This window comes from Mesorhizobium zhangyense (assembly GCF_011045115.1).
In the GTDB taxonomy this organism is placed as follows: domain Bacteria; phylum Pseudomonadota; class Alphaproteobacteria; order Rhizobiales; family Rhizobiaceae; genus Mesorhizobium_M; species Mesorhizobium_M zhangyense.
This window is the reverse complement of sequence record NZ_JAAKZG010000013.1, coordinates 1-56,672: the sequence shown is the minus strand read 5'-3', so window position 1 is coordinate 56,672 and position 56,672 is coordinate 1. Positions and strand designations below refer to the sequence as shown.

The window sequence follows — 56,672 nt, the reverse complement described above, 5'->3', positions numbered from 1 at the left end:
TTTCGAGATCGTGGGCGAAGGCCTTGCGTACGCCGGGGCGGATGACCTTGACGGCGACCTTGGAAACAACACCCTCGCGCTCGACCTCGGCCGCATGGACCTGCGCGATGGAGGCGGCTGCCACCGGCTCGCCGAGTTCACGGAAAAGCTCACCCACCGGGCGTCCCAGCGAACCTTCGATGGCGTGGACCGCCTGCTCACGCGGAAATGTGTGCATCCGGTCCTGAAGCAGGGCCAGATCAAGCGCGATATCGTTGCCGACCACGTCCGGGCGCGTTGCCAGGAACTGGCCGAGTTTGACATAGGAAGGGCCGAGCCGCGCGACAGCACCGGCCAGCCGCTCGGAGCGCTGGCGCTTCTTGGCGCGGCGGCGCGTCAGCAGCTTGGCCATGCGCCAGCCGAATTTCGGCGGCCCCGAAAGCTCCTCGCCCGGAAGCGCGGCGACGACGCCTTCGCGTGTCAGAATCCAGCCGGCCCTGGCGAGCCGGAATGCGGCACTGAGCGAACTCATGCGGAGGCGCCCGTCAAAGCTTCCAGCCCGAATGAAGGGCGGCAATGCCGCCGGAATAGTTGCGGAAGGACACGCGGCCGAACCCGGCGCGCGTGATCATTGCTGCGAAATTCGCCTGATTGGGGAATTTGCGGATCGATTCGACGAGATAGGCATAGGGCTCGCCGTCACCGGTGACGACCTGGCCGATGCGCGGAATGGCGTTGAACGACCATGCCTCGTAGACCTTGTCGAGTACCGGCATGTCGACTTCCGAGAATTCAAGGCAGAGGAAGCGCCCGCCGGGCTTCAGCACCCTGAACGCCTCGGACAGCGCCACATCGATGCGCGGCACGTTGCGGATGCCGAAGGCGATCGTATAGGCGTCGAAGGTTTCGTCAGCGAAGGGCAGTTCCTCGGCATTGGCCTCGACGAAATCGGTGTTGGCGGCAAGCCCGCGCTTTTCCGCGCGCTCCTTGCCGACCCCAAGCATCGAGCCGTTGATGTCGAGCACGGTGGCGTGGGCCTGTCCCTGCGAGGCATCGATAATGCGGAACGCGACGTCGCCGGTGCCACCGGCAACATCCAGCACCTTCCAGCCCGGCCGCTTCGGCGGGTTGAGCCACGACACCAGGCCGTCTTTCCACAGGCGATGCAGGCCGCCGGACATCAGGTCGTTCATCAGGTCATAGCGGCTGGCGACGCGGTGGAACACATCGTTGACGAGGCTTTGCTTGTCGCCATGCCCGACCTCCTTGAAACCATAGGAGGTTTCCATGCCGCCGGCCGCCGTTGTGCGATGTTCTGACATTATTTTTGATCCGCCATAAAACCGGCGGGACCATAGCCGATCAGGATGGGGGACGCTATTGTTTAAGGCGCGGTGAACAGCCGCGCTTCGGAGCAGGCACGATTCGAAACGCGCATCACACGAGGAAAACCGGAATGCCATTGAAAGCGGAACTTCACTGCCACATCGAAGGTGCGGCAGCGCCGGAACTCGTGCTGAAGCAGGCGGCGAGATACGGCAAGGATGTTTCCGCCATAATCAAGGACGGCTCCTTCGTCTGGCACGATTTCACCAGCTTTCTGGCCGCCTACGACGTCGCCTCCGACCTGTTCCGCACCGAGGAAGACTATGCGCGGCTGGCCGACCATTATCTGACCAGCCTGGCTCGCGACGGCGCGATCTATTCGGAAATCTTCACCTCGCCCGATCATGCCGCCAAGGCCGGGCTCTCCCCGCAGGCCTACACCAACGCGCTCGGCGAGGGCATGATACGCGCCCGCGACAAGACCGGCATCGAAGGCCGCATGATCGTGACCGGCGTGCGTCATGTCGGCGTCGAATCGATCGAGGCGGCGGCGCGCTTTGCGGCCAAATGCGGCCACCCGCTGGTGACCGGCTTCGGCGTCGCCGGCGACGAGAGACAGGGCGACTTCGAGGATTATGTGCGCGCCTTCGAGATCGCGCGCGAGGCCGGGCTCGGCATCACCATCCATGCCGGCGAATTCGGCGGCTGGGAAAGTGTGCAGGCCGCGCTCGACCACATCCGCCCTTCCCGCATCGGCCATGGCGTGCGCGCAATCGAGAACCCGGACCTGGTCAAGCGCATTGCCGACGAGGGCGTGGTGCTGGAATGCTGCCCCGGCTCGAATATCGCGCTGAAGGTTTTCGACAGTTTCGAGACCCATCCGTTCCTGGCGCTGCAGGCAGCCGGCTGCAAGGTCACGCTCAATTCCGACGACCCGCCCTATTTCTGGACGACGCTGAAACGCGAATACGACATTGCCGCCACGCATTTCGGTATGGACGACAAGGCGCTGACGGCAGTCACCAAGACGGCGATCGAGGCAGCTTTTGTCGATCGCAAGACCAAGGCAGCGCTTTTGGCCAAGCTGAACGGCGCAAAGCGCTGATCGGCTGCGACAAAGCTGTGGCTGGCGCGCCGGCGACGGTTTCACGCGCACGGTTCAGCCGATAGTATCGCCTGAGAAAAAGACATCAGGAGCGAATTCTCATGGGCGTGACCGTCGTCGACCATCCGCTTGTCCAGCACAAGCTCACCATCATGCGCGACAAGGAAACGTCGACGGCGAGCTTCCGGCGGCTGCTGCGCGAAATCTCGCTGCTGCTCGGCTATGAGGTGACGCGCGACCTCGAGCTGACCACCAAGACGATCGAAACGCCGATCGAGACGATGGAAGCGCCGACGCTTGAGGGCAAGAAGCTGGTGTTCGCCTCGGTGCTGCGCGCCGGCAACGGCCTGCTCGAAGGCCTGCTCGACCTCGTGCCAGCAGCCCGCGTCGCCCATATCGGACTCTACCGCGATCACGAGACGCTGGAAGCGGTCGAATATTTCTTCAAGGCGCCGAGCGATCTTGGCGACCGGCTGGTCATCGTCGTCGACCCAATGCTGGCGACCGCCAATTCGGCGACGGCTGCAATCGACAAGCTGAAGGAGCGCGGCGCGACCAATATCCGCTTCCTGTGCCTGCTGGCCGCTCCGGAGGGCATCGAGCGCTTCACGAAGGCGCATCCGGACGTGCCGGTGTTCGCCGCGGCGATCGACCGCCAGCTCAACGAGAAGGGCTATATCATTCCCGGCCTGGGCGACGCCGGCGACCGGCTCTACGGCACGAAGTGATCTGGACCATTGCCGGGCCGGAAATTCGATGCAAGCCTGTCCTGGGGAATCGGGTTACCAGCGAGGCTGTCATGAAACTGCTTGTACCACTGGCTCTGCTAACCGCGGCATCCGTCGCCAGCCCGGCATTTGCCGATGATGTTTACGACAAATGCATGAAGGCAAGCGACGGCACCAACGCGTCCTGGGGTCAATGCGGCGGCGCATGGATGGACCGCGCGGACAAGGCTCTGAACACCGCCTGGAAGGAACTGCACGGCGCGGTCGATGGCGATACCGCTACGGCGCTGCTGGATGAGCAACGGGCCTGGAACGATTTCAAGGAGAAATCCTGCCAATTCTATGCCAATGGCGAGTATGGCCGGGAAGGCCAGGTTCTGAGCTATCCTACCTGCCGGGCTGAAGTCATCGAGGCAAGAACCGCCGACCTCAAAGCCTACCTGACCGACGTCAAAGGCGATAACTGACGCCGAGGTGGCGGTCAGCAAGCATTTGCTAACCTTCGTTGTCGAAGCTGCCGCTTCGTTAAAACCAAAGTCACCATGACTGACGCATCATCCGCCAAAAACAGGGCGAATGCATGCTGCGTCAGGTGATAATATTTTCGGTTTGCGCCGTGGCGGCGGCCTCGCTTCCCGGCCTCTACCAATCCCATCGCGAAACGATCCTCGGTGTTCTAAAACCCGAGCGGGCAACGGTCTCCCAGCCGGTCGTAGCAGTCACGCCGTCAAAGCCGCAAGCGCCGGCATTCGCCGATGACCTGTCGGGCCGCAAGGTGCGGCTTACTGCCGACCAGCGCGGCCATTTCAGCGCCGATTTCCGGCTCAACGGCCGCATGGTCACCGGAATGATCGACACCGGCGCCACCGCCGTTGCCATCAACCGCTCGACAGCGCGGCGCATCGGTATTTCGCTTCAGCAATCGGATTTTTCGCAGCAGGTCGATACGGCCAACGGTCGAACGGCTGCCGCTGTCGTCATCATCGACAGGCTGGAGATCGGCCGGATTTCCGTCGACAAGGTTCCGGCCCTTGTGCTCGAGGACAAGGCGCTCAACGGCACGCTGATCGGGATGAGCTTTCTCAGCCGGCTCGGCAAATATCAGGTCGAGAACGGTTCGCTGCTTTTGGTACAGTGAGCTGGCGGTTAGGCAGCGCCGGGGTGTTCGTCGCTCCGGAAATGGCTGGGCGGCGAGCCGACGACGCGTTTGAAGGCGCGGCTGAAAGCGGCTTCAGATTCATAGCCAAGCCGCGAGGCGACCACGGAAATCTTCAACCGGTCGCGGACCAGCCATTGCCTTGCCTGATGCATCCTGACCTGCGTGACATATTTCAGCGGCGTCTCCCCGACGATGGTGGCGAAGCGCTCGGCAAAGCCCGAGCGCGAAGCGCCCATCATTTTCGCCAGCGCTTCCACTGTCCATTCACGGTTCGGCTCCAGATGGATAGCTGCCAGCACGCGGCCGATATCCCTGTCCCGCACCGCCGCGATCCAGCCGCTGGTTGCGCCGCAGCCGCGCTCGACCCATGAGCGGATGATGGTGGCGGCCAGCACATCGGCCAGCCGCGCCAAGATGCCGCCCGAGCCGACGCGCTCCATCGTCACCTCGCGCGCCATCGCCTCCAGCAAATGCGGGATCGCCGGATCGTACGCCTCCAGCCCATGGGTGAGCATCACATCCGGCATCATACCGAGCAGCGGATGCAGCCTGTCCAGATTGAAATACATGCTGCCGCTGAACAGCAGCGTTCCCGGCTGGCAGCCTTCCCGGACATCACCTTCGTCCGACAAGCAGTAGACGTTCTTGCAAAGCTCGGCGACCGTATAGCCGGTAATCGGCGAGGTCTTTACGCCGGGTTCGCTCGCCAGCACATGCACGTCGCCGCGCGGCAGCAGCACGGCGTCACCGGCATTGAGTTCCACCCACTCGCCGCAAGGACGCAGAAGCCAGCAACCCTTCCGGCCGATGAAATGAAACCGCGCGGCCTCCTGCGCCGGGAATTCGACGCCCCAGGGCTCCTTCATTTCGGAGCGGCCATATTCGACGCCGTCGAGGCGAAGGCCACGCAAAATGTCGGTGAGCGGATCGCCGGTAATCGGAAGTTTGGACGAACGGTCAAGCATGATGGCGTTTCTAGCATGGAAACTCCAGAGAGTCACCACCATGTTGCACTGCATCCAAACTGGAGATTCCATTATGACCGAACCGGCGACAGGCGTCATGGACGCCATTCCGCTCGACCTCGCAAAATCCGACGAACGATCCGATGCGGCATGGGGGGCGGTCTTTTCGCTTGCGCTCGGCACTTTCGGGCTGGTGACGGCGGAGTTCCTGCCCGCCAGCCTGCTGACGCCTATCGCCCATGATCTCGGCATCACCGAGGGTGCAGCCGGACAGGCCGTCACCGCCACCGCCATCATCGGCGCGATCTCGGCACCCACCATGGCCATCATCACGAAACGCATCGATCGCCGGATCGTCATGTGGGGGCTGACGCTGCTGCTGATCCTGTCGAACGTACTGGCGGCCCTGGCCTGGTCGTTACCGGTCCTGCTCGTGGCGCGCGTTGTGCTCGGCATAGCGCTTGGTGGCTTCTGGTCGATGTCGGCGGCGCTGACGATGCGGCTCGTCCCGAGCCACCTCCTGCCGCGCGCCATGTCGATCATCCTGACCGGCGTTTCCGCCGCCACCGTTTCCGCGGCTCCCATCGGCGCCTATGTCGGCGATATCTGGGGATGGCGCACCGCCTTCATGATCGCCGCCGTCGTCGCCGCGCTGACGCTGCTGGTGCAGCTGGTGACCATTCCGAAGCTGCCTCCGGTCGGTGTTGCCAGTTTCCGCAGCCTGCTGGATGTCGCGCGCAGGCCGATGATCAGGATTGCCTTGCTGGTCGTCGTGCTGGTCGCCTCCGGCCATTTCGCCGGCTTCACCTATGTCCGCGCCTTCCTCGAAAAGGTGCCGGCGCTCGACATCGAGACGATCTCGCTGGTTCTGCTGGCCTTCGGCATCGGCGGCTTCTTCGGCAATATTGCAGGCGGCTTTCTCGCCGAGCGCAGCCTCAAGGCGGCAGTGGCTCTTGCGCCGCTGCTGATTGCCATAGCTTCCGTCTCGCTGCTGGTGCTCGGAACTTCGACCGTCGCATCGGCAATTGCAGTCACGCTCTGGGGCTTTGCCTTCGGCGCGGTTCCGGTGGGATTGCAGACCTGGCTGGTGCGGGCAGCACCCGATCAGGCTGAAAGCGCCGGCGGGCTGATGGTCGCGACCTTCCAGGTGGCGATCGCGGCGGGCGCGATCTTTGGTGGACTGCTGGTGGATAATGCGGGCGTGGCCAGCGCCTTCGCCTATAGCGGGGCAGCTACACTACTTGCCGCAGTAACGGTGTTTTTGCTCGGTCCGAAGCGGGAAGTGAAGGCTGACTGACGATGATGGAAACAGCCCCTCACCCTCACCCTTACCCTCTCCCCGTGAAAAACGGGGAGAGGGGGTCGTCAACGTTGCGGACAGCCTCCTTCTCCCCGTCCTTCACGAGGAGAAGGTCGCGGCAGCGGGATGAGGAGCGATTCTACCTCAGCTGGAAAGGCTTTAGCCGCGCGGCGCGATCCGGCGCACGATGACCTTGGCGGCGGCAGGTTTCGTCTCGCCAAAACTGTAGCCGGACAACAGTACCAGCGCAGCCCTCTCGGCATCGGTCTTGTTGCGGGCGTGAACAAGCGCCAGCGGTTCGCCCGCCTTCACTTCCGCCCCCACCGGCAACAGCCGCGTGATGCCGACGGCATGATCGACGCTGTCTTCCGGCCTGGTGCGGCCACCGCCAAGCGCCACGACCGCAAGGCCGATATCGCGCGTCTCGATGCCGGCTACAAAACCGCTCTCCGGTGCCTTTACCGCGAATTCCACCTTGGCCTTCGGCAGATAGCTTTCGCTCTTCTCGACAAAATCCTTCGGCCCACCGAGTGCGGCCACCATGCGCGCAAAGACTTCCGTCGCCTTGCCGCTCTCCAATGCCTTATGTGCCTTGCGCGCGGCATCCTGGTGCGACGCGGCAAGCCCGGCCTGCTGCAGCATTTCGGCGGCGAGCGCCAGCGTCACCTGCTCCAGCCGGCGGTCGCGGAAACGGCCAGTGAGGAAATCGATCGCGTTCTGAACCTCGACAGCGTTTCCGGCGGCGGATGCCAGTGGCTCGTTCATACCGGTGATGAGCGCCGAGGTTTTCAGCCCCGCGCCATTGGCCACTTCGACGAGGCTGGTCGCCAGCGCGGTCGCGTCGCGGGTTTTTGCCATGAAAGCGCCGTTGCCGAGCTTGACGTCGAGCACCAGCGATTGCAGCCCGGCGGCGAGTTTCTTGGACAGGATCGAGGCGGTGATGAGGGCGACCGACTCGACCGTCGCGGTCACATCGCGGATGGCATAGAAGCGCTTGTCGGCGGGTGCGAGATCGGCGGTCTGGCCGATGATGGCGCAGCCGGCGGACAGCACCGTCTTGCGGAACAGCTTCTTGTCCGGCTGGGTGGTGTAGCCGGGGATCGAATCCATCTTGTCGAGCGTGCCGCCGGTGTGGCCAAGGCCGCGGCCCGAAATCATCGGCACATAGGCCCCGCAGGCAGCGACGATCGGCGCCAGCATCAGCGAAACATTGTCGCCGACACCGCCGGTCGAGTGCTTGTCCGTGACCGGGCCGGGCAGGTCCGACCAGTCGAGCACGTCGCCGGAATCGCGCATGGCGAGCGTAAGCGCCACTGCCTCGTCGCGGCTCATGCCGTTGAAGAACACCGCCATGGCAAGGGCTGCTACCTGGCCCTCGGACACCGCGCCGGTGGTCAGCCCGCGCACGAAGCCGGCGATTTCGTCGGCGGAGAGCGGTTTGCCGTCGCGCTTACGGCGGATGATTTCCTGGGGGAGTGTGGTCATGATGCCATCCGCGCAAGACAGCGCCCTACGGCACCCCCCTCGGGCCTGCCGGCCATCTCCCCCTCAAGGGGGGAGATCAGCAGCTTTGCTGTTACCGCCGATTCAGCAACGCTTGCGATTGGCAAAACCGAAGATGAAAGCCAATCTCCCCCCTTGAGGGGGAGATGTCCGGCAGGACAGAGGGGGGTGCCTATGCAGACGTTACCCATCCACCAACCCCTCACGAAACATCGTCTTCAGCACCGTAGCGAGCCGCCCGCCGCCGATGGGCGCCATATCCTTGGTTTCCTCGTGCGAGAGCTCCGCCCCGGTCATGCCAGCAGCCAGATTGGTGATGACCGAACAGGCGGCGACCTTGAGGCCGCAGAACCGCGCCAGGATGACCTCAGGCACGGTCGACATGCCCACCGCATTCGCGCCCATCAGCCGCGCCATGCGGATTTCGGCCGGCGTTTCGAAGCTCGGGCCGGAAAACCACATATAGACGCCCTTGTGAAGCGCAGTGTCGGAGACCTCCGCCGCCTTCTCGAAAGCCGCGCGCAGGCCGGCATCATAGGCTTCGGTCAGGCCGACGAAACGGCGGTCGCTCGGCTCGCCGAACAATGGGTTGGAGCCGGAAAAATTGATGTGATCCTCGATCAGCATGATCGACCCCGGCAGCATGTCGGGATCGACGGAGCCGGCGGCATTGGTGAGGATCAGCTTCTCGATGCCGATGCCGGCCAGCACCTCGATGACCGGGCGCATGGCGCCGGCATTGCCATGCTCGTAGTAATGCGCACGGCCGGCCAGCATCAGCACCGGCTCGCCGGCGAAATTGCCGGCCACCACCTCGCCGGCATGGCCGGTGACGCCGCTGGCCGGAAAGCCCGGCAGCTCGGCATAGGAAATGCGCACAGCATTCTCGACCTCGTTGACCAGCCCGCCAAGGCCGGAACCGAGCACCATCGCGACCTTGGGCGCCAGTCCGCCGAGCCGCTCCACCAGAAGATCGATCGTCTGCATCATTTCAGGATTCCGCCCTCAAAACCGTAGGGCAGCATCTGGCCCATCGTTACCGTCTCGACCACGCCGGCCTGGTCGCACAGGAAAAGCTTCGTGTCGGCGCTGGCGAATTCGGCCAGCCGCTGGCGGCAGCCGCCGCAAGGCGTGATGCGGTCCATGCGCTCGGCGACCACGGCAATTTCGGTGATCTTGCCGCCGCCGCCCATGATGTAGTGGCCGAGCGCGGTCGTCTCCGCGCACCAGCCTTCGGGGTAGGATGCGACCTCGATGTTGCAGCCGGAAAAGACGCGGCCGTCTTCAGTGCGAAGGGCCGCACCGACCGGGAATTTCGAATAGGGCGCATGGCATTTTGCCATGGCCTCGCGCGCGGCGAGGAAAAGATCGTGCGACATCAGAGGCTATCTTTCCTTCACGTAAGGCACGCCGCCGGCGCGTGGCGGGATCGCCTTGCCGATGAAGCCGGCGAGCAGGATGACGGTGAGGATGTAGGGCAGCGCCTGCATGAGCTGCACCGGCACCTTGCCGATCATTGGCCAGGCCATGCCCTGGAAGCGGATGGAGGCGGCCTCAAGGAAGCCGAAAAGCAGGCAGGCAAACATTGCCGGCACAGGCTTCCATTTGGCGAAGATGAGGGCGGCGAGCGCGATGAAACCCTTGCCGGCGGTCATGTCCTTCACGAAGCCGGCATTCTGCGCCACCGACAGATAGGCGCCGGCAATGCCGGTCAGGATGCCGGTGCAGATGACGGCGCGGTAGCGCAGCCAAGCGACCGAAATGCCGGCGGTGTCGACCGCTGCCGGATTTTCACCGACCGCACGCAGCCGCAGCCCGAAGCGCGTGCGAAACAGCACCCACCAGGTGAACGGCACCATAAGAAAGGCGACGTAGACCAGCAGCGAATGGCCGGAGAGAATATCGGAATAGATCGTGCCGAGGATCGGCACGTCCTTGACCGCTTCGGCGCCCGGCAGCGTGATCGCCTCGAAGCGGCCACCGCCGCTCAGCGAGGGCGTGCGCCCGCCCTGCTTGAACCAAGCCTGCCCGAGAATGATGGTCGAGCCGGCCGCAATGAAGTTGATCGCCACGCCCGACACGATCTGGTTGCCGCGATGGGTGATCGAGGCAAAACCGTGGACCAGCGCGAAGCAGACGGCAGTGAGGATCGCCGCGCCCAGCCCGACCCAGGCCGAGCCGGTGACGGCAGCGGCAGACGCGCCGGCGAAGGCCCCGGCCAGCATCTTGCCCTCGAGGCCGATGTCGAAAATGCCCGCTCGTTCCGAATAGAGACCGGCCAGACAGGCGAGTAGGAGCGGCACCGAAACGCGGATGGTCGCATCGATGAGCTGAACGAGCACATCCATCTCAGACACCCTCCCCTTTCGCCGCCGTCACGCCGACCGAGCGCGGGCTGATGCTGGCAAACAACGTCTGGATCGCCGGGCGGAACATGTGCTCCAGCGCGCCGGCAAACAGGATGACGAGACCCTGGATGATGACGATCATGTCGCGCGATATGGCGGGCATCTCGAAGGCCAATTCCGCGCCGCCTTGATAGAGCACGCCGAACAGGATCGCCGCCGGCACGATGCCGGCCGGGTGCGAGCGGCCCATCAGCGCAACCGCGATGCCGACGAAACCCGCGCCGGTGACGAAATCGAGCTGCACGCGGTGCTGGTCGCCCATGATCGGGTTGAGCGCCATCATGCCGGCCAGCGCACCCGAGATCATCATGGTGATGATGATGATGCGCGTCTCCGAAATGCCCGCATAGCGCGCAGCCTTCGGGCTGAAGCCCATGGTGCGGATCTCATAGCCGAGCTTGGTGCGCCAGATCAGGACCCAGACGAGGAAGGCCATGACCAGCGCCAGCAGGAAGGAGATGTTCAGCGGCGCGGAGCGGACCGAAAGGCCGAACATCTCCAGCAGCCAGCCCATCTTGGGCAGTTGCGCGCTTGGCAGGAAATCGCGCGTCTGCGGCGCCATCGAGCCGGCAGGCTTCAGCACGTCGACCAGCAGATAGACCATGACGCTGGCGGCGATGAAGTTGAACATGATGGTGGTGATGACGATGTGCGAGCCGCGCTTGGCCTGCAGATAGGCCGGGATCAGCGCCCACAGCGCGCCAAGGGCGGCCGAACCCAGAATCGCCAGCGGAAAGATCAGCCACCACGGCATGAACCCGTCGAGGGCAAGACAGACCAGCGCCACGCCAAGCCCGCCAATATAGGCCTGCCCCTCGCCGCCGATGTTGAACAGGCCGCAATGGAAGGCGACCGCGACGGCAAGGCCGGTGAAGATGAAGTTGGTGGCATAGAACAGCGTGTAGGCGATGTTCTGCCCGCTGCCGAATGCGCCATCGACCAGAACGGCTGCCGCATGCAGCGGATTTTCCCCGACCAGCAGGACGACGAGCCCGGCGACAATGAAGGCCACGATCAGGTTGATGATCGGGATCAAGCCGTAGTCGGCCCAGCCGGGAAGCTTTGTGTAGGGCGTGCTCACTCAGCAGCCTCCTTGCGTTCGACACCGGCCATCAGCAGGCCGAGTTCGCCTTCGGTCGCATCCGATCCGCGCTCGCCGACGACGCGGCCGTCGAACATCACCAATATGCGGTCGGACAGCGAGCGGATCTCGTCGAGTTCGACCGACACCAGCAGCACCGCCTTGCCCTGATCGCGCATGGCGATGAGGCGCTTGTGGATGAATTCGATGGCGCCGACATCGACGCCGCGCGTCGGCTGGCCGACGATCAGCACGCCGGGGTCCTGCTCCATCTCGCGGGCCAGCACGATCTTCTGCTGGTTGCCGCCGGAGAAATTCGCGGTCTTCAGGCGGCAGTCGCCGGGCCGAATGTCGTATTTCTCGATCTTGTCCCTGGCATCGTTGCGAATGGCATCGATGTTGAGCAGCGGCCCGTTCAGATATTTCGGATCGTCGTGATAGCCGAGGATCGAATTCTCGTTCTCTTCGAAGGCCAGCACCAGCCCGACATGATGGCGGTCCTCCGGCACATGCGCCAAACCCCGGTCGCGCAATTCGCCGGGGTCAGCGATACCGATGACATCGATCGGCTTGCCGTCGAGCATGACGCTGCCGGAAACGGCGCGGCGTATGCCCGAAATCGCCTCGATCAGCTCGGACTGGCCGTTGCCGGCGACGCCGGCGATGCCGACGATCTCGCCGCCGCGAATGTCGAATGAGACGTCGTTGACCATGGTGACGCCGCGTGAATCCCTGACCGTCAGGTTCTTGACAGAAAGCTTTATCGCGCCGGGCTTTGCCTCGCCCTTTTCGACGCGCAGAAGCACGCGGCGGCCGACCATCAGCTCGGCAAGCTCACCGACGGTCGTCTTCGCCGTCTCGCGGGTCGCCACCATCGTGCCCTGGCGCATGACGGAGACGGTGTCGGTGATGGCCATGATCTCGCGCAGCTTGTGCGTGATCAGCACGATCGTCTTGCCCTGCTCCTTCAACTGCTTGAGGATACGGAACAGATGGTCGGCCTCGGGTGGTGTCAGCACGCCGGTCGGTTCGTCGAGGATCAGGATTTCAGCGCCGCGATAAAGCGCCTTGAGGATTTCGACGCGCTGCTGCAGGCCGACGGGCAGTTCCTCGATCACCGCGTCGGGATCGACCTCCAGCCCGTATTCCCGCTCCAGCCGCTGCAGCTCCGAGCGCGCCTTGACGATGCTTTTCTTGAGCAGCGCCTCGCTCTCGGCACCGAGAATGACGTTTTCGAGAACCGTGAAGTTCTCCACCAGCATGAAATGCTGGTGGACCATGCCGATGCCTACCGCGATTGCGTCGTTGGGTGTCTTGATGGTGATCGGCTTGCCGCCGACGCGGATTTCGCCGCTGTCGGCCTGGTAGAAACCATAGAGGATCGACATCAGCGTCGACTTGCCGGCACCGTTCTCGCCTATGATGCCGTGGATCGTGCCCGGCGCGATTTCGAGATTGATGTCGCGATTGGCGCGAACCGCGCCAAAGCTCTTGTTGATGCCGATAAGCTCGATTGCAGCTTCCGCCATGCGACCTGTCCACCTCTCGTTCTTCTTTTTATCGTTTGGTCAAAGAGCTAGCATGCCGCCTTTCCCCTGCCAATCGGCAAGCGGCCTTGCCCACACTCTCGACAAATCGCCATGCGCTTGTCAATTTCGAAGGTGGCGGCACGTATGATATCGACAGCATGTCGAGCAACCTGTGGCACGTTCCCTAGAGTAAATTGAGGATTTTCGACATGACATTGCCCGACGACCGGCTGACAACGCTCGAAATCCGAACGGTCGAGCAGGAAAAGATCATCGAGGAACTGTCCGGCCAGATCGCCGAACAGTGGAGGGTCATCGAGCGGCTTCAGAAGAAGCTCGACGCGCTGACCGAGCGCTTCCTGTCACTGGAAGAGGTGGCGACGCCCGGCCACGAGATTACCAAGCCGCCGCATTGGTGATAACGGCCGCATGGCGGGCTTTACGCCCGGCAAAATAGCTGGTGATCTCCGTTGCTGACCGGCCTGGAGGATTCGAGGGCGCGGCAGGCGTGATCATGAGGGGAAGAGCATGGTCGACGGCGTTGATCGCATGACGCGGGCCGGCAATTATGTGCTTGGCCTGATGGATGACGACGAGCGCGAGCGGGCCGAGCGCGATCTTGAGCGTGATGGCGATTTTCGTGACGCGGTCGTCGAAATCGCCGAACGCATGCACATGTTCGACATCACGGCATCGCCGGAAACCTTGCCCAGGACGATGTGGGAGGCGGTTTCGGCACGCATTGCCGACATGCCGCAGATGCGGGCCGCGTCGCCGGGCGACAACAAAGCCGATATCCCCAGCCGCCCCATCATCCAGCCGGAAGGCACCAAAGCGATCTGGCGCGGACCGCATTCCGTGGGTGGTTCAAGAGGTTTGCTGATGGCCGCAGCGCTGATCGCCGCATTCGCGCTCGGCTACCTGGCCGCCAACCTTTGAAAGGCATAAGCGGCCAGCAAGGCAACGTCAGGCTTTCCATGGCGGCAGTCGGACAATTTGGCGCATGTCCTCAGGCAATGCAGCTCTTGAGCTAAACCGCGGTTGAGGTTTTACAAGTCACGTCGGCAACAACCTGATGGAGAGCCGACATTGCACCCTGACATTGAAAATAAGTTTCCGCTGAAAGGCGATAGAACCGGCCTGTCCGGAAGAAAGAGCAGGATAGCGAACATCGCTTGCGCTGCCGACGGGAGGGCGTGAGCCATGCCGCGCATCATCGCAACAATTCTCGACTCCGGCATCTTCATTGTGCTGGCACGGGTGCTGCTTACCCTGGTCTTCTGGTCGAGCGGCCTCGCCAAGCTTTTCGACTTCAGCACCAACGCGGCCATCATGGAAAGCTTCGGCCTTCATCCGGGTTGGCTGGTGAACACCATAACGATGATCCTACAACTCGGCGCCTCGCTGGCGATCATCCTCAACCGGGGAGTCTGGCTCGCAGCCGGCGCTCTCGCTGTCTTCACCATCCTCACGATCCCGATCGCCCATCCTTTCTGGGCCAAGGAGGGCGAGGAAGCGTTTCGTGACCTCACGGTCGCCCTCGAGCATGTCTCGCTTATCGGCGGGCTTGCGCTTGCCGCAGTCCTGTCCCAGAAAACCTGAGCCGCAGTCTGGCGGATTAGAACCCTTACGAAAAAGCCGCCGGATTTTCACCCGGCGGCTTTTTCATTTCCGTCTGCCGATCAATAGGGGCAGGCGTTGTCCGACATATAGTCGTGAACCTTCACGGTGCCGGCGATGATGTCGGCCTTGGCCTTTTCGGCGGCGGCCTTGATCTCTTCGGTCACGAGGTCCTTGTTGTTGTCGTCCATGGCGTAATCGACGCCGCCTTCTTTCAGGCCGAGATCGTTGATGCCGGCGGTGAACTTGTCGTTCTTGGCGTCGGTGAAGGCGTTGTAGACCGCCACATCGACGCGCTTGACCATGGAGGTCAGGATCTTGCCCGGCTGCAGGCCGTTCTGGTTGGAATCGACGCCGATGCCGAGCTTGCCCGAGTCAGCAGCCGCCTGAAGCACGCCAACGCCGGTGCCGCCTGCCGCGGCATAGACCACGTCAGCGCCCTGCGAGATCTGCGCCTTGGCGATTTCGCCGCCCTTGGTGGGATCGTTCCATGCAGCCGGCGTGTCACCGGTCATGTTCTCGATGACTTCGGTCGCACCCGCTGCCTTGGCGCCGCCGACATAGCCGCAGCCGAACTTGCGGATCAGCGGGATGTCCATGCCGCCGACGAAGCCGACCTTCTTGGACTTGGAGGCGATCGCCGCCATTACGCCGACGACATAGGAGCCTTCCTGCTCCTTGTAGACGACCGAGCGGACGTTCGGCTTGTCGACCACCATGTCGATGATGGCGAAGCTGGTGTCGGGGAAGTCGGCAGACACCTTTTCCAGCACCGCCGCCCATGAGAAGCCGGCCATGACGATGGGGTTGTTGCCGTCTTCGGCGAATTTGCGCAGCGCCTGCTCGCGCTGGGCGTCGTTCTGGATTTCGAAATCGCGATAGGCGATGCCCGACTCGGTCTTGAACTTCTCCGCGCCGTTGAAGGCGGCCTCGTTGAAGGACTTGTCGAACTTGCCGCCGAGATCGTAGATGATCGCCGGCTTGACGTCCGCGGCAAGAGCCGGGAAGGCCAGTGCGGTTGCGGCCAGGAGGCCGAGAACAATACGCTTCATGTGATCCACACCCTGTCGGTTATTTTTTCCAATGACGTACCGCGTGGATGCCTCGGTCCCCGGGCGCCTCGCGGCACATGGCGGGAAGTTTTCCCTCCCACTCAACCGGCAGTCTTGCACGGCGAAAAACAAAATTCACGCGGAATCTTGACCACTTGGAAAAACGCTGCGGCAGGTGCGCCGCAACGAGTATTTTCGACCGGCAGGCGGGGAATGCGGCTAAGAGATCGTTTGATAATTCGCCCTGCCGGGTCAGATGACCGGCAGGGTAGAATTAGCGAGCGTTCTCAGGCTTCGGCCGACGCCGCCTGTGGCATGGCGCAGGCCACGCCGGTGCCCTTTAGGTTGCAATAGCCGTAGGGATTCTTCGCCAGATATTGCTGGTGGTCTTCCTCGGCGAAATAGAACTCCGGCGCCGGTGCGATCTCGGTGGTAATCTTCTCGCGTCCAGCACTGCTCAGCGAAGCGCCATAGGCGTCGCGTGATGCGATGGCTGCCTGATACTGCGCATCGCCGAAGGTATAGATCGTCGAGCGATACGTCGTGCCGACATCGTTGCCCTGGCGCATGCCCTGCGTCGGGTCGTGGTTCTCCCAAAACGCCTTCAGGAGATCGGTATAGGAGATGATCTTCGGGTCGAACACGACCAGAATGACCTCGGCGTGGCCGGTCAGGCCGGTGCAGGTTTCCTGATAGGTCGGGTTGGGCGTGACGCCGCCGGCATAGCCGACCGCGGTGACCCAGACGCCGTCCATCTGCCAGAACATGCGCTCGGCACCCCAGAAGCAGCCCATGCCGAACATCGCCGTCTCCAGCCCTTCGGGATAAGGCCCTTTCAGCGGGCGCTTCGAGACGTAATGCTTCGAGGCGGTCGGCATCGGCTTGTCACGGCCGGGCAGAGCCTCGCCCACCTTGGGCAGTTGCAGCTTCTTGTTCAGCATGTCGCTCAGGAAAAACATGGCATTCTCCCTTTCCGGGTTGCGGGCGCTTGGCACCCTGTTCGTTCGTCCGGACGCTGCGTCTTGCAGCGTCCGATCAGCTCTCGGCGATGAAGCGGCCGATGCGGCGCGGCGGTTTGCGCCCGACGGCGTACAAAAGAAATGCAAGCACGCCGAACACGATGAAACCCGGCTGGTTAAGGATGCCGGTGATGACCGGATCCCAGACCAGCGGATGGATTTTGGCGCGTACGAATTCCTGCACTGTGCTCAGCGTCTCAGGCGACACCGCGAGCCAACTGGTGGCAACCGGCGTCATCACCAGCTGCGACGCCGCCACGGTGCGCGTGGCGTCGAGCACGGCCATGATGACGGCGATCGCAAGCGCGACCATTGCCAGGAGCCTGAACAGAAAGCGCAAACGCAAAATCCTCCGAAGCTTTCGACCAGATAGATATGGCGCGCGGCGCGCCTTCGCAATCACCCACCATAAATTTGCCTCCCTGAGGCGTATAAAGCGCGCCTGGAATAAAGTTCTGCGCCAACCAACAAACTATGCCTGTGCAGGCTTGGCATTCGGCGCAGGATCGACTAGATGAGCCCGGCGCACTGATGCCCGCAAGGCATTTGTCGCGCCGTGGAGAGGTGGCCGAGTGGTTGAAGGCGCACGCCTGGAAAGTGTGTTTACGGGAGACCGTAACGCGGGTTCGAATCCCGCTCTCTCCGCCAGATTTCTTATAAACTATTGATTCATATGAAATTTTTAGTGCCTTCATCGTAGGCACTGCATCGCGCAGCGCGTCGGTGCTGGCGCCTGTTTTCTACACAAGCTTCATCTGGCCTATCCTGTTCGGCAATCTGCCGGATGCCTGGCCCCCTGCCGGCGCCGCGACGACCATCGTCAGCGGCCTCTATGCGCTCGGCCGCCGGCGCCAGTAGATCACACAGCCGCCGGCAAGCCAGTAAGCGCCTCTTCGGCGAAGTGGCAACGCACCTGCCGCCCGGGGGCGAGTTCCCTCAGCGCCGGCATGGACGTCCTGCATTGCGCCCGCTCGATCGGGCAGCGCCCGCAGAACCTGCATTGCGTGGAGGACGGCGAAATTGGGCTCAGCGGATCGCCTTCAAGCTTGATCCGCTCCAGCTTGCCGGGCCGCAGGGTCGGGATCGCGGAGAGCAGCGCCCGGGTGTAAGGGTGAGCGGGGTTTGCATAGATTTCCGTGGACGGTCCGCGCTCCACGACCTGGCCCAGATACATGACCACGATCTGGCTGCAGAGCAGTCGCACGACATTGAGATCGTGGCTTACGAAAAGCAGCGCGATCCCCCGCTCTCGCCGCAACTGGTCGAGAAGCTGCAGGACGGTCGCCTGCACCGACACGTCCAGCGCCGAGGTCGGTTCGTCGAGAACGAGCAATCGTGGCTCGACGACGATCGCGCGCGCAATGCCAACCCGTGCTTTCTGACCGCCGGAGAGCTGATGTGGCAGTCGCTCCAGCAGGGCCAGTGGCAAGTTGACCGCCTGGGCTGCCGCTTCCACGCGCCGGCGCAATTCGGCTTTGCCCGCGCGGGGCAGCAACATTCTTGCAGGATCGGCGATGAGGTCGAATGCCGAAAACAGCGGATTGAGGCTTTCCGTTGGATCCTGGAAGACCATCTGTATCAGCCGCCGCTGTTCAGATCGGGCAAAGCGCGCGGTGGACAGCCGGCCGATGTCTTCCCCTTCCAGCAGAAGTTGCCCCTCGGTCGGGTCAAGAAGACGTGAAACCAGGCGCGACAGTGTCGATTTCCCACAGCCCGATTCACCGACGAGCCCCACCGCCTCGCCAGCATTGATGACGAGATCGACCCCGTCCACGGCATGCAGCTTAGGGGGCGTGGAAAATGGCCACTTCGCTGCAAGTTTGAAATGCTTCTTGAGGTTTCGCGCTTCCAGCAAGGCAGTCATAGCGGATTCCTGCAGGCAACGGCGTGGCGCTCCAGCGCAGGTCCGAGATGCAGCCTCTCCGCGTCGCAGATCGGCAGGCGGCGATCGCAGCGCTCGGCAAACCGGCAGAATGGCAGGTCGGCGCGGCGCAGGTCAGGCAGCGAGCCCCGGATCGCCTGCAATTCTCCGATGCTGTCGACGAGCGAGGGAACAGAACGCAAAAGCTGGGCCGTGTAGGGGTGACGCGGGTGATCGATGATCTCCGCTGTCGGCGCGACTTCCACCACATGGCCGGCATGCATGATGATCAGCCTATCGCAATATTCGGACGCCAGGGCGACGTCATGGGTGATGAGGGCGACCGACGTTTTCTGCTCGCGGGCCAGATTGCGAATGAGGTCCATGATGACGGCCTGCGTCGTCACATCGAGGCCGGTCGTCGGCTCGTCCGCGATCAGCAGACGCGGCGCGCAGGCCAAGGCGATGGCGATACCGATCCGCTGGCAAAGTCCGCCGGACAGTTCAAAAGGGTAGGCCTTGCTGCGCCGCTCCGGGTCAGGAATCCGCACCTGCTTCAGGGCATCGATGGTTTTGGCGCGAATTTCAGAGGCGCGCGCCGGCGTGTGGCGGGCCAGCACATCGGCGATCTGATCGCCCACCGAGCGAATGGGATTGAGCGCCGTGCGGGGATTCTGGAAGATGATAGATGCGGCCTTGCCGCGCCAGCGATCGAGTTCCGACCGGTTCATGCCGAGCACGTCGCGGCCCTGGAACAGAATCTCCCCGGAACGGATGCGTGCTGCGTGATCGAGAATACCCATGATCGAATAGGCGGTCACCGATTTGCCGGATCCCGATTCGCCAATGATGCCGACGATCTCGCCATCGCCAATGTCGAACGAGACATCGTCGAGCACATGCACCGTGCCGTGGCGCGTGATGAAGTCGACCGTGAGGTCCTTTACGGCCAGAAGCGGATTGGTCATGTCCGCATCCTCGGATCGAGGATATCCCGAAGCGCATCGCCCATCAGGTTGAACACGAAAACCGCGATCAACAGCGCAAGGCCGGGAAAGACAGCGACCCACCACTGTCCTGAAGAGATAAAGCGAGCGCCCTCCGCAACCATGATTCCCCATTCCGGCGTCGGCGCGCGGACGCCAAGGCCCAGGAACGAGAGCCCCGCTGCATTGAGGACCGCCCAGCCGAGATTGACCGATGCCTGAATGACAAGCGGGGCCGCCATATTCGGGATCAGGAAGCGCGTCAGGATCCGCCAGTCTCCGGATCCACCGACACGGGCTGCCTCCACGTAGCCCAGCCCGCGACGCACCCGCATCTCGTTGCGCGCCAGGCGAATGTAGAAGGGCAAGTTCACCACCGCCGTCGCATAGACGACATTGGCGACGGTGTTGCCCAAGGCGGCGACCATCGCCAGGGCCAACACGAACAGCGGGAAAGCCATCAGCACGTCCACCATCCGAGAAACAGCGCCATCCCAGAAGCCACCCCAATATCCGATCATGGCGCCTATGATCGAACCGACGAGGCAGGAGAGGGTCACCGCTCCGAAGGCAATCATCAGGTCGAGCCTCGTGGCAATCATGACGCGCGCGAAGATATCGCGTCCAAGCTGGTCGGTGCCGAACCAGAACTCTGCCGACGGCCCCTGCAGCGTATGGGCCGGGTTGGTCTTCAGCGGGTCGTGCGGCACCAGCGACGGCGCCAGGATCGCGACCAGCAAAATGAGCAGGAAGAGGCCGAACGCCACGATGTTGAGCGGATTTCCCAGCACAACGTGGCGCACGACCTGAATCCGTTCCCGCATCGCGCTGGCGCTCATCGCGAGGCCCTCGGATCGATCAGCGCGACCACGACGTCTGTAGTCAGGTTCACCACAATGAAGATGCCCGCCATGACCAGCATGAAGCCCTGCAGCGGTGCGTAGTCCAGGTTGATGATGCTATCCACCGCGAAGGCTCCGACGCCCGGCCAGGAGAACACGCGTTCGACCAGAACGTTGGCGCCAAGCATGTAGGAAAAGGTCATCCCCATCGTCGTGACGATCGGTAGCAATGCGTTGCGGAAGGCATAGGTCATGATGATCTTGCGCCGTGACAGGCCGGAAGCCCTGGCGGTGCGGATGAACTCCGATCCAAGCACCTCCAGCATCGAGGCCCGGGCCATGCGGGTTAGCGGCGCCAGGGCAAAAAGCGCCATCGTAACGGCCGGCAGGATCATCTGCTTGAGCGCAGCGGCAAAGAGTTCAAGATCACCTGCGATAAGCGCATCGATCGTATAGAGGCCGGTCACCCTGTCCGGCTCGAACATGAAGGGATCGAGCCGTCCGATCGGCTCAGGAGCGACACCAAGCACGAAATAGAAGAAAAAGATCAGCAGAAGTCCCGTCACAAACGTCGGCATCGATACGCCCAAAGTGGCGATGACGCGCGAAAGGTGGTCAATCAGCGATCCCGGGCGCAGTGCCGCCGCGATACCGAGCGGCAGCGACACGCCGATGGCAATGAAGAATGCCAGGAAGGTCAGCTCCGCCGAGGCTGGCAGCCTGTTGGCGAATTCGGTCACCACTTTCTGGCCCGTGCTGAGCGAATTGCCGAGATCGCCATGAAGCAGGCCGCCGAGATAGATCAGGAACTGCTCGGGAAGCGGCTTGTCCAGCCCGAGGCTCTGGCGCACCGCCTCTATGTCCTGCGTGGTCATGGAAGGGTTCGAGGCAAAGAACACCGCCGGATCGCCCGGCAGCACCCGGGTGATCAGGAAGGTTACGAGGACCACGCCGAACAAGGTCGGTATGGCCGACAGGAGGCGCAGGACGATGCCGGTCATTCGTCCTCCGGCCGGTTCAACAGCAGAATGACATGATCGCCGCTGACGACCACCGTGCCATCAGCCTTGACCAGAAAACCGCGCTCGGTGGCGAGCCCGCGACCGGGCGTCCTGGTGGGGCGCCGATCGACAAATTCAAGGCGCAGATGAACCTCTTCGCCAGGCAGCAAGGGAGCAGGAAACTTGACGTCGTTCCAGCCGAGCGAGGCGATCACCGAGCGCTCGAAGCACCCGAGCGTCGCCTTGAGTCCCTCGATCAGGGCCAGGTTGAACAAGCCGTGCGTGATGCGTCCGGGAAAGCCCGCCGCGCGTGCGAACTCTTCGTCCATATGGACGGGATGGGCTTCGCCCGTCAGCCGCGCATAGGCATCGATGTCAGCCAGTTCGATCCGACGCGGTGCGCTGGTCAGGACCGTGCCGGGAACGAAATCGTCATACCAGACCTGGGGTGTCATGCATGCCGCTCCCATGCCTCGGCCTGAAGCGCCCGCCAATCGACCTTGCGGCTGCCCGAACGCGGCAGTGCATCGCGGAACTCGACCTCGCGCGGGACCTTGTAGGCAGCCATCTGCGTTCGGGCGAAGTCGATGATATCGCTTTCGCTGATCTTTCCGCGCTGGTCAGGATGCAGCACCACCACCGCCCGCACCCTCTCGCCACGCCGCGGGTCCGGTGCCGAGATCACAGCGCATTCGGCGACCGCGGGATGGCTGTAGAGCAGCATCTCGCATTCGGCTGGCCATATCTTGTAACCCGACGAGTTGATCATCCGCTTCAGCCGATCCACGATGAAGAAGTAGCCATCTTCATCGACATAGCCCAGATCGCCGGTGCGTAGCCACCGCCGTCCGTTCAAATCGATCAGCGCTTCGGTGGTGTCCTGCGGACGGTTCCAATAGCCCTGCATGACCTGCGGCCCGCTGATCAGGATTTCACCCAAACTGCCCTGCACGCAAGGCGCAAGCGTCTCCGGGTCCGCGACCAGCGCATGGGTGTTATAGATCGGCAGCCCAAGGCACTGCGGCTTCGGCGCGTCGATCGGATTGAGGTGCGTGGCCGATATGGTTTCGGTCAGGCCGTATCCTTCCGCGAAGCGGAGCCCCCACTGATCGCGCAGGCGTCGCACCACCGTGGCCGGCATCGACGCCCCGCCGCCCGTCATGACCTTCAGACTGGAAAAACAGTCGTTGGTAAACCCCTTCGCCGCCAGGACATCGACGACCATGGTTGGAGCGGCCGACCACCAGGTCGGGCGGTGACGCCGGAAAAGCGCGGGTATGACTTCGGCGTCCCACCGGGTCATCAGGATCAGCGCCGCGCCGCAATGGATCGCCGAGGCCATCGACGCCATCATGCCGGCGACATGGAACAACGGCATGAAGCTTGTCATGACCGATTGGCTGTCGAGCCTGTACCAGCGCACCTGTGCCTTCGCGACGAACCGCGCTCCGTTGTGGCTGTGCATGCACGCCTTGGGTCGACCAGTCGTGCCCGAACTGTAGGGAAGCACCGCCAGATCATCGTTGCCCGACAGAAGAGCCGGTGCCGGCCGGTTCTCCGCCAACGCCGTTTTCAAGTCCGTGAAGCCTTCGCTCGGCGCTGGTGGGGCCATGCGCATCACATCCGGCAGGTCGGAGGCATCGTCCGACGCCATGTCTGCATAGCGTATGCGCACGATCCGGTCGAACGCGACACCGACGAGCGGCGCGAAGCGATCGAGCAATTCCTCGCCGATGATGGCGAAACGCGCCCCGCTGTCAGCCGCGAAATAGGCAAGTTCGTCCGTCGTATTCATCGGGTTGACCGGCACCACGACGCCGTTCGCGCGCAGCACCGCGTAGAAGGCGATCACATATTGCGGGCAGTTCTGCAGGTCGATCACGACCCGGTCGCCGCGTTTCAACCCCTGCTGGACAAGCCATCCCGCGAGACGCTCGACATCCCTCAAGAGCTCCGCATAGCTGTAGGTCGCGCCGTAGTAGAACATCGCCGCCTGCGCCGGAAATGCTGTGGCAGAGCCGATGAGATCGGAAGCCAGATTGCCGCCTGGCATCTCGATTTCGCTCGGATCCTCTATCGGCCAGAGCGGCGATTGCGAGCCGACTTCGAACGGAAATATACCATCGCTGTAGAGGGACGCCCGCATCAGCCTGCGATCCCGGATTGATTGGCGACGGTGCGTCTGTCCGAAGCCTTTTCACGGTCGTTGCGCCGCAGTTCGACTACCGTACGATGCAGGACGTCGATCGCCGCCTCGATCTGGCCGAGGTCAGTCTCTTCTTCCGGGCAGTGACTACGCCCGCCGACCGATGGCACAAACAGCATTCCAGCCGGCACGATCCTCCCTATGATTCCGGAATCGTGGTTGGCTCCGGAAGGAAGTTTCATTGTCGAATGACCGAGACTTGCAGCAGATGAAGCCAACGCGTCCTGCAACCACGCTGCCATCGGCGCCGGCGCATCGGAATAGGTGTTGCGGACACGCAGTTCAAGCTTCTCTTGGACGGCGATACTGTTCGCCAGTTCCGTAACGCTGTCGCGAAGCCTTGCCAATGTAGCTGAATTGGTGCCGCGCATTTCCAGACCGAGCAGGACCTCGCCGGGCACGACGTTGCCCTGGTTTGGCGAAACCCGGACCATGCCGATCGTACCCCGCACATCGTCATCGCCGGCTGCCAGAACCTCATCGCGGAACGCTGCCGCAAAACGCGCTGCGCCGGCGAAGGCATCGCGCCGCAAGGCCATCGGCGCAGTGCCGGCGTGATCGGGCTGGCCCGTGAATTTCAGTGACAGGCGCTCCTGTCCGGCAATCGAGGTGACGATGCCGAGCGGCACGCCGGCATCCGCAAGAACCGGTCCCTGCTCGATATGGAGCTCCAGCCAGGCCGCGACTGCATCCCAGTCTCTGGGAGCATTGCCAGGCTTGAAGCCAGCCTGCGCCATGGCGTCGGACAGGTTCACGCCGTCAAGCGACCGCGCGCGCGCCAGCGCTTCCTCGTCGTGCAGACCGACCATGGCACGACTGCCCGTGAACGGACCAAAGCGTCCTTCCTCGTCACGAAAGGCTATGACCTCGACAGGAGCACCGGGCGTACCTTCGGCCTTGATGCGCCGTGCGACCTCAAGCCCGGCCAGCACGCCGATCGCGCCATCAAAAGCGCCGCCATTTGCGACCGTGTCGAGATGCGAACCGATGAGGACCGCCGCACCCTCGCCTTCCAGGCGCAGAATGGCGTTGCCGAAACTGTCATAAGACGCTGCAAGTCCGCAGGCGCGACCTTGCGCCAGAAACCACTCATGCGCGGCAATATCGGCCGGACTGAAGGCCGGACGCGACCAGCCACCTGCGGGATCGACTCCGATCCCGGCCAGTGCGGCGAAGTCTTGGCGGAAGCTCATGGAGCAGGCCTTTTTGCCGATGCCCGGGCGACAAAGCGGCCCTGCCCCTCCTGCCCCAGGAAAACCCCATCCCGGACGACGACCTTGCCCCGATAGATCGTTTCCGTAGCGAAGCCCGTCAGGTCCATGCCGCTATAGGGATTGTAGCCGATGTCGCCATAATCGCTGGCGGGAGACATTGTGCGCCGCGTCACCGGATCGATGATGGCCAGGTCCGCGTCATATCCCGGAACGATCCGGCCCTTCCCGGCAAAGCCGAAGATCTCGGCAGGCCAGGTCGAGAACAGTTCGACGAAACGTTGCAATCCGATTCGTCCCTGGTCGACGCCCAGGGTAAACAGCACCGGAAGGCGCGCCTCGATGCCGGTAATGCCGTTCGCGACATCGGCGAAGGAAGGCAGGCCGAGCGCCTTTGCCTTGGCCGAATAGGAGACCTCGTCGGACGCCACCAGTTGCAGACCCTTTTCGACGATACCCTGCCAGAGGCGATCCTGGTTCGCACGGTCCCGCAGCGGCGGCGACAGGATATATTCGTGGCCGTTCTCCCGCTCAAGTGCCTCGTCGGTCAGCGCCAGATAGTGCGTGCATGTCTCGGCGGTAACCGGCAGCCCCTCCGCCCGCGCCGCCTCGACGAGCGCGATCGCATCGGCTGCGACGAGGTGGAAGATATGAACACCGCAGCCCGTGGCGCGTGAGAAAGCTATAGCGCGTCCGACAGCCTCGATTTCCACGATTGGCGGGCGTGTCAGGGCATGCCAGCGCGGCTCTGTGTGACCCGCGGCCACCGCCTCGGAGCGCAGGCGCTCAACGATGCCGGCATTCTCGGCATGCAGTACGATTGACATGTCGTGCCGGGCTGCTTCGGCCATCAGGGCATGGAGTTGCCCGTCCTCAAGCTTCAGGCCGTCCTCCTCATAGACGGTATAGACTTTGAGCGTGGTCACCCCCTGCGCACGCAATTGCGGAAGCTCGGCGAGCGTCGCTTCGTTCACGTCGGTTGCAATCAGGTGAAGCCCGTAATCCAGCGTGACATTGGCGTCAGCCTGCTTTCGGCGGTGCGCAAGGCCCTTCAGCATCGAGCCGCCCCGGCGCTGCAGGGCGAAATCGACGATCGCTGTGGTGCCGCCACGCAACGCCGCGATGCCGCCAGAGCCGAAATCATAGACCGAGCGCTGGCCCATGAAGCCGACAAGCAAATGCACGTGCGGATCGACGCCGGCAGGAATGACCAGCTTGCCCCTGGCGTCCACGATCTCGGCGGCCGCGTGGTTGCGGACCGCTTCGCCCGGTGGCAGCAGAGCGGCAATCTTTTCGCCTTCGACGACCACGTCGAGATGGCGCGCACCCTCGGGCGTGACAACCTTTCCGCCTGTTACGATCAAAGTCACCGCGCGGCCTCCATCGCCTGCTCCAGATCTGCGATCAGGTCGTCGGTGTCCTCTATGCCGACAGAGATGCGCACCAGCCTGTCCGAAATGCCCATGGCGCGTCGCTGTTCCGCAGGAACCGAGAAATGCGAGGTGTTGCCGGGCTGGGAGATCAGGCTTTCGACGCCGCCGACGGATGGTCCGATGCCGAACAACCGCGTTCGATCGACTACCGTCTGCGCAGCCGCGGCGCTGTACATTTCGAAGGACACCAGCCCGCCAAAACCAGACATCTGCCTGCGAGCCAGCGCGTGGTCGGGATGATCCGGCAAGCCCGGATAGAACACGCGGGTGACGTCCGACCGCCCTGCCAGAAACTCGGCGATCGCCTGGCCGGACGTGTTGTGCTGCCGCATCCTGAGCGCATAGGTGGCCATGCCGCGCATCAGCAGCCATGCCGAATGCGCGTCGACGATGGCGCCCGAAACCTGCTGGAGGCTGCGTATGTCGCGGGTCAGCGCACGGTCGCCGCACACCGCGCCGATGATAAGATCGCCGTGACCGTTGAGATATTTCGTGGCCGAATGCACGACGAGGTCAGCGCCCAGCGCCAGCGGACGCTGGTTCATCGGACTGCCCAGCGTGCCGTCAACGATCAGTTTCGCGCCGATCCCGCGCGCCACCTCTGAAAGAGCGGTGAGGTCGACCACCCGCACCAGCGGGTTGGTCGGGGTCTCCGCGTAGATGACCCGGGTGTTGGGCGTGATTGCAGCCGCTACATCGGCGGCGTCAATTCCCTTCGCCCAGATCACATTCACCCCTTGGGCCGGGAGGATGGTGCGCAGGTATTTGAGGGTTCCGCCATAGATGTCGGGCAAAGCGACGAGATCGTCGCCAGCCTTGAGAAAAGGGGCAATCGCACCTGCAATCGCCGCCATGCCCGACGCGAAGAGAACGCAGGATTGCGCCTCTTCAAGAGCCGCCACCCGCTGCTCGGCGGCGAGCACAGTGGGATTTCGGATGCGTGAATAGACATATCCGCGACGTTCTCCGGCGTTGATCGCCCTCAGTTCAGCGGTGTCGGCGGCCACGAAGGTGGCCGATTGGAAGATCGGCGCGGTAATCGCGCCCGAATTCTCGGCTGGATTGAGGCCAGCGTGGACGGCACGGGTGCTGATCCGCAGCTTGGGTCGGGAATCGGGCGCTCCGCTCATTTTGTCAGTTCGCGCGAGATGATGATGCGCAGGATTTCAGACGTGCCGCCTCCGATTTCCGCCAGCTTCGAGTCGCGGAAATGGCGCTGCATGTCATATTCCATCAGGTAGCCCCAGCCACCCATCATCCGCATTCCGTTTAGTGCCGCGCGGACATAGGTTTCGGACGAATAAAGGTTCGCCGTGGCACTCTCCTTGTTGTTCGGGATTCCACGGTCGACCAGGTTGGCCGAGCGGTAGAGCAGCAGCCGGGCGGCTTCGATCTCCATGTCGATGTCGGCAAGCTTGGCGCGCGTCAGCTGGAAGCTGTTGATCTTCTGTCCGAACTGTTCGCGCTCGCCGGTGTAGTTGAGGACGTAGTCCAGCACCTTCTGCGCCGCACCGACATTCACTGCCGACAGGCAGCAGCGCTCATAGTCGAGCGTTTTGAGGACGTTGGTCCATCCCTTGTTCACCTCGCCGATGATCGCGTCCTTCGGCAACCTCACATCGGTAAGGAATATCTCGTTCAGGTCCATGGGTTTGAGACCGAGCTTCTTGAGCCGCCTGATCTCCACGCCCTTCGTCTTCGCCGGCAACAGGAACATGGTGATGCCCTTATGCTTGGGTGCTTCCACGTCCGAGCGCGCCATCAGCAGGATGTAGTCGGCGACCTGTGCGGCCGAGCAGAACATCTTCTGGCCATTAATGACCCATTCGTCGCCCTCGAGCACTGCACGGGTGCGCAGCGAAGCGGCGTCCGAGCCGGAATTCGGTTCCGACAGCGACAGCGCGAAGCGGATTTCTCCGCGTGCGAGCTTCGGCAGCAATTCGCGCTTCTGTTCTTCACTGGCAAAATGGACCAGCGCGTCGGTCGCGATCACGATCGTCGTGTAATAGAGGTTTGCCGCCGCCTCGAAATGATAGGCCAGTTCCTGGAGGAACACAGCCAGATCGGTGCAGCTTCCGCCCATGCCGCCATATTCTTCCGGGATCGGCAGTCCCAGCCATCCCTCAGCGGCGAGTTTCTCGTAGAGTTCGATCGGGAAGCGTTCCTGCTCGTCGCACTCGCGAACATACTCGATCGGGCACTCCCGGATCAGAAACGCCCGAAGGCTGTCCCGCATCAGGCGCTGATCGTCCGAAATCTCAAAATCCATTTTACTTTCCTGTCCAGCGTGGAGTGCGTTTTTCCGCAAAGGCGCGTGGTCCCTCCTTGTAGTCCTCGGAGGTGCGCAGCCGGTCGCGCCACGGAAGGCCGGCATAAAGTCGCTCGAAAGCCGCGCGATCGGACAGGCTCTCGACTTCGCGCGTTACCTCCAGAAGTGCCGCCACGGCCAGCGGCGCACCGGCAATGATCTGGGCGGCCATGTCGTGTGCGGTCTGCATCAGCTTTTCACGCGTAACGATCCGGTTGATGAAACCGTGGCGAAGCCCCTCCTCGGCAGTCATCCGACGGCCCGTCAGCAGGAGGTCGGAAGCGACGTTGACCGGCAGGCGACGGTGGGCCCGCCAGAGGCCGCCCGCTTCCGGGATGAAGCCGCGCTGCAGCTCCGGCAGCCCGAATTCGGCTTCAGGCACCGCGATGACCAGGGTGGCGAAAAGAGCGAACTCAAAGCCGCCGCCGACCGCCAGTCCGTTGACGGCGCAGATTATCGGCTTGATGAGGTCGTGGCGGTTCAGCGACATGAAACCGTGCGGCCCGAAATCCTCGCCATCTTCCCCGGCGGCGACTGCTTTCAGGTCCCACCCGGCAGAAAACATCCTTTCGCCGGCGCCGGTGACTATGCCAACCCGCAGCGACGGATCCTCGTTTACTCGCGTTAGCGCGGCGTCGAGATCGCGGCTCGCCTTCTGGTCTATGGCGTTGGCGGGAGCGTGGTCGAGCGTAATCTCCAGGACCTCGCCTTTTACCTCGGTCCTGACGCGGCTCATACGCGAAACTCCCGCAGGACGTCGCGCGAAATCAGGTCGCGATGGATCTCCGAGGTTCCCTCCCAGATGCGCTCGACGCGGACATCGCGCCACATGCGCTCGATCGGCCATTCCTTCGAGACACCCATTCCACCCAGCATCTGGAGAGCGTTGTCCGTGACCCGGCCTGCCATCTCGGATCCGAACAGGTTCACGATCGAGGCCTCACGCTGCGTGATCGTGCCGGCCTCGAGCTTGGCGGCGCCGTCCAGCACGAGAAGCCGCGTCGCCTGGATGTCCATCGCCATGTCGGCCAGCTTGAACGAAGTACCCTGGAACTCGCCGATGGTCTTGCCAAAGGCGCGCCTGGTGTTGGCATAAGTTGCCGCGATCCCCATCGCGCGCTCTGCAAGGCCGACCATATTGGCAGCAAGCATGATACGGCCCGAGAAGATCCAGCTCTTGGCGATGGCGAAACCGCCACCCTCTTCGCCGAGAATGTTGCGCGCGGGAACACGCACGTCCTCCAGGGCGATGGAACAGGACTTGAATCCACGATTGCCGACCAGTTCGAGCGGTCGCACCGAAACACCCGGAAGGTCCTTGTCGACGAGGAAGCAGGTGATCCGCTTCTGCGGTCCCTTGGGTGTCTCGTCCACACCGGTGACCGCGAACAGGATGATGAAGTCAGCCACCATCGCCATGGTGATGAAAATCTTTTCGCCGTTGATCACATAGTCGTCGCCGTCGCGAACCGCCCTGGTCGAGATCTGGCGCGCGTCCGAACCCGCCCCCGGCTCGGTCAGCCCGAAGCACTCCCAGCGCTCCCCGCTGATGACTGGCTTCAGATAGGTTTCGACCTGGTCGCCGACGCAGCTTTTGAGGATTGGCGCGGGACGGTTGCAGATAATCGACAGCGCCCTCGTGGTGCGGCCGAATTCGATCTCGGCCACCGAGCGCAGCGACTGCCCCAGCCCGCCGCCGCCGAGTTCCTCGGGCATGTTGAGGGCGTAGTATCCGGCTTTGATGGCCTTGGATTTAAGCTCGGCAAACAGGTCCGGAGGAACCTGGTCCTTCCCCTCCACGAGTGCTTCGTGCGGCATGAGTTCCTGATTGACGAAGGCCCGTACGCCGTCCGCAATCATCCGCTGGTCATCGGTGTAGGAAAGAGACACGCTTCTGGCACTCCGTGTTTGGGTCCCCGTCCCCACGGCGCCCGAACGTTTCAATATTTGACACCACGTTTTATCAATTTGCACAACTTGTCAATGCGGGTATAGTGCGATCAACGCCGACAAAATGATCGGCACAGTCTTGATCAAGCGAGGACCTGGAACCATGCCGTCGAACATCACCAGACCGGTCCAGGACATGATCGCGGAAGCCAACGCCAGGATCAAAACACTCAGCATGGACGAGGCACTTGCGATGCATGGCAGGGACGACGTCGTGTTCGTCGACCTGCGCGATCCGCGTGAGCTGCAGCGCGAGGGCAAGATTCCCGGCGCTTTTTCCTGCCCGCGGGGCATGCTCGAATTCTGGATCGATCCGCAAAGCCCCTACGCAAAACCGGTCTTCCAGGAAGACAAGACCTTCGTCTTCTATTGCGCGTCCGCCTGGCGCTCGGCGCTTGCGACGCAGGCCGCCCAGGAGATGGGCCTCGCTCCGGTTGCGCATATCGAGGGCGGCTTCACAAACTGGAAGAACTCCGGCGGCGCGGTCGAGGCAGTGGAACCCAAGCGTCCGTGAAACACTTGTCCTGCAAAGCCCGGTCGATGTAGGAGGATTTTCGAATAATTGAGCAAATTATGGTCGATGATTGAGTCGGCCGGTGTGGCGGAGGAATAGTCATGAGCGGCACTGTCGAAAAGGCGCTCACACTACTTGAGCTTCTGTCGAGCTATGATGCACCTGTGCGCATGGCAGAGCTGTCACGAGCCGCCGCAATGAACAAAAGCACCACTTTCCGCATGTTAGAAGTCATGTCGCAGCTGGGTTACGTCACGCAAGACGAGCCCAACGGGCGCTATATGATGACGACACGGATGTGGGAAATCGGTGTCCGCGCGTTCCACCGCCAGGATCTGCGCGCGGCCGCCAGACCCTACCTTCAGGAGCTTGTCGACGCGACGGGAGAGACTGCCCTTCTGACGAGTCGCGACGGACCGCATGTCATCATTGTGGAAAAGGTCGATTGCGCGCAGCACCTGCAGGCGATAGCACCGTTGGGCAGCCGCTCGCCGGTTCACGCCTCTTCCTTCGGCAAGGCGTTCCTGATGGCCGAGCTGGAACCGAAGCTGACGGATCTCGAACTGATCCGTTTCACTGACAAGACGATCACCGACGTTGAAGCATTGCGCGCCGATATCGATGAAGCTCGCCACAGCGGTGCTACGGTCGGCATCGACGAATATCGCGAAGGCGTATCGGGCGTGGCAGCGCCGGTGATCGGAACGGACGGCGTCGCATATGGCGCGATCGGCATCAGCCTTCCCACCTTCCGTCTTGCACCCAAGGCCATGCCGCGGCTCATGAAGAACGTGACGGAAGTCGCGCGACGGTTCTCCGAGCAGATCGGCTTTCGCACCTAGCGATCCGAGCGTCAGCATCCGACATCGATACTGCGCCGCGGGCGGCAGGCTTGCCGTTGCCTGAAGCAACTCGCCCAAGAAAATCGTTTCAATATTCGGCACCCTGTTGCAATTCTCGAAACAAGGTGCAAAGTTTGGTCGACTATTGGGATCAGGAAGGTTTCGGCTTGGCGATCGACCCCGACAAAGTTCTCGCACTCAGGATGCCTGAGCGGCAGGCTACCTACAGCGAGCGCGACGCCATGCTCTATGCATTGTGCTGCGGTGCCGGAGCACGCGGCGATCTCGCCTTCGTTTATGAAGACGCACTCAAGGTCATTCCGAGTTTTGGTCAGGACCTCTGTTTTGACGATTCCTGGCTGCCCGAGGCAGGCATCGATCTTGCGACAGTCGTGCATGGCGGGCTCGACCTGCGAATGCGAAAGCCTTTCGCACCCTCAGGCCGGCTGACCATCCGTCCTTCAGTAGCCGGGGTAACCGACAAGGGCGAGGGCCGGCCGGGGATGGTGCTGCTGAGGACCGAAATCCTCGATGGCGCGGACACCCTCTTCACGTCTTATTCCAATCTCGTCGCCATGGGCGGCGGCGGCTTCGGCGGCAACCGGGGCGAGACCTTCGAGATGATCCGCAATCCCGAAGCACAGCCGGACAGGACCTTCGATATCGAAAGCCGCGCAGACGGGCCGCTCCTCTTTCGGCTATTGGGGGATTTCAACCCGCTGCATGTCGTGCCGCAGGTTGCCCGCGCAGCCGGTTTCGACCGGCCCATCATGCACGGCGCGAACACATTCGGTCTCGTCTGCCACGCAATCCTGACGCAGTTCTGCGGTGGGGACCCCGCACGCATGACCCGTTTCGCGGCTCGGTTCAGCGGCCCGCTCTATCCCGGAGAGCGCATGACGCTTTCCTGCTGGCACGATGGCGGCAATGTACGGTTCGCGGCGCGCACCGTCGAGCGGGACAGTCCGGTTCTCGACGGCGGCATCGCCGAGATCGATCCGGCATGAACGCGACGCTCAGCCATTGGGGCATCGCGTACCCGGTCGTCGAGGACGGTCGGCTCGTCGCGATGTCACCATCGGAGGACGACCCCAACCATTCGCATATCAGCGACAACTACCTGGACGCCGTTCACAGCCCCATGCGCATCGAGCAGCCGATGATCCGTCGCGGCTATCTTGCCGGCGACGGCGGCGCGGCGCGCGGCGAGGACGCTTTCGTGCCGACATCGTGGGAGCACGCCACTCGGGTGCTGGCAGAGCACATGCGCGCGATCATCGCCGAAAGCGGCAACGAGGCCATCTTCGGCGGCTCCTATGGCTGGGCCAGCGCCGGTCGTTTCCACCACGCGCAAAGCCAGATACATCGCTTCCTCAATCTGGCCGGCGGCTATGTCCGCTCCGTCAACACCCACAGCCACGCCGCGGCCGAAGTCGTCCTGCCGCACATCATCGGCAGCCAGGACGGAATGGCCGACAACCAGACGCCCTGGGAGCTGATCGTCGGCCACACCGAGCTCTTCGTGGCTTTCGGCGGGCTGCCGCTGAAGAACACGCAGGTCAGCGCAGGGGGCGTCAGCCGCCACCGGGTTCGCGACCAGCTTCGCGCCGCTCGCGCAAGCGGCACGCGCTTCGTCAACATCGGCCCCTTGCGGGACGACGTCGACGCAGCACTTGATTCCGAATGGATAGCACCGCGCCCGAACACCGACGTCGCACTGATGCTCGGCCTCGCCTATGTCCTCGATACCGAGGGACTTGCAAACCGCGCGTTCCTGGACAGCCACACCGTCGGTTACGGCTCATTCCGCGCCTATCTCCTGGGCGAAACCGACGGAGTGCCGAAGACGCCGGAATGGGCGTCCGCCATCACTGGTCTTTCGTCCGATCTCATGCGGGACCTGGCGCGGCGCATGGCGAAGAGCCGCACGATGCTGTCGCTGTCATGGTCACTGCAGCGGGCAGATCATGGCGAACAGCCGGTGTGGATGCTTGTGACACTGGCGGCCATGCTCGGACAGATCGGCCTGCCCGGCGGCGGCTTTGGAACCGGCTATGCGGGTGCCAACCGCGTGGGTAACGCACCGCTGCCATTTTCCTGGCCGGCCTTCCCCCAATTCTCGAACCCGGTCCGCCGGTTCATACCGGTCGCGCGCCTGGGAGACATGCTCGAACATCCGGGCGCTCCTTTCGACTACAATGGCGCGCGCCATGTCTATCCCGACATCCGCCTGATCTGGTGGGCCGGTGGCAATCCATTCCACCACCAGCAGGATCTGAAACGGCTCCATCGTGTCTGGAAAAAGCCCGACCTCGTCGTTGTGCAGGAACCGTTGTGGAACGCTATCGCCCGTCATGCCGATATCATCCTGCCCTGCACCCTCCCGATCGAACGCAACGACCTCGGCATCGCCAAGGCCGAGCCGCATCTGGTGGCGATGAAACAGGTGCTGGCGCCGGTCGGCCAGTCGCGCAACGACTATGACATCCTGGCGATGGTCAGCAGCGAACTCGGCTTCGGCGAGCAGTTCACCGAAGGCCGCAACGACATGGACTGGCTGCGGCATATGTATGGCGAAAGCGTCACCGTGGCCGTGCGTCATGGCTACAATCTGCCGGATTTCGAGACATTCTGGGAGATGGGCGAACACCGGTTCGAGCCTCGCATCGAGCCCAAGGCGCTCATGCAGGATTTCCGCCGCAATCCGTTAGCTCATCCCCTTCCAACGCCGTCCGGCCGGATCGAAATCCGCTCGGAGCGCGTGGCAGGCTTCGGTTATGACGATTGCCCGGGCCAGCCGACCTGGTTCGAACCGGCCGAGTGGCTGGGCAATGCGCCGGAAGGGGCACTGCATCTCATCTCCAACCAGCCCTCGCGCAAGCTGCACAGCCAGCTCGATCTCGGCCGGCATTCCCGTGATGGCAAGATCAGCGGGCGCGAACCGGCCCGGCTCCACCCATCGGAAGCCGGCAAGCGCGGCATTCGCGACGGCGATGTCATTCTCGTCCGTTCCGCGCGAGGCTCCTGTCTCGGCGGCGCCATTCTCAGCAACGATGTGGCTCCGGGCGTGCTGCAGATGTCGACCGGTGCCTGGCTTGATCTCGATGCCGATGGGCTTGATCGCCACGGCAACGTCAATGTGCTCACGCTCGACAAGCCCACCTCGCGCCTGGCGCAGGGGCCGACAGCCCACACAACCGTTGTTTTCGTGGAAAAATTAAAGGGCGAAGCGCCCGAAGTGCGGGCTTTCGAGCCACCTGAACTGGAGTATCGGAAACTGACATGACAAGTGCAGACTATTGGACCAACCAGCGGGTGATCATCACTGCCGGCGCAAGCGGTATTGGCCTGAGCATTGCGCAGGCGATGCACGATCTGGGCGCAAAGATCTGGATCTGCGACATCACCGAATCCGGGCTCGCTGAAGCCAAGGCGCAATTGCCGGGCATACACACCATGGTCTGTGACGTGGCGGACCCGGCCGCCTGCGATGCCTTCGTCAAGGCTGCTACGGCCGACATGGGCGGGCTCGACATCCTGGTGAACAACGCCGGCATCGCCGGCCCGGCCGCTCCCGTTCAGGAGATCAGCACCGAAGACTGGAAGCGCTGTTTCGAAGTCAATGTGAACGGCCAGTTCTTCATGGCTCGCGCTGTTATCCCGCACCTGAAGAAGAACCAGTCCGGTTCGATCGTCTGCATGGCCTCCGTCGCCGGGAAATACGCCTTCGGCCTGCGCTCGCCTTACGCCTCCTCGAAGGCCGCGGTCATCGCGCTCGCCCGCGCGCTTTCGGTCGAACTCGGTCCGGACCAGATCCGTGTCAACGCCATTGCGCCCGGCGTCGTTTCCGGCGACCGGATCAAGCGCGTTTTCACCGATCGCGCAAAGACGCGCGGCGTCAGCTACGACGAAATGGCAGCCATCGCCCTGCGCGCCGTCTCAATGAAAACCATGGTTGAACCAGAAGAAATCGCGGCGCTGGTCGTCTACCTGACCGGTCCCTCCGGCCGGCCCATCTCCGGACAGGTGATGCAAATCTGCGGCGGACTGGAGTATACGGAATGAGCACCATCGACAAAGCAGACCGCAACCGGGTCATCATCACCTGCGCGATAACGGGTGCCACTCACACACCCACGATGTCGGAGTTCCTGCCAACGACGCCGGATGCAATCATCGAGCAGGCAATCGGTGCAGCCAAGGCCGGGGCGGCGGTCATTCATCTGCATGCACGTGATCCCGAAACGCATCGTCCGACCGCGAATCTGGACATCTGGCTTCACATCCTGCGCTCGATCCGCAGCGAAACCGACGCCATCCTCAACATGACCACCGGCGGGTCGACCTTCATGTCCATCGAGGATCGCCTTCTCGCGCCCTCCACCGCATCGCCGGAACTCTGCTCCTGCAATATGGGCTCCATGAACTTCGGCACCTATGCGATGATCGAAAAGTACAAGGGCAAGTGGAAGTTCGACTGGGAAGAGGAATACCTGGAAGCCTCCCGCGCTGCGATCTTCCGAAACACATTCGCCGACATCGAAACCATCCTCACCACGCTCGGCAAAGGCGGAACGCGCTTTGAGTTCGAGTGCTACGATGTAGGCCACCTCTACAACCTCGCCCATATGCTCGACCGGGGCCTTGTCGAGACGCCGATGTTTCTCCAGCTGATCGTCGGCACCCTCGGAGGCATCGGTCCCGGCCCGGAAAACCTGATGTTCATGAAGGAAACCGCCGACCGCCTGTTTGGCGCGGGTTCCTATCAATGGTCGGTGCTTGCGGGCGGACGCCATCAACTGAACATGGCTACCATGGCAGCGACCATGGGTGGCAATGTCCGGGTCGGGCTGGAGGACAGCCTCTATGCCGGGCGCGGCCGCCTGGCGCGATCCAATGCCGAACAGGTCACGATGATCCGCAGCATAATTGAAGGCTTGACCAAGGAAATCGCCACACCGGCGGATGCGCGGCGGATGCTCGGCCTGAAGGGGGCTGAAAAGGTTGCCTACTGACCGTCGGTTTGAACTGGGACGGTGGCGGCAGCGACCGCCTTCCCGGCATAGCGATACGAAACGCTGCATGGAATGACGGGTGAACTAGGATCCGGACCGGATCGATCCACGGGAGACCAAGATGAAACGACGTGAATTCCTGGCATTCGGCAGCGCCCTAGCGGCAACCACAATGCTGCCTGCGAAGTGGGCGTTCGCCCAGTCTCGCGCCAATAGCCTGCGGGTCCTGAGCGAGGGAGCCGCCAATTCCTTCGACAGCTTCTCTGTCGGCGTGAACCGCAACTCTCTGCAGATAACCTGGAATGTTTACGACCGCCTGGTCAAGTTCGGCTACAAGAAGCGGGACGACGGCATCGGCTACTACGATTATTTCGACATCCAGCCGGAACTGGCCGAAAGCTACGAAGTTTCGGAAGACAAGAAGTCCATCACCTTCCACTTGCGCAAGGACGCCGTCTTCCACGACGGAAGCCCGGTTACGGCCGAAGACGTGAAATGGTCGCTCGACCGCGTTGTCGCGAGCCCGATCGGCCTTGCCCAGTTTGGCACCGGGTCGATGAAAGAAGCGTCCCAATTCGTTGTGGTCGATCCTCACACCGTGCGCGTCGACCTGCCCCAACCGGACCGGTTCGCACTGCCAAACCTTGCCTTGACCTACCCGATCATCGTCAATTCCAAGCTGGCGCTGCAGCATGCAACCGCTGCCGACCCCCTAGCGTCGGAATGGCTGAAGGCAAATCCGGCCGGCGGCGGCGCCTACAAGGTAGCGCGGGCCAATGTCGGCGAACGCATCCTGTTCGAGCGTTTCGCGGACTGGAAATCGGGCGAACTCCCCGGTTTCGAGCAAGTCCTCTGGCAGACCGTCCCGGCGGCCGAAAGCCGTGTCGCCGCGCTCATCAAGGGCGATACCGACATCGCGCAGGATCTTCCGCCCAAGGACGTGATCGAGCTTCTGAAGAACGACAAGGTGAAGGTCGTGGGGGTGCCGACATCGAGCTTCCAGTTCATCGGCATGAACAACCAGATGGCGCCCTTCAACGACCTGCGCGTGCGCCAGGCAATCGCTTATGCTCTGCCTTATGAAGCCATGTTCCAGGCGGCGCTGTTCGGCCGGGGTGAAGCACTTTACGGCGGCAAGCCGGGTGCTCCGGAAACCACCAAGTTCCCGCAGCCGCTCGGCTATTCGACCGACCTCGACAAGGCTCGATCGCTGATGGCGGAGTCGGGTCATGCCAACGGCTTCGACACGACCTTTTCGTTCGAACTGTCGTTGGCGACGGTCGCCGAACCGGTCGCGCTGTTGCTGCAGGAAGCACTCGGCCAGATCGGCATCCGCGTCACCATCGACAAGGTTCCGGCCGGACAATTGGGCACACTCCTGCAGGAGAAGAAGATACCCTTCTATTTCGAGGGATCGACTTCTTACCTCGCGGATCCGGACTACTTCTTCCGCGTCTTCTATTATGGCGAGACACGGTGGAATTTTGGAGCCTACCAGAATCCGGAGTTCATCTCACTGGTCGACAAGACGCGCTACGAGACTGACCAGGCGGTTTATGACGCCGACATCAAGCGGATGATCGAACTGGTGAAGGAGGAAATTCCGATCATCCTGCTGTGGCACCCGTCACTCGACACCGGCATGGTCAAATCGGTCGAAAACTACAGCTACACCTTCCATCGGCAGCTGGATTTCAGGCCGTTGACCCGCGCCTGAGTGAACTCCCCATGATCTGTTGCCGTGGCGCCCAGTCACGGCAACGCTCAAATCCACCTCGGCGTTCTGACGCATCACAGGGCCGGGGAATAGCGCGATTCAATCGACGAAGTTGAACCTGTCGATGTCGAGTAGGCCGCGATCGGTAATCTTTGAGTCTAGAGCGGTTCAGTTTTTATAGAATCGTTGAACCGCTCTAAGTATTTGTTTTTACAAAATTCCGGACGAAAACCGTTTCATACTTTTCCTGGAATTGCTCTAGGCAGAACTGCTGGAGCGCAGGAAATATTCTCGCAGCAACGGTTCCGACACAATGCATCCACGATGCCTTGGCTCCAGAGAGCGAAGGCATCGTGGGTGGGTCGAAGAATTCAGCACTGACACCTGCATGCGTCACTTTTGCGATGGCCAGCGCTTGGATGCCGGCTTTCTCCTGTCGGAAGCCGCCGATCAGACGCTCGTCCGTAACTCCAATCCGTGACCCCAGCGCCGCCTCCGAGTTGGAAGGTGTAAGCGCCCCGTCTCTGCGTATCGCGCTACATTCGACACTGCGCCTTCGCCTCAGGCAATCAGCGCTTGTTGACATTCAAGTTTTCCTATGGGAAACAACTAGGAAACACAGAGCTGTCCGGGAGGAAAACTGGGCCAGCGACCGCGTTTCATCGACAGCAGGATGCGCCGGCAACTCAGCGTCAGTGTTGTGCGCGGGTGTATTCCGTGGCTGGCGGTCGTCGTCCGGGCGGGAACCAAATTTTCTGCTCAAAAGGGGAGGAGCATCTAGATGAAGAAAATCGGCCATTTTCTGGCAGCATCGATCATTTTCTCGGCAATGTCGCCGGTTCAAGGACACGCAGGAGATACCGAGGTCAAGCTCGGTGTCCTGACGGACATGTCTGGAATATTCTCCGATGCGAATGGCAAGGGTTCCCTAGTGGCGGCTCAGATGGCCGTTGACGATATGGCAGGCCAACTTGCCGGTTTTTCCGTGCATGTCGTCAGTGCAGATCATCAGAACAAACCCGATATCGGCGCTGGCATCGCGCGTAAATGGTTCGACGAGGACGGGATCGACGTCGTTCTCGACATTCCCGTCTCGCCGATAGCGTTGGCGGTGCAGTCCATAGCCGAAGAAAAAGACAAGATCGTCCTGCTTTCGAGCGCCGGTTCATCCGACATCACCGGAAAGGCGTGCAGCAAGAACACCATCCAATGGACCTACAACACCTTTGCGCTTTCGAACGTCGCGGGCCGCGCCATGGTCGAGCGCGGAGAGAAAGCTTGGTTCTTCATAACGACAGACTACGCGTTCGGCCACGCGCTTGAGCGCGACGCGACCGCAGCCATCGAAGCCGGCGGCGGCAAGTCGCTGGGCCACGCACTCAATCCCATCGCAACGCCGGACTTCTCGTCCTACCTGTTGTCGGCACAGGCATCCGGCGCCAATGTCATCGCACTCGCAAGTTCCGGTGGCGACATGCAGAGCGCAGTCAAGCAGGCAGCGGAATTCGGCATTCAGGCGGGTGGGCAGAAACTGCTCGGTCTTCTCTTCGACGTAACGGACATCAAGGCCCTGGGGCTCGATGTGACAAAGGGAATGCTTCTCGCCACGCCTTTTTACTGGGATCGCGACGATGAGAGCCGGGCCTTTGGACAGCGTTTCATGAAGATTCACGGGCGGGCACCGACCATGCATCAGGCAGGCGTCTATTCTGCCACGCTGCATTATCTCAAGAGTGTCGCCGCCGCAGGAACTGATGAGACCCAGGCAGTTCTAGAGAAAATGCGAGAAACCCCGGTGAACGACATGTTCGCGCGCAACGGGACGATCCGGGAAGACGGCCAGATGATCCACGATTTCTATCTGGTGGAGGTTAAGAGCCCGTCGGAGTCGAAGGGCGAATGGGACTATTATAAGGTGCTTTCGACCGTTCCCGGCGAACAGGCCTTCCAGCCGCTCGGAAGCTGTCCGCGACTGGCGAACAAGGGATAGTCCCAGCTTCTAATTTGCACAGTGTGGTCGTCATGCCGGCGGAAGGAGGACGTCGTCCCCGGCATGAGGTCCCTATCCTCGATGTATGCACGGATGGCTGCCGCAGATACCGGCGCGAATCCTGATAACAAAACAGACAAATATAAGAAGCCGCTCGCGCACAGCGCTCTTTCGGAAGGCCAGCAAGTCAATGAAGCCAGACATAGTACTGTTGGCGTCGGGTCTGACCAAGCAGTTCGGCGGTTTCACGGCCGTTGGCGGCGTGGACCTTCAGGTTCGTCGCGGCAGCATTCATGCCCTTATCGGACCGAACGGCGCCGGCAAGACGACTTGCTTCAACCTGCTGACGAAGTTTCTGATCCCGACAAGCGGCACCATTCTCTTCAATGGCAAGGATATCACACGAGACAACGCCTCTGAGATCGCGCGCAAGGGGCTGGTGCGCTCCTTCCAGATCTCCGCCGTGTTTCCCAAGCTTACCGTCCAGAACAATGTGCGTATCGCGCTGCAGCGCAAGGGTGGGGATTCATTCGATTTCTGGCGGTCCAGTTCTGTGCTGAGGAAGCTGGATGGGCAAGTCGAGCAACTGCTCGAAGCTGTCGGCCTATCATCCTTCCGGCATATCCTAGCGGGCGAATTATCCTATGGCCGCAAGCGGGCATTGGAGATCGCCACCACGCTCGCGCTCGATCCCGAAATGATGCTGCTCGACGAACCCATGGCCGGCATGGGCAGGGAGGACGTGGAGCGCATAGCCTCGCTGATCCGAAGGGTTTCGGCGGGCCGCACCATACTGATGGTCGAGCACAATCTTTCTGTCGTCTCATCGCTCTGCGACCGCATCACGGTTCTGGCGCGCGGCAAGGTTCTGGCCGAGGGCGACTACGCCACTGTTTCCGGCAATCCGCTCGTAGTCGAGGCCTATATCGGCACTGGAGGGTCGCATGGCCATTGACGAGACCGCTTCGGCAAATGCCGTGGAGACGGAGCGCCCTCTCAAGGTGCGCGGGCTGCAGGCATGGTACGGTGAAAGCCATGTACTTCACGGCGTCGATCTTGATGTCGCGCGCGGCGAGGTCGTCACGCTGCTTGGACGCAACGGAGCGGGCAAGACCACGATCCTCAAGTCGATAATGGGCGTCATGGCGAAGCGGAAAGGCTCGGTGCTCGTAAACGGCTACGAGACTATCGGACTGCCATCGCGTCTCATTGCGCGCATCGGCATCGGCTATGTGCCGGAAGAGCGCGGCATCTACGCCAGCCTCACGGTGGACGAAAACCTCATGCTGCCGCCGCGTTTGAAGGCTGGCGGCCTGTCGCGCGAGCAGGTGCTCGACCTGTTCCCGAACATCCGCGAACGGCTGACGAGCCAGGGCACGAAGCTGTCCGGCGGCGAGCAGCAGATGCTTGCGATCGGACGTATCCTGCGTACCGGGGCTGATCTTCTCCTTCTCGACGAACCGACAGAGGGCCTGGCCCCCGTCATCATCGAACAGATCGGGCGCATCATAACCCGCCTCAAGCAGCAGGGCTTCACCATCGTTCTTGTCGAACAGAATTTCCATTTCGCGGCGACGGTCGCCGACCGGCACTACGTCATCGAGCAAGGCAAGGTCATAGACATGATCTCAAACACGCATGTCGAGGCGAACATCCCGAAGCTTCAAGCCTATCTGGGAGTGTAGCGATGACTGATATTTTCGGAATCCCCTCGCAGGTGCTGCTCGGCCAGATCGTGCTGGGGCTTATCAACGGTTCATTCTATGCAATGCTCAGTCTCGGCCTGGCGGTGATTTTCGGGTTGCTCAACATCATCAACTTCGCGCATGGGGCCCAGTACATGACGGGTGCTTTCGTCGCCTGGATGCTGCTGAACTATCTCGGCATCAACTACTGGGCCGCGCTGGTGATCGCACCGCTGACGGTCGGCATGTTCGGAATGCTCGTCGAGCGGTTCCTGATCGCACGGCTTGCCCATCTGGATCATCTCTACGGGCTTCTGCTGACCTTCGGCGTGGCGCTGATCGTCCAGGGCCTGTTCCGCAACACCTATGGCTCCTCGGGAATGGCATATGACATTCCCGAGGCACTCAAGGGCGGCACGAATCTCGGCTTCATGTTCCTCCCCAACTACCGCGCCTGGGTGATCGTGGCATCGATTTCGGTTTGTCTACTCACATGGTTCGTGATCGAGAAGACCAGGCTAGGCTCGTATCTTCGCGCGGCGACCGAAAATCCGGCCCTGACCCAAACCTTCGGCATCAACGTGCCGCTGCTGATCACGCTAACCTACGGCTTTGGTGCGGCGCTGGCGGCGCTGGCCGGCGTCTTCGCTGCGCCGATCTATTCGGTAAACCCGAATATGGGCGCCGACCTCATCATCGTGGTGTTCGCCGTCGTCGTGATCGGCGGGATGGGCTCCATCATGGGGGCGATCATTACCGGCTTCATGCTCGGCCTGGTCGAGGGCCTGACCAAGGTCTTCTACCCCGAAGCATCGGCCACCGTGATCTTCATCATCATGGTGCTCGTGCTGCTGGTCAAGCCGGCCGGCATCTTCGGCCGCCCGGCATGATGGACAAGCAAAACTGCTCAGGAGGAATGACGATGGCTGATGGGCACTCGCTGGCGCTGGACGAGACCGGCATGACAGTCCCGGCGGAAAACAGCGGCACGAAGCGCCTGCATGTGATGATCATGATCGCCATCGCTCTGGCACTGCTGGCGGCGCCCTTCTTCGTCTATCCGGTGTTCATCATGAAGTGCCTGTGCTTCGCACTGTTCGCCCTCGCCTTCAATCTGCTGCTTGGCTATGGCGGCCTGCTTTCCTTCGGCCATGCCGCGTATTTCGGCATGGCGAGCTATGTCTCCGCCTATGGCGCGGCGAGCTGGAAATTGCCGCCCGAACTCGCGATCCTCTCCGGCGTTGCCGTCGCAACTCTGCTCGGCGCGGCTTTCGGTGCGCTGGCCATCCGGCGGCAGGGCATATATTTCGCCATGATCACGCTGGCGCTGGCGCAGATGGTCTACTTCTTCTCGCTCCAGACGCCGGAATTCACCGGCGGCGAGGACGGCATCCAGGGCTTTTCGCGCGGCTTTCTCCTCGGCATCATCGATCTCGCGAGCGATCGCAATCTCTACTGGGTCGTCGCTGCGATCTTCATGGCCAGCCTCCTCGGCGTCTATCGCATTGTTCATTCGCCGTTTGGAGAAGTCTGCAAGGCCATCCGCGACAACGAGCCCAGAGCGATCTCGCTCGGCTATAGCGTCAACCGGTACAAGCTCACGATCTTCGTTCTTTCGGCAGCCCTCGCCGGCCTCGCCGGCGCGGTCAAGGCGATCGTGTTCCAGCTTGCGACGCTCACGGACGTCCATTGGTCGATGTCCGGGGAGGCAGTGCTGATGACCCTGGTCGGAGGCGTGGGCACCATATTCGGGCCGATCGTCGGCTCGTTCGTCATCGTTGCGATGCAGAACTACCTCGCCGGGCTTGGAGGATGGGTCACGGTCGTGCAGGGCGCTATCTTCGTCGTCTGCGTCCTGACGTTTCGCGACGGCATTATCGGCGCGCTGGCAAAACTGATCCGAAAGCCACTGTGAAGATACTGGAACCAAGCTGCTGCCGGTCTCTGACTGTTCTCAGGCATCGCAGCCGCTAGGGCGATTGCGTTCGAGTGTAGCCCCTTTCCCGACGGTTGAAGAAATCGGCAACACAGCACTGGAAATGGCCGCCTCCTGCGAGCAGAGAGGCGACCGGAGTTTCGGATGGGCCGCGCCCCGAACCCAAATTCTATGCTGCGCTCGCCTTTCGCTTCGGGAACGGCATGCCGGCACTGTGCGCAACCGCACCGCCATCGACCGGTATTATCGCGCCCGAGACGTAGGAAGATTCGGGTGAAGCCAGGAAGGCGATGAGACTCGCCACTTCTTCGGGGCGTGCCATGCGCTGTTGGGGAAGCTGAAGCTGCTGATTGCTGGCAAAAGCATCTATCACGCCGGACATCATCTCGGTGGCCGTCGGGCCGGGACACACGCAGTTCACACGGATGCCGAACCGGCCGTAGTCGACCGACCATGACCGCGTGAGCGCGACGATCGCTCCTTTCGAGGCGGTGTAGGCATCCGCCAGAGGCATCGCGCGCAGAGCGGCCACGCTCGACAGAAGCACGATTGCGCCATCGTTATTCATCAACGGACGGAAAGCGCGGACGGTCAGCATGACGCCCGTCAGATTGACCGCCAAAGTGCGATTCCAGGCATCGAGCGTAAGCTGCTCGGCGCGGCTGTCGTCCGGCCGCAGATTGACGCCGGCGCAGGGAATAAGCGCGTCCAGCGCCCCGATCGCTGCCGCGCACGCCATCAGCTCCGCCTCCGACGTCACATCGCAGATGTGGCTGACGATGGCGGCATCCGGATTGGGTTTGCGGTCGAGTGAATGGACAGTCCAGCCACGTTCGGAAAGGGTGCGTGCCGTGGTCGCCCCTATGCCTTGCGCCCCACCCGTAATGACAGCGACCGGTTTCGCGGCGCTCATCGCGCCACCTCGCTCTCGTCCAGCCGGAACACGGGAAGCACCGTTCCCCCGGCATCCTCAAAGCCGACGCTCACCCGGTCGCCGATCCTGGCTTCCAATGCACCGTCACCGACAATATTGCTCATGAGCTGGACGCCTTCGTCGAGACGGATGATCGCCACGACATAAGGCAGGCGATCGGCAAAACCCGTGGGCGGGCCAGCCAGCTGGGCCGTCACCGCATAGATTTCACCCTTGCCGGGCGACGCGCGCCAGCCGAGGTCATCGCCGAGGCAGTGCGGGCATACGCGCTTGGGATACATGATCGGACGGTCGCAGGAGCGGCATTCCTGCACGACGAAGCGGCGCTCGGCTGCGGCTTCCCAGTAACCTGCGGACCAGCGGCTCGGCTGCGGAAGCGGTCGGGATGAGTTGGTCATTCTAGTACTCCTTCGAAAGAATGGTGACGTGGGAATCCATCCACGTGCCGCCGGAAGCAGTCTCGACTGCGTTCACGAGATTGGCGACCTGGCGCTCTCCGGCCTTGCCCATCAGTTGACGGAAAGCTTCGACCAGAACGGCAATACCGCCGCCCACCGCCGTATGACCCTGCGAAAGCATGCCGCCATTGGTCGTCATCGGCAGCGAGCCTCCCGGCGAAGTCTCGCCTGCCGCCACGAAGGCCCCCGCCCGCTCGCCGCGACACAGCTTCAACCCATCGAGCGTGATGAGCGGCCAGACCGGATAAGCATCGTAGATCTGCGCCAGTTGCATGTGTTCCGGGCCGATGCCGGCCTTGGCGTAGGCCTCCGCGCCCGCCTCCTCGAACCCGAGTCGGGCGAGGTTGGTGTCCTGTGAGACGGTGTAGTGCGTGACCAGCGACCCATGCCCACGGACATAGACCGGCGTCTTGGTGATGTGCGGCGCATCTTCCGCGCGCGCCACGATGAAGGCCGCAGCGCCGTCGGCCAGCATATTGCAGTGCTTGGCGCGCAGCGGCGTCGCGACCATTTTCGACGCCAGCACCTCCTCTATGGTCAGCGGCGTGCGGAACATGGCGTGCGGATTGAGTTGCGCCCATTGACGCAGCGCGACGCAGACGGAAGCCAGTTCCTCCTCGGTGGTGCCGGTTTCGTGCATGTAGCGGTTGGCGGCGAGCGCACCGACCGCGTTCATGTTGTGCCCGTAGGGCGCTTCCCACTCTTCGGAAACCCCCGTGGTGGAAAAGAGATCGATGCCCGCCTGCTTGGGCAGCGATCCGACCGCATCGGAATGGATGCAGAGAACATTGCGCGCAAGGCCGCCGGCGATAAGACCTTCGGCGATGGCAAGCATGCTGGAGCTGGTTGCGCCGCCTGACATCACCTGCACGTTCATCTTCGCCGAACGGAGCATACCGAGTTCTTCGCAGAGCCGTGAGAAAACGAGATCGACATTGAAGTGGCGCGACGCCAGCGCACCGACCGGCATGACCACATCGATATCCGTCGGCGCCATGCCGGCATCGAGAATGGCATCCCGGCAAGCGAGAATAGCCGCTTCAATCTCGCTTCGTTCCGGGAACCTGCCAGAAGGCACCTCGCCTATCCCGACCGCCGCTGCTCTTACTTTCTGCATCAGACTGCACTCTCCATGGTTTTTCGGTGTCGCCGCTCAGTGCACGGCGGCGTACATGATCTTTGCTTCGGTGGCGTCCTCGGTTCGGAATTCCTCAACCACGCGCCCCTTCTGGCAAACCAGAATGCGGTCGGAGATGCCGAGGATTTCCGGCAGGTAGGACGAGATGACGATAACGGCGAGACCGTCGTCAGCGAGGCGTTCGATAAGCTGGTGGATCTCGGCGATCGCGCCGACATCCACGCCTCGCGTCGGCTCGTCGAAAATGATGATCCGTGGTTTCTGCACCAGGGATTTGGCGATCACGACCTTCTGCTGATTACCGCCGGAAAGCTCGATGACGCGAGCATCGGCGTTTATCGAGCGCACCGCCAGCTTTTCGCTCCAGGTGCGGGCAATCGCTGCGATCTCCGAGGTCCTGACTACCAGCCCCTTGTTGAAACCGGCGGCGATGTGGCCAATGCCGATGTTCTCGGCGATCGACATGGTGTCGAAGAAACCTTCGACCTTTCGATCCTCGGTGACGTAGACGATACCGTCCCGAACGGCCTGCCCTGGTACGCGATAGCGCACAGACCGCTCTCCAAGCCTGGTTTCGCCGCCGTGCAGGAAGTTTCGCTTGGCGATGCCGGCGATGATCTTGGCCGTTTCGGTTCGGCCTGACCCGATGAGCCCGAACATGCCGGTGACCTGACCTGCGTAGACGGTGAAGGAGGTGTTGCGCACCACCTTGCCCATGGACAGGTTCTGCACGCTCAGCACCTTCTCGCCGGCCTTCCGGTAGGTCTTGGTTCCTTCGCCGTAAAGGTCACGCGATAGCGCGCGGCCGACCATAGCGGTGACGATCCGCTCGCGGTCGAATTTCGAACGGTCATCGCTCATCACCAATTTTCCGTCGCGCAGGATGGTGATGCGGTCGGAAATTTCCAAAGCCTCCTCCAATGCATGGCTGATGAAGACGATCGAAACGCCGTCGGCCTTCAAACGGCGGATCAAGGCGAAGAAGTGGTGCTTCTCCTCCGGCGTCAGCGAAGCGGTCGGCTCGTCGAAGACGATGACGCGCGCGTTCTGGCGCACTGCTCTCGCAATCTCGACCATTTGCTTCTTGGCCACGCCAAGTCCTGCAACGCTGGCCCATGGGTCGACATTGAAATTCAGCGACTGAAGAAACTGCTGTGCGGCAATATAAAGCGGTCGAAGCTTGTTGAAGAAGCTCTCGTCACCCAGGAAGATGTTCTGGGCCACGGTCATGGAAGGAACCAGGCTGTTCTCCTGATAGACCATGTTGATGCCGTCCCGCATGGCCTCGGCCGGCGAACCAAAGGAAACCGGTTTCCCGTCGAGTAGGATTTCACCGGCCGTGGGCGCGACGACGCCAGCCATCAATTTCGTAAGCGTCGACTTCCCGGCACCGTTCTCACCCAGCAAGGCATGGATCTCACCCTTACGAAGCGTGAAATCGACTTTTTCGATGGCAGGGATGCCGCCATAGCGCTTGGTGACCCCACGCATCTCTATCAGGGCAGGAGCATCGCTCATGAACGCCCCCCGTCATCCGGAAACAGCCGTAAAACCGCATTGCCGCCTTTGGAAGCGATCAACAGCCCGGCGCCGTCCTCCATGCAGGACGTGATGCCGTGCCGCGTGCCATCGGCGCGACTGTGCCAGCTCGCCATCGGCCGAAAATGCTCGTCAAGGGCAAGCACCAGCCCAAACGAACGCGTCGGCGCCCAAGGTTTCAGCATGCCGAGTTGTTTCAACGAGCCGCCCTGAAGCGGCTCGAGGAAGGATTGCGGGGCGGTGAGCGACGGAGCGATCCAGAATTCCTCAGGCACATCGCGCATCATCTCTTCGCAAAAATCCCGTTCGATGAGCACGAACTCGACGAGTTGGCTGCGCGGCGCAAAGACAGTCAGCCAGGAACCGCCGCCGGTGCGCGGCATCAGGCGAGCCGGATAGCCTGGAATGTCGCTCAGCACGGCTTCAATCCTGCCCGACGGCTCGATGGACAGGAGACGGCTGCGCCAGCTTTCCGATACGATCAGGCGTCCGTTTTCCGAAAGCAAGATGCCGTTTGGATAGGCGAGGCCTTCGGCCAGGCACACCGGCGAACCGCCCAGCGGCACCCTCCAGACAGACCCGCTCGATCCGCGCTGCATGAGATCGCGCTTCCACGAATGCGGCCCGTTACGGCGGGAGCCGAGGCAGACGATCAGCGTATCGGGATTTTCGAAGGCAAGCGCCGTGGGGCAGACGAGAGGATGCGAACCGAGAGCATCCAGCGAAAATCCGTCATACCTGCCGCCTTTGAGCAGAATGCGACCGTTTTCCAGCCCTGCGGCCAACGACCCGTCCAGTGCGGTCGCGAGTGCACTGACATTCGCATCGAAGCTGTGCAGGGGTCCGCCCCGGCCATCGAGTCGAACAACGTCCGCATCGGAGGAAGCCAGCACATCGTCGCTGAGCCGCACCAGATTGTCCGGCGCGGTCAGGTCGCGCACCAGCTCTGCACTCTCGATCGCCTGGTTCGGCTGCAACGCTCCGTCCATAGGCGGTGTCGTCACCGCAAAGGCGCCCGAACCGCGAACACGATCAACCCAGCGGGAAAGTGCTGCGATCATGGCTTCTCTCCGCGATAAGATGCGGCGGCAGTCCATTCCGGGTCGGCTCCGGGTATCCGGTAGCGGCCGATGCGGTTGTTGGAGACACCGCCCAGATAGAGCCAGCCGCGATCCTCCCGCATGGAGGTGATCATCGGATGATTGGCGCCGCTGCGATCCCACAGGCAATCGGTGATGCGGCCGCTTTCGTCGAACTTGACCACGCAGCCATAATTCATGTTGGGGAAGAGCCACTCATCCGGCGCGATGCGCTCCACCATGCGCTTGCGGAACCCCGGCTTGCGCAGGGCCATGTCGAAGGCCGGCGTGCGCATACCCACGAGGGCCAGCCAGTAACCGCCGTCCGAGGCGCGGTTGATATTGTCGGGATAGCCGGGCAGATCAGGGATCACGACCTCCCGCTTGCCGCGCTTCGGCCCGTCGAACCAGTAACGCGAGATGCTGCAACCCCAGGTCTCGGCGAAGAAAAAGGACTGACCGTCCCGCGCCATGCAGATGCCGTTCGGAAAACGCAGGTTTGAAATGACGGTGCGGGTCGACCCGTTGCGCGGATCAAAGCAGATGATGCGCCCGTTTCCGCGCGCCTCGAGCGCATCGACCATCCATTCGGACATATCGAAGCGTATCGTCGCCTCGCTGAAGAAAATCCGTCCGTCCGGCGCGATGTCCAGATCGTCGGCAAGCCGCATGCGTGAATCGTCGATGACCGAGAACCAGCTACGGTTGGTCTGGTCGGAAAGCTTGACGGCCTTCCGGTCGGGTCCGATCCGGTAGACGCCCATTCCGGCAACGCAGGTCACGAGATTGCCGTCGCGGTCGAAGGCCATGCCGAGCGGATGCCCGCCGGTGTGGACAAAGACTTCCTTGCGTGTGTAGTCCGGGGCGAGGAAGCGGACGATGTCGCCCTGGCGCGTGCCGCTGTAGAGGTTGCCCTGCGCGTCGAGGATCGGATCTTCCGGCCCGTCGATTTCGCCGAGGCCGATAAGCTCGACATTCTTCAACCGATCGTTGACGGCGTAAGGCGAGCCAGAGTGCTCGGCGGTATCGGGCGAGCGCCCCAGTTTCATGTAGGTCGGCGAGACATAGACCCGCGACAGAACCTTTGCGCGGTTCTTGAGCCATTTGACGTCGATGGCAACCGCAGCAAGCAGCACCAGGCCAAGCACGAGCGAACTGCCACCGGTCGGGAGGCTGAGACGGATAAGGCTGTTCGAGACGATCAGGACGATCACCGTACCGAGCAAGGCCTTGAAGACGGACCCACGGCCGCCGCCAAGGCTGTTGCCGCCGACAACCGCTGCCGTCAGCGCCAACACCTCCATGCCGACGCCGGTATCCGATCCGGCAGCGTTGAGGCGCGAGGCATAAAAGACACCGGCAGCAGCGGCCAGCATGCCGGAGACGACATAGGTCATCGCCACAGTCCGGCGCACCGGCAGTCCGGCGTTGTAGGCCGAGCGTCGCGAGCCGCCGACGGCAAGAATGTACCAGCCGGGCCGAAGCCGCGTCAGGAAGATATGACCGGCGAATGCAAGCAGCAGTGCAAAGATCAGGGAAACGGGCATGCCGAATACCCGGTCGAAGCTTATGAAATCCCAGATCGCGGATCGTGTACTGGGCCGCGCCACCTTCACTGCATAGGCGAGGATAAGCATGTCGACGACCGCGCGGACAATGATGAGCGTTACCAGGGTCGTCAGGAAAGCCCGCAGCCGCAGGTAGCCGACCAGAAATCCGTTGACCAGTCCCACCGCCGCGCCGCAGGCGAGCGCGGCAAGGATTGCCAGTGGAATAGGCCAGCCCAGCATATTGAAGAGCGCAAGGGTCACGAAGTTGGATAGCGCGAAGACCGAACCAACGCTCAGGTCGATGCCGCCGCCGAGCATCACGATGGTCATGGCGAGGACAACGAGCAACAACTCGCCGAATTGTGCCGACATTCCCCCAAGGCCGCCAAGGGTCACCAGACCCGGAATCAATGCCCCGAAAATCGAAAGCGTAAGCAACAAGATGACGAACGGGATCGCGTTGTCGATCCAGTTCTTGGCGAGAATCTCGCCAAGAACATGGTCCGGCACGAGCCTGTAGCGCAGTCGTGTGAGCGTTTCGCGCATTACGTCATCCATCACGGAATTGCAGGAGGCAGCCGGCGCTCGTTCAGGCCGGGCACCGGTTCGCAGCTGTCAGGGGCCGTACTTCTTGACGTCGTCCAGATTCCAGCAGGCGCCCGGATAGTTGCTTTCCTTGGTGATCGTTTTGAGGGGCGTGTAGAGCGCGATGGATTTGGTGCCGGGTTCTGCCGGCTTGCTCTGAAGAACGGAGCGCACGGCCATCATCAGGTCGCGCGCCTGGCCTTTCGCGTCATAGCTGATGTAGGTGCTGAAGTTGCCGTTCGCGACATTGTCGCAGGCAGATGCCTGATTTCCACCGCCCGAGCTGACCAGCGCAACCTCGCCGGTCTTGCCCGCCTCCTTGATCGCGGCCGCAATACCGACGTCCATGTTGTCCCACATGCCGATGAAGCCGCAAAGATCCGGATTGGCCTTCAGAACCGTCACCGCGATCGCATGCGCCTTGCTGGCATCCCAGTCGGCCGCCTGATTGGAAACGATCTGCACCTCGGGATGCTGCTTCAGCGTCGCTTCGATAGCCTGGATGCCGTATTGCGACGTCGGGTTGGTCAGCACGCCCTGCATGACCGCGATCTTGCCCGACTTTCCGCTGCCCTGGCCACAGGATTTTACGATGGCCTCGGTCTGCTTCACGGCGATGTCGTACCAGTTGGCGCCGATGAAGACGTCGCCATTGGCGTCGGCCTTGAGGTTCATCGTCACCACCGGAATGCCCTGTGCATTCGCCTGCTGGATCAGGCGCGTATAGGCCTGGATTTCCGGCGGATGCACGACGATGACATCGGGCTGTTCGGATATGAGCTGGGAAAAGGCCTGCGCGCCGGCGTCGACGCTCCAGTTGGGGTCGCGGATGCTGAGGTCATAGCCGAAAGCCTCCGCATCGTGCTTCAACCCGGCTGCCCAGGCCTCCGTCAGGTCGAAACCCATGGCGATCGGCACGAAGCCGACCTTCTTGCCCTTCATCGCCGCCGCACTTTCATTGACCAGCCCGTCGTCAGGCTGCTCGGCATGCGCTATGGCCGCCAGGCCCGACAAACCGACAATTGCGGTCAATGCGGCCGCCAGGATACATCTATTCATTGCTTTCCTCCCATGGTCCAACATTGAATTCCTCCTCTCAAGTGATCCTTTACGCAGTCTTTCTCAAAGTCAGATATCCCCCTGCTGCGATGTCTGCTCGTCACGCGGGTTCATGAGCGAATCGATGACGATCGCCGTGAGCAGGATCAGACTCTTGATGATGTTCTGCAGCGTGTAGGCGACGTTCATGATCGTCATGCCGTTGACGAGCACGCCGATCAGAAGCGTCCCTACGATCACGTTGCGGATGCTGCCCTTGCCGCCCGACAGGCCTACGCCCCCGATGACTACGACAAGAATGACGTCGTAGACCAGGTTGGAGCGGACAATGCGGGTTTCGACGCTGTCGACCGAAGTCGCCGCGATAACACCGGCCACGAAGGCGATGGCGGCCGCTGTCACGTATTGCAGCACGATCAGCGGACGGATCGGAATACCCGTGGAGCGCGCTGCGGTGGGGTTGTCTCCCATAGCATAAATGAAGCGCCCCGGCACTGTGATCCGCAGGACCACATGAGCCACAACCGCGACAAGACCGAACAGCAGCACCGAATTCGGGATGCCGACAACCTGCCCACTGCCGATCCACTTGAACCATGTGTCGGCCGCACCCTTGAGATAGATCAGATTGTCCTCGAGCAGCAGCGAGCGCACAAAGCCATAGGCTACGGTGCCCATTGCAAGCGTGGCGAAGATGGCTGGGATCTCAACATAGGCGACCAGAAACCCGTTGACGAGCCCAATGGCCAGCGCCAGGCCCAGCCCCATGACGATGGCGATTTCGATCGGCACGCCATTGTTGGAAAGCTGGAGCACCCAGGCGACCGACACCGCCATATTGGCCACGATGGACAGATCGATGCCCCGGCCAATAATGGCGAGCGCCATGGCCACGCCGAGAATCCCCAGGATGGAAACATTCTGGATGAGGGCCAGGATGTTGCCCGCCGTCAGAAAGCTGTCGAGCGTTACGGAAAACAGCACGAGCAGAGCCAAGGTAATGGCGACGACTATTTGCTCCTGCGTGAATGCGAATGCGGGCCGGAAAGACGGGCTCATTTGCCTGCCTCCCCCTTCATCTCGGCCACCAGCCTGTGTTCCAGAGGCTGGCGCTGAATCTTGCCTGTCGCGTTGCGTTCCAGATCCTCATCGCGCAGGAAGACGACGCGCTTGGGAAGCTTGTACCGAGCGATTTTACCCTCAAGGAGCGCAAGGACCTCGTCCGCGGTCAGGCGCTCATCCTGGGGGACGATGAAGGCAACGGGTACCTCTCCCCAACGATCGTCCGGCTGCCGCACGACGACAGCTTCGCGTATCCGTATCGACTCCCTGAGCACACACTCGAGTTCGGCCGGATAGATGTTTTCGCCCCCCGATTTTATCAGGTATTTCCGGCGATCGATGAATTGGAGGGTTCCATCGGCGCTGCGTATGAAATCATCCCCCATGTGAAACCAGCCACCTCTGAAGTCGCGTTCGCTTGCTTCCGGTGCGTTCCAGTATCCGCTGAAGAGTGTCGTGGAGCGGAGGGTCATTTCCCCGACTTCGCCGGGGGCAACCTCCCTGTCGCCATGATCGACCAGCCGAATCTCACAGGATGAGGTTTGCTTCTTGGCAAAGGAAACCGGCTGGACGCCCGGGGGGATCTTGTCGCCACTTGCCGGCGCTATCCCGGTTTCGGTCGATCCAAAGCTGTTCAGGAACGGCGCGGCAAGCAACCCGGAGATTTCCGCGATCTGTGCCGGCGGAACCAGATTGGCCATGCAGCCCACCACGGCAACGCGCCGGGGTGCATTTGGCGCACGACGCCGCACCTCTATCATGCGTTCGATCATGCCAGGCATGAGAACAAACCAGCCAACGTCAATCTCCGACAGGGCATTGCTGATCATCTCGGCATTGAAACCATCGACGACATACACCGGCGCGCCGTGGCACAGCGCGGCGAGAGCCGGGTCAGCCGCCGCCATATGGAAGAGCGGCGACCAGGCGATCGATCCGTCGGTCCGGCGAATAGACCAATCGGCCATCATCACCAGCGCCCTCGCAATAATTGCGCGGTGACTGATCACGGCGCCCTTGGGAAGGCCGGTGGTTCCGCTCGTATAGAGGATCAGAAGCCCATCCTCGGCGTCTGCCGCCAGCAAAGGCTCTTCCGGCGATCCGGCTTCGACAATGCTCTCATAGCTGTTACCGAAAACAACCAACGGGACGGCCAGCCCGAGGTTTTCCGCCGTCGGAGCAAACCGCGACGATGCGAAGATCAACTTCGGCTCGACAAGTTTCAGGCAATGAGAGAGTTCCGGTGCTGCCTGCCGCCAGTTCTGGCACGCCGCTAATGCTCCAATCTTGGCGCATGCCAGTATGAGCTCGATATATTCCGGCCGGTTCTCGGAAACGATCGCAAGGCGATCGCCCCTCGATACGCCACGGGCTTTCAGAGCCGAAACGAGACGGTTTACCCGACCGTTGAGTTCCTTGTAGCTGATAGCGCTTCCGGCTTGAATGACTGCAGGAGCATTGGCATTTGCGCGGGCACAATCCCGAAAAAGGGACGCGACAGTCGGGCCTGCAGCCGCCGTGCGGATGGCGGCCGAGGCGGAAAGACCGGCAAAGGACGGACCGGTCACAATGCCTCCGGATTCTGGATGGAGAACTTCGCGAGCGCACTGCGCGGATTCTCGACCCATGCCGACTGCGAGCGCTGCACGTACTGTCGCATCCTATCTCCTCCCAGGTTACGACCGATGTTTCCTGATTGTTTCCTATATAAAAACTTTTATGTCAACAAGATTTGTGCGATACCCGTGGCAGATTGTGATTGCCTGACCGAGGAAGAAATGGACGCAAGCGCTAGGATGGGGGAACTGGGCGCGGCCCTGCGCCGGCTTCGCAAAACCGCCAATCTGACGATGGAGGCGGCCGCGCGGCAGGCCGACGTGACGAAAGGTTACCTTTCGAAGGTCGAATCCGGAGCTTCGCAGCCCTCCATCGCCGTGGTGAGCCGCCTTGCGGATGTCTACGGTGTCCCACTTTCGGAAGTGTTCATCTCGCCTGGCGAGAAGGGGCCGATTTCCATCGTTCGCGCCGACGAACGGAGGCTGATCAACCGCAATGGAAGCGAACTCGGCTATGTTTATGAAATAGCCTCTTTCAACAAGGCCAATCCGCGATCCGAAATCTTCTTCCTGACCCTGCCCTGCATCGAGGATGCCCACCTGCCGAATTTCCGCCACGCCGGCGAAGAGGTCCTGCTCGTACTGGAAGGACGCATTCGTTTCGACTATGCTGGAACCGAGATCATTCTGGGGCCAGGAGATTGCATCCAGTTCGAGGCCTCTTTCGATCATAACGGTGTTGCGATCGACGGCAAGGAAGCCAAGGCATTCGTCGTGATTACGCCTGACAAGAAGCTTTAAGCTTCATCCAGGCATGCGAGTGTAGGCAATACCACCGTGAAGTGAAGAATGACTCGCGGTGAACGGCTCGTCATTCACAATCACTAGATGGGCAGGTTCGCGTGGGATGGAACCCAGCGCGCACAGTCTACCTACGCCGTTACCTTAGCGATGAGATTCGAGAAGATGACGCGCCGCGCCAGGTGAAGAAGACAAGTTTATCTCCTCCATAGCCCTCTAGTCCCCTTTTAATAGCCGGCATCACCCGGAGCCGGTCGAAGCGGTAACCATAGCCGTCTCAGACAGCCGGCGATGTCTGCTTTCGGGAAGTGGCGAAGCTGGTTTTCTGTGGCCCGGATGAGGCGCGAAGCGGCCAATCGCTGTGTGCGAGGCAAACATCCCCTTTGCTTGAGTGTTTTCCGTTCGGCGCTCGGTCGTTACCGGTCTGGAAGGTGCGCCGGCATCACACCAGGGCACGGGATAGTAGAACGTCAAAAAGGCCGTCCGATGGTTAGATCGGGACGGCCAGTGATTTATGATGAAAATGGTTGTTGTTGGGTTGGGCTTTGAGCCTGTGCCGTTGAGGATATCGTCTGCGGGACTCGGAGCTACCATTGCCAGGGAAGCGAAGCTTCCGGACGGGGATCGTTTGGTGATGAAG

At 62.0% G+C, this 56,672-nt stretch carries 55 protein-coding genes and 1 tRNA gene (1 of these 56 running past the window's edge); 23 read left to right on the top strand and 33 right to left on the bottom strand.

What is annotated here, in order from left to right; genetic code table 11:
* Both ubiB and ubiE read right to left on the bottom strand, forming a co-directional pair.
* On the bottom strand, positions 1-511 hold the 5' end (the start) of the coding sequence (ubiB, locus tag G6N74_RS23695) for a 2-polyprenylphenol 6-hydroxylase (protein WP_165120479.1). The gene continues 1,064 nt to the left of window position 1, outside the view; only the first 511 of its 1,575 coding nucleotides appear in the window; it begins with the start codon at positions 509-511; the stop codon falls past the left edge of the window.
* 13 nt (positions 512-524) lie between these two features.
* The gene (gene ubiE, locus G6N74_RS23690) at positions 525-1,301 is read right to left on the bottom strand and encodes a bifunctional demethylmenaquinone methyltransferase/2-methoxy-6-polyprenyl-1,4-benzoquinol methylase UbiE (RefSeq protein ID WP_165120478.1); all 777 of its coding nucleotides are present in this window, start codon (positions 1,299-1,301) and stop codon (positions 525-527) included.
* Positions 1,302-1,435: 134 nt separating this feature from the next.
* On the opposite strand from ubiE, the gene G6N74_RS23685 reads away from it, so the two are divergent.
* From G6N74_RS23685 to G6N74_RS23670, 4 genes are all read left to right on the top strand, one after another.
* Positions 1,436-2,410, top strand: a complete 975-nt coding sequence (locus G6N74_RS23685) for an adenosine deaminase (RefSeq protein ID WP_165120477.1) — start codon at positions 1,436-1,438, stop codon at positions 2,408-2,410.
* Positions 2,411-2,511: 101 nt separating this feature from the next.
* Entirely contained in the window at positions 2,512-3,138 is a 627-nt protein-coding gene (upp, locus tag G6N74_RS23680; RefSeq protein ID WP_165120476.1) for a uracil phosphoribosyltransferase, read from the top strand.
* Between the two features lie 71 nt (positions 3,139-3,209).
* Positions 3,210-3,605 carry a lysozyme inhibitor LprI family protein gene (locus G6N74_RS23675; RefSeq protein ID WP_165120475.1) on the top strand — a complete coding sequence of 132 codons (396 nt, stop codon included), beginning with the start codon at positions 3,210-3,212 and terminating at the stop codon, positions 3,603-3,605.
* Positions 3,606-3,718: 113 nt separating this feature from the next.
* On the top strand, positions 3,719-4,276 hold the full coding sequence (locus G6N74_RS23670; RefSeq protein ID WP_165120474.1) for a TIGR02281 family clan AA aspartic protease: 558 nt from the start codon (positions 3,719-3,721) through the stop codon (positions 4,274-4,276).
* A gap of 8 nt (positions 4,277-4,284) precedes the next feature.
* Here the strand turns inward: G6N74_RS23670 and G6N74_RS23665 are convergent, their stop codons facing one another.
* Positions 4,285-5,262, bottom strand: coding sequence for an AraC family transcriptional regulator (locus tag G6N74_RS23665; protein ID WP_165120473.1), 978 nt, complete (start codon positions 5,260-5,262; stop codon positions 4,285-4,287).
* 73 nt (positions 5,263-5,335) lie between these two features.
* Here G6N74_RS23665 and G6N74_RS23660 point away from each other — a divergent pair, with 73 nt between their 5' ends.
* A complete protein-coding gene (locus G6N74_RS23660) occupies positions 5,336-6,559 on the top strand; it encodes an MFS transporter (protein WP_165120472.1) in 1,224 nt (407 codons plus the stop codon).
* 162 nt (positions 6,560-6,721) lie between these two features.
* Here G6N74_RS23660 and deoA read toward each other — a convergent pair whose 3' ends face one another.
* The 6 genes from deoA to G6N74_RS23630 all read right to left on the bottom strand — a co-directional run bounded on the left by deoA (position 6,722) and on the right by G6N74_RS23630 (position 13,083).
* The gene (gene deoA / locus G6N74_RS23655) at positions 6,722-8,047 is read right to left on the bottom strand and encodes a thymidine phosphorylase (RefSeq protein WP_165120471.1); all 1,326 of its coding nucleotides are present in this window, start codon (positions 8,045-8,047) and stop codon (positions 6,722-6,724) included.
* A 201-nt stretch (positions 8,048-8,248) separates the two neighbouring features.
* Positions 8,249-9,055, bottom strand: coding sequence for a purine-nucleoside phosphorylase (locus G6N74_RS23650; protein ID WP_165120470.1), 807 nt, complete (start codon positions 9,053-9,055; stop codon positions 8,249-8,251).
* A complete protein-coding gene (gene cdd / locus G6N74_RS23645) occupies positions 9,052-9,444 on the bottom strand; it encodes a cytidine deaminase (protein WP_165120469.1) in 393 nt (130 codons plus the stop codon). Before cdd ends, G6N74_RS23650 begins: the two co-directional genes overlap by 4 nt.
* Positions 9,445-9,450: 6 nt before the next feature.
* Complete coding sequence (locus G6N74_RS23640) at positions 9,451-10,413, bottom strand: ABC transporter permease (RefSeq protein WP_091917258.1); 963 nt, start codon at positions 10,411-10,413, stop codon at positions 9,451-9,453.
* A 1-nt stretch (position 10,414) separates the two neighbouring features.
* Positions 10,415-11,554 carry an ABC transporter permease gene (locus G6N74_RS23635; RefSeq protein WP_165120468.1) on the bottom strand — a complete coding sequence of 380 codons (1,140 nt, stop codon included), beginning with the start codon at positions 11,552-11,554 and terminating at the stop codon, positions 10,415-10,417.
* Positions 11,551-13,083 (bottom strand): ABC transporter ATP-binding protein, encoded by a 1,533-nt coding sequence (locus G6N74_RS23630; RefSeq protein ID WP_165120467.1) that lies wholly within the window; start codon positions 13,081-13,083, stop codon positions 11,551-11,553. The genes G6N74_RS23635 and G6N74_RS23630 overlap by 4 nt, the downstream gene beginning before the upstream one ends.
* Positions 13,084-13,292: 209 nt before the next feature.
* On the opposite strand from G6N74_RS23630, the gene G6N74_RS23625 reads away from it, so the two are divergent.
* The 3 genes from G6N74_RS23625 to G6N74_RS23615 all read left to right on the top strand — a co-directional run bounded on the left by G6N74_RS23625 (position 13,293) and on the right by G6N74_RS23615 (position 14,685).
* Positions 13,293-13,502, top strand: a complete 210-nt coding sequence (locus G6N74_RS23625) for a SlyX family protein (RefSeq protein WP_165120466.1) — start codon at positions 13,293-13,295, stop codon at positions 13,500-13,502.
* Between the two features lie 109 nt (positions 13,503-13,611).
* Positions 13,612-14,022, top strand: coding sequence for a hypothetical protein (locus G6N74_RS23620; protein WP_165120465.1), 411 nt, complete (start codon positions 13,612-13,614; stop codon positions 14,020-14,022).
* 264 nt (positions 14,023-14,286) lie between these two features.
* Positions 14,287-14,685: a DoxX family protein gene (locus tag G6N74_RS23615; protein WP_165120464.1), complete on the top strand. Its 399-nt coding sequence runs from the start codon at positions 14,287-14,289 to the stop codon at positions 14,683-14,685.
* An 80-nt stretch (positions 14,686-14,765) separates the two neighbouring features.
* On the opposite strand, the gene G6N74_RS23610 is transcribed toward G6N74_RS23615, so the two are convergent.
* The 3 genes from G6N74_RS23610 to G6N74_RS23600 form a co-directional block, all read right to left on the bottom strand.
* The gene (locus tag G6N74_RS23610; protein WP_165120463.1) at positions 14,766-15,755 is read right to left on the bottom strand and encodes a BMP family lipoprotein; all 990 of its coding nucleotides are present in this window, start codon (positions 15,753-15,755) and stop codon (positions 14,766-14,768) included.
* A gap of 287 nt (positions 15,756-16,042) precedes the next feature.
* Positions 16,043-16,714 (bottom strand): peptide-methionine (S)-S-oxide reductase MsrA, encoded by a 672-nt coding sequence (gene msrA, locus G6N74_RS23605; protein ID WP_165120462.1) that lies wholly within the window; start codon positions 16,712-16,714, stop codon positions 16,043-16,045.
* A gap of 76 nt (positions 16,715-16,790) precedes the next feature.
* Entirely contained in the window at positions 16,791-17,087 is a 297-nt protein-coding gene (locus G6N74_RS23600; protein WP_165120461.1) for a hypothetical protein, read from the bottom strand.
* 245 nt (positions 17,088-17,332) lie between these two features.
* Between G6N74_RS23600 and G6N74_RS23595 the strand changes: the two genes are divergently transcribed.
* Both G6N74_RS23595 and G6N74_RS31265 read left to right on the top strand, forming a co-directional pair.
* Positions 17,333-17,422, top strand: a tRNA-Ser gene (locus G6N74_RS23595).
* A 75-nt stretch (positions 17,423-17,497) separates the two neighbouring features.
* Positions 17,498-17,632: a hypothetical protein gene (locus G6N74_RS31265; protein WP_281354032.1), complete on the top strand. Its 135-nt coding sequence runs from the start codon at positions 17,498-17,500 to the stop codon at positions 17,630-17,632.
* A 1-nt stretch (position 17,633) separates the two neighbouring features.
* Here G6N74_RS31265 and G6N74_RS23590 read toward each other — a convergent pair whose 3' ends face one another.
* Genes G6N74_RS23590 through G6N74_RS23535 form a run of 12 tightly spaced genes read right to left on the bottom strand, consistent with a single transcriptional unit; the run spans position 17,634 to position 30,512 of the window.
* Positions 17,634-18,638 (bottom strand): oligopeptide/dipeptide ABC transporter ATP-binding protein, encoded by a 1,005-nt coding sequence (locus tag G6N74_RS23590; protein ID WP_165120460.1) that lies wholly within the window; start codon positions 18,636-18,638, stop codon positions 17,634-17,636.
* A complete protein-coding gene (locus G6N74_RS23585) occupies positions 18,635-19,603 on the bottom strand; it encodes an ABC transporter ATP-binding protein (RefSeq protein ID WP_165120459.1) in 969 nt (322 codons plus the stop codon). Before G6N74_RS23585 ends, G6N74_RS23590 begins: the two co-directional genes overlap by 4 nt.
* The gene (locus G6N74_RS23580) at positions 19,600-20,460 is read right to left on the bottom strand and encodes an ABC transporter permease (protein WP_165120458.1); all 861 of its coding nucleotides are present in this window, start codon (positions 20,458-20,460) and stop codon (positions 19,600-19,602) included. The genes G6N74_RS23585 and G6N74_RS23580 overlap by 4 nt, the downstream gene beginning before the upstream one ends.
* Positions 20,457-21,464, bottom strand: coding sequence for an ABC transporter permease (locus G6N74_RS23575; protein ID WP_165120457.1), 1,008 nt, complete (start codon positions 21,462-21,464; stop codon positions 20,457-20,459). Before G6N74_RS23575 ends, G6N74_RS23580 begins: the two co-directional genes overlap by 4 nt.
* Positions 21,461-21,919, bottom strand: coding sequence for a MaoC family dehydratase (locus G6N74_RS23570; protein ID WP_165120456.1), 459 nt, complete (start codon positions 21,917-21,919; stop codon positions 21,461-21,463). Before G6N74_RS23570 ends, G6N74_RS23575 begins: the two co-directional genes overlap by 4 nt.
* Positions 21,916-23,610 (bottom strand): long-chain-fatty-acid--CoA ligase, encoded by a 1,695-nt coding sequence (locus G6N74_RS23565; protein ID WP_165120455.1) that lies wholly within the window; start codon positions 23,608-23,610, stop codon positions 21,916-21,918. The genes G6N74_RS23570 and G6N74_RS23565 overlap by 4 nt, the downstream gene beginning before the upstream one ends.
* Positions 23,610-24,863, bottom strand: a complete 1,254-nt coding sequence (locus G6N74_RS23560) for a Zn-dependent hydrolase (protein WP_165120454.1) — start codon at positions 24,861-24,863, stop codon at positions 23,610-23,612. The genes G6N74_RS23565 and G6N74_RS23560 overlap by 1 nt, the downstream gene beginning before the upstream one ends.
* Positions 24,860-26,251, bottom strand: a complete 1,392-nt coding sequence (gene hydA / locus G6N74_RS23555) for a dihydropyrimidinase (protein WP_165120453.1) — start codon at positions 26,249-26,251, stop codon at positions 24,860-24,862. Before hydA ends, G6N74_RS23560 begins: the two co-directional genes overlap by 4 nt.
* Complete coding sequence (locus G6N74_RS23550) at positions 26,248-27,444, bottom strand: trans-sulfuration enzyme family protein (protein WP_165120452.1); 1,197 nt, start codon at positions 27,442-27,444, stop codon at positions 26,248-26,250. Before G6N74_RS23550 ends, hydA begins: the two co-directional genes overlap by 4 nt.
* On the bottom strand, positions 27,441-28,583 hold the full coding sequence (locus tag G6N74_RS23545) for an acyl-CoA dehydrogenase family protein (protein WP_165120451.1): 1,143 nt from the start codon (positions 28,581-28,583) through the stop codon (positions 27,441-27,443). Before G6N74_RS23545 ends, G6N74_RS23550 begins: the two co-directional genes overlap by 4 nt.
* Before the next feature lies 1 nt (position 28,584).
* Positions 28,585-29,358: an enoyl-CoA hydratase-related protein gene (locus G6N74_RS23540; protein WP_165120450.1), complete on the bottom strand. Its 774-nt coding sequence runs from the start codon at positions 29,356-29,358 to the stop codon at positions 28,585-28,587.
* Complete coding sequence (locus G6N74_RS23535; protein WP_165120449.1) at positions 29,355-30,512, bottom strand: acyl-CoA dehydrogenase family protein; 1,158 nt, start codon at positions 30,510-30,512, stop codon at positions 29,355-29,357. The genes G6N74_RS23540 and G6N74_RS23535 overlap by 4 nt, the downstream gene beginning before the upstream one ends.
* A 163-nt stretch (positions 30,513-30,675) precedes the next feature.
* On the opposite strand from G6N74_RS23535, the gene G6N74_RS23530 reads away from it, so the two are divergent.
* From G6N74_RS23530 to G6N74_RS23475, 12 genes are all read left to right on the top strand, one after another.
* On the top strand, positions 30,676-31,086 hold the full coding sequence (locus G6N74_RS23530; RefSeq protein WP_165120448.1) for a rhodanese-like domain-containing protein: 411 nt from the start codon (positions 30,676-30,678) through the stop codon (positions 31,084-31,086).
* Between the two features lie 101 nt (positions 31,087-31,187).
* Positions 31,188-31,928, top strand: a complete 741-nt coding sequence (locus tag G6N74_RS23525) for an IclR family transcriptional regulator (RefSeq protein ID WP_165120447.1) — start codon at positions 31,188-31,190, stop codon at positions 31,926-31,928.
* A gap of 134 nt (positions 31,929-32,062) precedes the next feature.
* Positions 32,063-32,935, top strand: a complete 873-nt coding sequence (locus G6N74_RS23520) for a MaoC family dehydratase (RefSeq protein WP_165120446.1) — start codon at positions 32,063-32,065, stop codon at positions 32,933-32,935.
* Positions 32,932-35,214 (top strand): molybdopterin-dependent oxidoreductase, encoded by a 2,283-nt coding sequence (locus tag G6N74_RS23515; RefSeq protein ID WP_165120445.1) that lies wholly within the window; start codon positions 32,932-32,934, stop codon positions 35,212-35,214. Before G6N74_RS23520 ends, G6N74_RS23515 begins: the two co-directional genes overlap by 4 nt.
* Entirely contained in the window at positions 35,211-35,993 is a 783-nt protein-coding gene (locus G6N74_RS23510) for an SDR family oxidoreductase (protein ID WP_165120444.1), read from the top strand. Before G6N74_RS23515 ends, G6N74_RS23510 begins: the two co-directional genes overlap by 4 nt.
* Positions 35,990-36,943, top strand: a complete 954-nt coding sequence (gene kce / locus G6N74_RS23505) for a 3,5-dioxohexanoate:acetyl-CoA acetone transferase (RefSeq protein ID WP_165120443.1) — start codon at positions 35,990-35,992, stop codon at positions 36,941-36,943. The genes G6N74_RS23510 and kce overlap by 4 nt, the downstream gene beginning before the upstream one ends.
* Positions 36,944-37,064: 121 nt before the next feature.
* Positions 37,065-38,660, top strand: a complete 1,596-nt coding sequence (locus G6N74_RS23500) for an ABC transporter substrate-binding protein (RefSeq protein ID WP_165120442.1) — start codon at positions 37,065-37,067, stop codon at positions 38,658-38,660.
* Between the two features lie 781 nt (positions 38,661-39,441).
* Entirely contained in the window at positions 39,442-40,650 is a 1,209-nt protein-coding gene (locus G6N74_RS23495; protein WP_165120441.1) for an ABC transporter substrate-binding protein, read from the top strand.
* Positions 40,651-40,840: 190 nt separating this feature from the next.
* Entirely contained in the window at positions 40,841-41,605 is a 765-nt protein-coding gene (locus tag G6N74_RS23490) for an ABC transporter ATP-binding protein (protein ID WP_165120440.1), read from the top strand.
* The gene (locus G6N74_RS23485; protein ID WP_165120439.1) at positions 41,595-42,335 is read left to right on the top strand and encodes an ABC transporter ATP-binding protein; all 741 of its coding nucleotides are present in this window, start codon (positions 41,595-41,597) and stop codon (positions 42,333-42,335) included. Before G6N74_RS23490 ends, G6N74_RS23485 begins: the two co-directional genes overlap by 11 nt.
* 2 nt (positions 42,336-42,337) lie before the next feature.
* On the top strand, positions 42,338-43,225 hold the full coding sequence (locus G6N74_RS23480; protein WP_165120438.1) for a branched-chain amino acid ABC transporter permease: 888 nt from the start codon (positions 42,338-42,340) through the stop codon (positions 43,223-43,225).
* Between the two features lie 32 nt (positions 43,226-43,257).
* Positions 43,258-44,250, top strand: coding sequence for a branched-chain amino acid ABC transporter permease (locus tag G6N74_RS23475; RefSeq protein ID WP_376767743.1), 993 nt, complete (start codon positions 43,258-43,260; stop codon positions 44,248-44,250).
* A gap of 190 nt (positions 44,251-44,440) precedes the next feature.
* Here the strand turns inward: G6N74_RS23475 and G6N74_RS23470 are convergent, their stop codons facing one another.
* From G6N74_RS23470 to G6N74_RS23430, 9 genes are all read right to left on the bottom strand, one after another.
* Positions 44,441-45,184, bottom strand: a complete 744-nt coding sequence (locus G6N74_RS23470) for an SDR family NAD(P)-dependent oxidoreductase (RefSeq protein ID WP_165120437.1) — start codon at positions 45,182-45,184, stop codon at positions 44,441-44,443.
* Positions 45,181-45,603, bottom strand: a complete 423-nt coding sequence (locus G6N74_RS23465; RefSeq protein WP_165120436.1) for a Zn-ribbon domain-containing OB-fold protein — start codon at positions 45,601-45,603, stop codon at positions 45,181-45,183. Before G6N74_RS23465 ends, G6N74_RS23470 begins: the two co-directional genes overlap by 4 nt.
* Before the next feature lies 1 nt (position 45,604).
* Positions 45,605-46,780 (bottom strand): thiolase family protein, encoded by a 1,176-nt coding sequence (locus tag G6N74_RS23460; RefSeq protein ID WP_165120435.1) that lies wholly within the window; start codon positions 46,778-46,780, stop codon positions 45,605-45,607.
* 36 nt (positions 46,781-46,816) lie between these two features.
* Positions 46,817-48,319 carry a sugar ABC transporter ATP-binding protein gene (locus G6N74_RS23455; RefSeq protein ID WP_165120434.1) on the bottom strand — a complete coding sequence of 501 codons (1,503 nt, stop codon included), beginning with the start codon at positions 48,317-48,319 and terminating at the stop codon, positions 46,817-46,819.
* Positions 48,316-49,401 carry an SMP-30/gluconolactonase/LRE family protein gene (locus tag G6N74_RS23450; protein WP_165120433.1) on the bottom strand — a complete coding sequence of 362 codons (1,086 nt, stop codon included), beginning with the start codon at positions 49,399-49,401 and terminating at the stop codon, positions 48,316-48,318. Before G6N74_RS23450 ends, G6N74_RS23455 begins: the two co-directional genes overlap by 4 nt.
* Positions 49,398-51,515 (bottom strand): ABC transporter permease, encoded by a 2,118-nt coding sequence (locus G6N74_RS23445; RefSeq protein WP_165120432.1) that lies wholly within the window; start codon positions 51,513-51,515, stop codon positions 49,398-49,400. Before G6N74_RS23445 ends, G6N74_RS23450 begins: the two co-directional genes overlap by 4 nt.
* A 69-nt stretch (positions 51,516-51,584) precedes the next feature.
* Positions 51,585-52,613, bottom strand: a complete 1,029-nt coding sequence (locus tag G6N74_RS23440; protein WP_165120431.1) for a sugar ABC transporter substrate-binding protein — start codon at positions 52,611-52,613, stop codon at positions 51,585-51,587.
* 69 nt (positions 52,614-52,682) lie between these two features.
* Positions 52,683-53,672 carry an ABC transporter permease gene (locus tag G6N74_RS23435; protein ID WP_165120430.1) on the bottom strand — a complete coding sequence of 330 codons (990 nt, stop codon included), beginning with the start codon at positions 53,670-53,672 and terminating at the stop codon, positions 52,683-52,685.
* A complete protein-coding gene (locus G6N74_RS23430; protein WP_165120429.1) occupies positions 53,669-55,303 on the bottom strand; it encodes a class I adenylate-forming enzyme family protein in 1,635 nt (544 codons plus the stop codon). The genes G6N74_RS23435 and G6N74_RS23430 overlap by 4 nt, the downstream gene beginning before the upstream one ends.
* Between G6N74_RS23430 and G6N74_RS23425 the strand changes: the two genes are divergently transcribed.
* Entirely contained in the window at positions 55,262-56,032 is a 771-nt protein-coding gene (locus tag G6N74_RS23425) for a helix-turn-helix domain-containing protein (RefSeq protein WP_165120428.1), read from the top strand. The genes G6N74_RS23430 and G6N74_RS23425 overlap by 42 nt on opposite strands.
* Positions 56,033-56,672 lie beyond the last annotated feature (640 nt).

Coding starts and splice junctions, on each gene's coding strand:
- ubiE (WP_165120478.1), bottom strand. CDS start 1,301: ATGTCAGAACATCGCACAACGGCGGCCGGCGGCATGGAAACCTCCTAT.
- G6N74_RS23685 (WP_165120477.1), top strand. CDS start 1,436: ATGCCATTGAAAGCGGAACTTCACTGCCACATCGAAGGTGCGGCAGCG.
- upp (WP_165120476.1), top strand. CDS start 2,512: ATGGGCGTGACCGTCGTCGACCATCCGCTTGTCCAGCACAAGCTCACC.
- G6N74_RS23675 (WP_165120475.1), top strand. CDS start 3,210: ATGAAACTGCTTGTACCACTGGCTCTGCTAACCGCGGCATCCGTCGCC.
- G6N74_RS23670 (WP_165120474.1), top strand. CDS start 3,719: ATGCTGCGTCAGGTGATAATATTTTCGGTTTGCGCCGTGGCGGCGGCC.
- G6N74_RS23665 (WP_165120473.1), bottom strand. CDS start 5,262: ATGCTTGACCGTTCGTCCAAACTTCCGATTACCGGCGATCCGCTCACC.
- G6N74_RS23660 (WP_165120472.1), top strand. CDS start 5,336: ATGACCGAACCGGCGACAGGCGTCATGGACGCCATTCCGCTCGACCTC.
- deoA (WP_165120471.1), bottom strand. CDS start 8,047: ATGACCACACTCCCCCAGGAAATCATCCGCCGTAAGCGCGACGGCAAA.
- G6N74_RS23650 (WP_165120470.1), bottom strand. CDS start 9,055: ATGATGCAGACGATCGATCTTCTGGTGGAGCGGCTCGGCGGACTGGCG.
- cdd (WP_165120469.1), bottom strand. CDS start 9,444: ATGTCGCACGATCTTTTCCTCGCCGCGCGCGAGGCCATGGCAAAATGC.
- G6N74_RS23640 (WP_091917258.1), bottom strand. CDS start 10,413: ATGGATGTGCTCGTTCAGCTCATCGATGCGACCATCCGCGTTTCGGTG.
- G6N74_RS23630 (WP_165120467.1), bottom strand. CDS start 13,083: ATGGCGGAAGCTGCAATCGAGCTTATCGGCATCAACAAGAGCTTTGGC.
- G6N74_RS23625 (WP_165120466.1), top strand. CDS start 13,293: ATGACATTGCCCGACGACCGGCTGACAACGCTCGAAATCCGAACGGTC.
- G6N74_RS23620 (WP_165120465.1), top strand. CDS start 13,612: ATGGTCGACGGCGTTGATCGCATGACGCGGGCCGGCAATTATGTGCTT.
- G6N74_RS23615 (WP_165120464.1), top strand. CDS start 14,287: ATGCCGCGCATCATCGCAACAATTCTCGACTCCGGCATCTTCATTGTG.
- G6N74_RS23610 (WP_165120463.1), bottom strand. CDS start 15,755: ATGAAGCGTATTGTTCTCGGCCTCCTGGCCGCAACCGCACTGGCCTTC.
- msrA (WP_165120462.1), bottom strand. CDS start 16,714: ATGTTTTTCCTGAGCGACATGCTGAACAAGAAGCTGCAACTGCCCAAG.
- G6N74_RS23600 (WP_165120461.1), bottom strand. CDS start 17,087: ATGGTCGCGCTTGCGATCGCCGTCATCATGGCCGTGCTCGACGCCACG.
- G6N74_RS23590 (WP_165120460.1), bottom strand. CDS start 18,638: ATGACTGCCTTGCTGGAAGCGCGAAACCTCAAGAAGCATTTCAAACTT.
- G6N74_RS23585 (WP_165120459.1), bottom strand. CDS start 19,603: ATGACCAATCCGCTTCTGGCCGTAAAGGACCTCACGGTCGACTTCATC.
- G6N74_RS23580 (WP_165120458.1), bottom strand. CDS start 20,460: ATGAGCGCCAGCGCGATGCGGGAACGGATTCAGGTCGTGCGCCACGTT.
- G6N74_RS23575 (WP_165120457.1), bottom strand. CDS start 21,464: ATGACCGGCATCGTCCTGCGCCTCCTGTCGGCCATACCGACCTTGTTC.
- G6N74_RS23570 (WP_165120456.1), bottom strand. CDS start 21,919: ATGACACCCCAGGTCTGGTATGACGATTTCGTTCCCGGCACGGTCCTG.
- G6N74_RS23565 (WP_165120455.1), bottom strand. CDS start 23,610: ATGCGGGCGTCCCTCTACAGCGATGGTATATTTCCGTTCGAAGTCGGC.
- G6N74_RS23560 (WP_165120454.1), bottom strand. CDS start 24,863: ATGAGCTTCCGCCAAGACTTCGCCGCACTGGCCGGGATCGGAGTCGAT.
- G6N74_RS23550 (WP_165120452.1), bottom strand. CDS start 27,444: ATGAGCGGAGCGCCCGATTCCCGACCCAAGCTGCGGATCAGCACCCGT.
- G6N74_RS23545 (WP_165120451.1), bottom strand. CDS start 28,583: ATGGATTTTGAGATTTCGGACGATCAGCGCCTGATGCGGGACAGCCTT.
- G6N74_RS23540 (WP_165120450.1), bottom strand. CDS start 29,358: ATGAGCCGCGTCAGGACCGAGGTAAAAGGCGAGGTCCTGGAGATTACG.
- G6N74_RS23530 (WP_165120448.1), top strand. CDS start 30,676: ATGCCGTCGAACATCACCAGACCGGTCCAGGACATGATCGCGGAAGCC.
- G6N74_RS23525 (WP_165120447.1), top strand. CDS start 31,188: ATGAGCGGCACTGTCGAAAAGGCGCTCACACTACTTGAGCTTCTGTCG.
- G6N74_RS23515 (WP_165120445.1), top strand. CDS start 32,932: ATGAACGCGACGCTCAGCCATTGGGGCATCGCGTACCCGGTCGTCGAG.
- G6N74_RS23510 (WP_165120444.1), top strand. CDS start 35,211: ATGACAAGTGCAGACTATTGGACCAACCAGCGGGTGATCATCACTGCC.
- kce (WP_165120443.1), top strand. CDS start 35,990: ATGAGCACCATCGACAAAGCAGACCGCAACCGGGTCATCATCACCTGC.
- G6N74_RS23500 (WP_165120442.1), top strand. CDS start 37,065: ATGAAACGACGTGAATTCCTGGCATTCGGCAGCGCCCTAGCGGCAACC.
- G6N74_RS23495 (WP_165120441.1), top strand. CDS start 39,442: ATGAAGAAAATCGGCCATTTTCTGGCAGCATCGATCATTTTCTCGGCA.
- G6N74_RS23490 (WP_165120440.1), top strand. CDS start 40,841: ATGAAGCCAGACATAGTACTGTTGGCGTCGGGTCTGACCAAGCAGTTC.
- G6N74_RS23485 (WP_165120439.1), top strand. CDS start 41,595: ATGGCCATTGACGAGACCGCTTCGGCAAATGCCGTGGAGACGGAGCGC.
- G6N74_RS23480 (WP_165120438.1), top strand. CDS start 42,338: ATGACTGATATTTTCGGAATCCCCTCGCAGGTGCTGCTCGGCCAGATC.
- G6N74_RS23475 (WP_376767743.1), top strand. CDS start 43,258: ATGGCTGATGGGCACTCGCTGGCGCTGGACGAGACCGGCATGACAGTC.
- G6N74_RS23470 (WP_165120437.1), bottom strand. CDS start 45,184: ATGAGCGCCGCGAAACCGGTCGCTGTCATTACGGGTGGGGCGCAAGGC.
- G6N74_RS23465 (WP_165120436.1), bottom strand. CDS start 45,603: ATGACCAACTCATCCCGACCGCTTCCGCAGCCGAGCCGCTGGTCCGCA.
- G6N74_RS23460 (WP_165120435.1), bottom strand. CDS start 46,780: ATGCAGAAAGTAAGAGCAGCGGCGGTCGGGATAGGCGAGGTGCCTTCT.
- G6N74_RS23455 (WP_165120434.1), bottom strand. CDS start 48,319: ATGAGCGATGCTCCTGCCCTGATAGAGATGCGTGGGGTCACCAAGCGC.
- G6N74_RS23450 (WP_165120433.1), bottom strand. CDS start 49,401: ATGATCGCAGCACTTTCCCGCTGGGTTGATCGTGTTCGCGGTTCGGGC.
- G6N74_RS23445 (WP_165120432.1), bottom strand. CDS start 51,515: ATGCGCGAAACGCTCACACGACTGCGCTACAGGCTCGTGCCGGACCAT.
- G6N74_RS23440 (WP_165120431.1), bottom strand. CDS start 52,613: ATGAATAGATGTATCCTGGCGGCCGCATTGACCGCAATTGTCGGTTTG.
- G6N74_RS23435 (WP_165120430.1), bottom strand. CDS start 53,672: ATGAGCCCGTCTTTCCGGCCCGCATTCGCATTCACGCAGGAGCAAATA.
- G6N74_RS23425 (WP_165120428.1), top strand. CDS start 55,262: ATGGAGAACTTCGCGAGCGCACTGCGCGGATTCTCGACCCATGCCGAC.
- G6N74_RS23430 (WP_165120429.1), bottom strand. CDS start 55,303: ATGGGTCGAGAATCCGCGCAGTGCGCTCGCGAAGTTCTCCATCCAGAA.